Below are 57,671 nucleotides of genomic sequence, written 5' to 3' on the forward strand. Positions count from 1 at the left end.
CGATGTACTCACGCCGGACAAATAATGCAAAAAAAGGGGACACCTCATGCAATACCGAATCGCCAACCTGGGCTCGTTGATCGCCATGTTGCTTGCACTGACCGCGCTCGGCGCCTGCGACCGCTCGGTAGATGAAAACCGGCTTGTTTTCCTGCGAAATCTGCGTCGCGGTGCGGTAAAAACAATACGTCGCCGCCTGGCGACATGCATTCCCGGATAAGATCGCGTATGCTTGACATGGAGCAACATCGCCTTGAAGCAAAATTGGCGATGTACTCACGCCGGACAAATAATGCAAAAAAAGGGGACACCTCATGCAATACCGAATCGCCAACCTGGGCTCGTTGATCGCCATGTTGCTTGCACTGACCGCGCTCGGCGCCTGCGACCGCTCGGTAGATGAAAAACTGGCGGCGCAGGCCGCCGCCGAAAAATCGCTGGCCATCTCGCCGACGCTGTTTTCGACCAAATTCAACCGCACCGTGCGCGACGTGCTCGACGACCGCAAGGATGAAAATGCGGCACACATGGCGCCGTTGTATGTGATCGACGTCACGCAATTGCATAAAGACGGCGAGAAGCACATCTTCCAGACACAGGTCGGTCCGGCACAGACTTCCATCATGGGCACCCTGGCCAAGAACGGCGACCTCAAAACAATCGGCGTCTTGCTGACCAGCCGCACGGAAGGCGCGCGCGAGGAATTCTACCTCTGCGCCGAGACCGCCAGCCGCATCGTCACCGATGGCGACAAGAAGAAATTGCCCGACCTGATCAGACGCCTGACCAGCAACGCGCTCAATAATCCCGGCCAGCGCATGACAGCGGCGGTCGGCGAGAAACTGCTGTCGGCGGAAGTCATCCAGCAAGGCCTGATGTTCCAGATCGAACAGCAGCAATAAGTTGCAACAATAAGCTCAGACATCCAGCCTGATGAGCCGCATCGCCCTGGCCCTGCCCCCTGCCATCAGGTGGCGGATGCCGCCGTCGTCGACAGTCAGCCTGACCTTGATGACGCTGGGTGAAGGCGGCTGCATCAGATAGCCCTGCTCGATGAAGAGTTCGCGGTCGCGCACGCCGGCGTGATCGTGCAGATAGCAGGCCAGCGGACCTGCCGCCGTTCCGGTCGCGGACTCCTCCGCAATGCCGAAGCGCGGCGCAAACATACGCACGCCGGCATGCCGCCCGCTCACCGCGGTCATATCCGAAAACACGTAATAGCCGATCACGTCCAGTTCATTGCTGAGCGCCTCGATCAACCTGAAATCCGGCCGCAACATGGAAACCGCCTGCTCATCGGGCAACGCCAGGACAAGGAACGCGTTGCCGGTATTGACCACGGCAGGTGCAAATCTCGCGTGAAACCGTTGCGGCATGATGCCGAGCGACGCCGCGATACGCGCAGTCAATTCCGAATCGACCGCAATCGTGCGGTATTGCGGCGCGCGCTGCTCCATGAACACCAGGTCGCCATCGATCAGGATACCGCGGTTGCCGTCGATGGTTTCCTTCGACAGCTTGCCTGCATTGACCATGCCCAGCTTGTGCAGCAGTGAAAAAGTGGCGATCGTCGCGTGGCCGCAGTGCGGAATCTGCCGCGTGGGCGTAAAGAACTCGAGTTTGACGGTTGCACTCTGCGAGGCGGAAACGAAGGCTGTTTCCGACAGGCCGAGCTGACGGGCGATGTGGAGTTTCTGGCCCGTCGTCAGGGCATCGGCATCGAGGACGACACCGGCAGGATTGCCGCCGGCAGCGCCGTCGATGAAGGCGTTAACGATCTGTGCGTCGACCTGCAAGATGGATTCCCCGGAATATTTGTGCTTCAGGGGATTCTAGCGCAACACGGCGGCAGAAAGCACACCGTCGATCCATTGCTCAGGCGCATCTTTTAATGGCGCCGGCCCGCGCGGTACGCAAGTCCGGGGCGACGGAACGCGCATTCATCGATGAACGCACGCTCCGCAGATCATTTCCGCATGATCGAATACGGATTGATTTCTTATGCTGACGTATCGATGAACCTGCCGACGGCTTTCAAGCCGTCGACGACATCGTCCGCAGCCGTGGTCGCTGCCGACTTGACCGTATCGACAGTAGCGTCGACGGCATCGCTGATCTCGCTGCCGGCTTTGGCGACGGCATTCTTGACCGGCATGTAGACATTGTCGTACAGCGCATTGGTGTAAGAAGAACTGACGGATGAAACGCTCATGGCATGCTCCCGAAAAATGTTGAGGGTGTACTGACTCCATCATAGCCACTCATCCGGCCGGCAAGAACATGCGCAGCCGCCATTTCAGGTAAAACCGGTTAAAGATTTGTAAAGTCGCTCCAGTCAGGGTAATGCTGTTCAGTCAAGCCTGCTTTCCCAGCCATCGCCCAAGCGAACACTGGGCCCCATTGTAGTGACGACGTCCGATACGACGTTGGGTCCTGATTTTCGTCAGGACGACGGTTGTTCGACCTGGCTCTTTTGCCTCAGCGCTGCATCAGCGCCCTTTGGCGACCTGTTCCCGGTTGAGCGTGGGCAAGCTCTTCTTGTTGTGGTAGTCAGTCGCGACGTTGGTGAGGTTGTAACGCGTGTACGCCTTCATCAGATCGTCCGTGAAATCCGCTTCGCCCTTGATCAGGCGCCATGCGCCGCGCGCGTCCTGTTCTTCGACGTAGGTGCCGATGCCGTCATAGACGACGCTGACGGCGCGCGGTTTTTCATTTTCCCGGAACTCGACCAGGAAGCCCTTCATGTCGTAACCGCCCTTGCCCTGCATGAAGGAATCGATCGCCGATTCCATCGCAGCGTCACGCTCGGTGAGCGCCTTGGTGTGCGCCTGCGTCAGCAATTCGCTCACGCCGGGATTGTCCTGGATCAGCATGTCGAACTTGCCGCTGCGGTCGTCGCCTTCTTCCAGCACGTATTTTTTCTTGGCGGGCAGGATGCGCAGCTTGGGCGGCACGTTGATGCCGTAGCGGCCAATCAGTCCGCCCAGCGCCATCGTCAGCGCCGGACTGACATCGGCCTTGGCGGCACCGCTCAGGCCGTCGACGCTGCCGCGCGTGGCCATCATCTGGGCAAACCCGATGTCGTCATTCTTGGCATACGCCTTGGCTGCCGTCGGGGATGCCGTATTGTTGACGAAAAATTGATTATTGATGCTGTCCATTGACGCTCTCCTACGGATTGCCGCGACCGATGCTGCGCCTGACTGTCTGTAAGTTGCAAAATTGGCGAATCTGCCTTAATTCCCTATTGTAAGAGTCTTTTGGCTGTTTGTGCGCCTGCGTTTCATTCCCGCGATTCTGCCATTCGTCGCAAACCGGCATGCGTCGAACACCGAGGTCTTTACCATGCTTTACACGATCCTGAAACGGAATTCTTGACGACATGGCTGTTGCCACTTACATTGCTGACTCTCTGGTAATTTACCGGCGGCGCCGCTGCTTGGCCATGCCTGCTCCGTCTCCACAAGAATTCCGGGAAACCAGCCTCAACGCTGCATCGGCGACTTCCTCAACAATTGGACCGCTTTACACCTGAACGGCCTGCTGACCAACCCTGATGACTCTTTCCTTCTTCAAACGCCGCTCAGTTCTCCTCATAGTAGTGGTCGTGATCGTCCTGGTTGCTTTCATGGCAACCCGCAAACGCCCCGCCGCGCCAGCCGCTGTGGTCGAAAAGCCGGCCCAGGCGCTGGAATTCCTGCCCGGCGACATTGCCGTGACCGGCGTCGAATCGCTGCGCCAGGTGTTGCCGCTGTCGGGCGCCCTGCGCGCGCTGAACCAGGTCTCGGTCAAGGCCAAGGTCGGCGGCGAAGTCAGGGAAGTGCTGGTGCGCGCCGGCGAAGCGGTCAGCGCCGGGCAGGTCCTGATCCGCATGGACACCAGCGAATACCAGGCCAAGGTGGAACAGGCCAAGGGCGCACTGGTGGCTTCGCGCGGCCAGCTCGATATCGCCACCAAAGCGCGCGACAACAACCTGGCGCTGCTGGATAAAGGCTTCATCTCGCGCAATGCCTTCGATAATGCCGCCAGCCAGTTCGACATCGCCAAGGCCAACGTCGACACCGCGCGCGGCGCGCTGGATGTGGCGCAAAAAGCCTTGGACGACACCGTCATCAAGGCGCCCATCAGCGGCATGATCAGCAGCCGCACCATCGAGCCGGGAGAAAAGATCGCCATCGACAACAAATTGCTGGAAGTGGTCGACCTGCGCCAGATGGAACTGGAGGCGCCGGTGCCGACCGCCGACATTCTCAAGGTGCAACTGGGCCAGGAAGTGCTGGTGCGGGTGGAAGGCCTGCCGGACGCCGTCTCCGGCAAGGTGGTGCGCATCAATCCGGCCACGCAGTCGGGTTCGCGCTCGATCATGGTCTATGTGCGCATCGACAATCCGCAAGGTCTGCTGCGCGCGGGCATGTTCGCCGACGCCAGCCTGACGCTGGACAAGCGCGACAACGTGCTGACCGTGCCGCAGACTGCGATCCGCAACGACGGCGACAAGAGCTACGTGTATGCGATTGAAAACGGCAAGCTGGCCCGGCGCGACGTCGCGCCCGGTCTGCATGGCATCGACAGCAAGGGCAACGCGGTGGAAATCAGCAGCGGCCTGCAAAGCGGCGCGCGCATCGTCAAGGCCAATCTCGGCAACCTGAACAGCGGCACGCCGGTACGGATTGTGCAGGCCGACAGCGTGCCTGCGCCAGCGGCGAAGGAATAAGCGCATGTGGTTCACCCGCATCAGTATCGGCAACCCCGTATTCGCCACCATGATGATGATGGCGTTCGTGGTGCTGGGCCTGTTCTCTTACCAGCGCCTGCGGGTCGACCAGTTCCCCGACATCACTTTTCCGGTGGTGGTGGTCCAGACCACCTATCCCGGCGCTTCGCCCGAGAATGTCGAGTCCGACGTCACGCGCAAGATCGAAGAATCGGTCAACACCATCAACGGCATCAACAGCCTGACATCGCATTCGTATGAAGGCCTGTCGGTAGTGATTGTCGAATTCGACCTCACCGTCGATCCGGCGCAGGGCGCGCAGGACGTACGCGAAAAAGTCGCGCTGGTGAAATCGGCCTTCCGCAAGGAAGTAGACGAGCCGCGCATCACGCGCTTCGATCCGGCCGACCAGCCGATCTTTTCGATCTCGGTCACCAACGATCCGAATGCGTCCCATGCCTCCAATATTCGACCGCGCACCCTGCGCGAGCTGACCACGATTTCCGACCAGGTCATCAAGAAGCGGCTGGAAAACGTGCGCGGCGTCGGGTCGGTGACGCTGGTCGGCGGCGTCAAGCGCCAGGTCAATATCTACGTCAAGCCGAACGAAATGGAAGCGCTCGGCATCGGCGTCGACCAGGTCATCAACGCGGTGAAGAACGAGAACCAGGAATTGCCGACCGGGGCGATCCGCATGGCCGATGCCGAAAAGGTCGTGCAGGTGCAGGGCCGCGTCAAGAATCCCGAAGACTTCAAACGCATCATCGTAGCGCGGCGCGGTAGTCAGCCGGTGACGCTGGAGCAGATCGCCACCGTGGTCGACGGCCAGGAAGAGCAGGAGACGCTGGCGCTTTACAACGGCCAGCGCACGCTCGCGCTGGACATCCTCAAAGCGCAAGGCCAGAACACCATCGACGTCGCCGACGGCCTCAGGCAGGCCATCAAGGAAATGGAGCCGAACCTGCAGAAGCTCTATCCGGGCGTGCGCCTGCAGGTGATCAAGGACAGCTCGCGCCAGATTCGCACCGGCGTCGAGAACGTGCGCCGCACGCTGATAGAGGGCGCGCTGCTGACGGTGCTGATCGTGTTCCTGTTCCTCAATTCGTGGCGTTCGACGGTGATCACCGGCCTGACCTTGCCGGTGGCGCTGATCGGCACTTTCCTGTTCATGTACATGTTCGGCTTCACGATCAACATGATCACGCTGATGGCGCTGTCGCTGTGCGTGGGGTTGCTGATCGACGATGCCATCGTGGTGCGCGAAAACATCGTGCGCCATGCCGGCATGAAGGTGCACGGCAAGTTCAAGACGCACAAGGCGGCGGCGCTGGAAGGCACGGCGGAAATCGGCCTGGCGGTGCTGGCGACGACCTTCTCGATTGTGGCGGTGTTCCTGCCGGTGGGCTTCATGGGCGGTATCATCGGACGCTTTTTCCACCAGTTTGGCGTGACGGTGACGGCGGCGGTGCTGATTTCGATGTTCGTATCGTTTACGCTGGACCCGATGCTGTCGTCGATCTGGCCCGATCCCGATATCCACGGCGAGAAGAACAAGCGCGGCTGGTATGCGCGCACCATCGGCCGCGTGCTCGACCAGTTCGAACGCCTGGTGCAATGGTTGTCGGCGAGCTACCAGAAACTGCTGACATGGTCGCTGCGGCATCGCGTGCTGACGCTGGTGCTGGCTTTGCTCAGCTTCGTTGCCGGCCTGGCCTTGCCGGCCAGCGGACTGATCGGTTCCGAGTTCGTGCCGCAGGCCGACTATTCGGAGACCGGCGTGACGTTCTATACCCCGGTCGGTTCGTCGCTGGATCTGACCGAATCCAAGGTGCATCAGGTTGAAACCATACTGCGCCGGTTCCCCGAAGTGGTCGACACCTACAGCACGGTCAACACCGGCAACGCGCAGGGCAAGAACTACGCCACCGTGTTCATCCGCCTGAAGCCGCGCAATCAACGGCAACTGAGCGCCTCGCAACTGGCGCCTCTGCTGCGCACGCGCCTGACCCAGGTCGCCGGCGTCACGGTGACGCATATCGGTTCGCTCGACGGCGTCGGCGGCGACAGCAAGCAAGTGCGGTTCAGTCTGCTGGGTCCCGATCTGAATCAACTGGCGCGGCTGTCGGATGAAGTGCAGGAAAAACTGCGCGCAATCCCCGGCGTGGTCGATCTGGACTCCAGCCTGAAAGCCCAGAAGCCAACCATTTCCGTCGAACCCAGGCGCGACATCGGTTCCGACCTCGGCGTGGGCGTGGCGGAGATCGGCAACGCGTTGCGGCCTTTGCTGGCAGGCGAAGCCGCCAGCAGTTGGCGCGCGCCAGACGATGAAAATTACGACGTCAACGTGCGTCTGGCGCCGACCGACCGCAACACCGTCGACGACCTGTCGCGCCTGATGCTGGCCAGCACCTTCAGCAATACCGACGGTACGCCGCGCATGGTGCCGCTGCGCCAGGTGGCCGAGATCAGAAACACCGTCGGCGCCAATCAGATCAACCGGCGCGACCTCAACCGCGAAGTCGAACTGTCGGCCAACGCCGCCGGTCGCTCGGCCGGCCAGGTCAACGCCGAGATCAAGGTCATGCTGGACAAGATCAACTGGCCGCCCGGCTACCGCTACCAGATCGGCGGTTCGGCCAAGAGCATGAACGAGTCCTTCGGCTACGCCGTGGGCGCACTGGCGCTGGCGATCGTGTTCATCTACATGATCCTGGCGTCGCAATTCGCCAGCTTCCTGCAACCGGTGGCAATTATGTCGTCGCTGCCGCTGACGTTGATCGGGGTGTTCCTGGCGCTGATGTTCTTCCGCTCGACGCTGAATATGTTCTCCATCATCGGTTTCATCATGCTGATGGGGTTGGTGACCAAAAACGCGATCCTGCTGGTGGACTTTGCCAACCAGGCGCGCAAGGAAGGCATGGAGCGCAGCGCCGCCCTGCTTGAAGCCGCCCATGTGCGGCTGCGTCCGATCCTGATGACCACGCTGGCGATGGTGTTCGGCATGGTGCCGCTGGCTTTCGGCATTGCCGAAGGCTCCGAACAACGCGCGCCGATGGGCCAGGCGGTGATCGGCGGCATCATCACGTCTTCGCTGCTGACCCTGGTGGTGGTGCCGGTAGCCTACACCTACCTCGACGACCTCGGAGCCTGGGTCAAGCGCAAGTGGTTCGGCCGCGGGAAAGACCGCGAGGAAGAGCATGCGCCCTAAACATTTCCCTTTTGCAAGCGCCGCGGCGCTGCCGGCAAGCAAAAAATTCACGACCGCGGCCTCGAAAGCAACACCCTGCCGCTGCCTGGCAAGGTCCGTGTTTGATAAAATGCTGTTTTTACGTCGCTATTGAGCCTACTGCCATGAATATCGAACAAGCCCGCTTCAACATGATCGAACAGCAAATCCGCCCCTGGAATGTGCTGGCCCAGGATGTGCTGGACCTCCTGACCGTGGTCAGGCGCGAGGAATTCGTTCCTGCGGCCTACCGCAGCCTGGCGTTCTTCGATACCGAAATTCCGCTGCCGGGCGGTGAAAACATGCTGGCCCCGAAGGTGGAAGCCCGCATCCTGCAGGAAGCCAATGTCAAGAAACACGAGCAGGTGCTGGAAATCGGCGCCGGTTCGGGCTACATGGCCGCGTTGTTGGCATATAAAGGGCGTCATGTGACCACCGTCGAAATCGATCCGGACCTCAAGGCGCTGGCCGAAAAGAACCTGTCCGGCTACGGCGTGACCAACGTCAGCGTCGAACTGGGCAACGGCGCGCAAGGCTGGCAAGGCGAATACGACGTGATCGTCATCTCCGGCTCCCTGCCTTTCCTGCCGGACGCCTTCCTGAAGCAGATCAAGGTCGGCGGCCGCATCCTGGCCATCATCGGCGAAGCGCCCGTGATGTCGCTGCAAGTGATCACCCGCACTTCCGACCAAGTCTACGATACGGTCGACGTCTTCGAACTGCTGGTCAAGCCTTTGCATGCGGCCAGCGAGCATTCCCACTTCACTTTTTAGGATATTGGCATGGAGCACATCACCGCACCGGAACTGGCCGCCTGGATTGCCGACCCGGACCGCCCGACACCCTTGCTGCTGGATGTGCGCGAGCCTTGGGAATTCGAAACCTGCCGCATTGACGTTGCCCAATTGATGCCCATGAACACGATTCCCAGCCGCTTCGCTGAACTGGACGAAGAACAGCCGGTGGTGTGCATCTGCCACCACGGCGCCCGCAGCATGCAGGTGGCGGCGTTTCTGGAACGCCAGGGGTTCGCCAGGGTGACCAACCTGACCGGCGGCATCCATGCCTGGGCTCAGCAGGTCGATGCCTCGATGCCGACGTATTGACCGTATTCATTCGAAGCCGGACGACTTTCTTGATTTTCCCGGAACTGCAAAGTGCCTGAGTAGCCCAATACGGCTATTTATCATTTACTCCTCGCGAAAATCCCCCGCATGCCTCCTAATTTTTCCACCGCGCTGGTGATCGGCGCCTTGTCTGCCGCACTATCCGGCATGCTGGCCTTGCCCGCCCGCGCCGCCGACCTGGTGCAGGTTTACCAGCAAGCGCTGGCCAATGATCCGGTTTACCAGAGCGCACGCTATTCGCTGCGCGCCGGCGAAGAGAAAATCACCCAGGGACGCGCCGGCCTGCTGCCCACTGTCGGCGTAGGCGGCAACTACGCCCGTTCGGGCGACAGCATGCAGAACTCCAGCAACACCTATACCCTGCAACTGACCCAGCCGCTGCTGCGCATGGCCAACTGGGAAACCTACCAACAGGGAAAATTATCGGTGGCCGTGAGCGAAGCGCAATTCGCGCAGGCCGAGCAAGACCTGATCCTGCGCGTTGGACAGACTTACTTCGATGTGCTCTCGGCGCAGGACGCGCTGAGTTTCCTGCGCGCGCAGAAGGTTGCGATTTCGGAACAACTGGCCTCGGCCAAACGCAACTTCGAGGTCGGCACCGCGACCATTACCGACACCAATGAAGCGCAGGCGCGCTACGACCTGGCCAATGCCCAGGAAATCTCCGCGCAGAACGACCTTGAAGTGGCGCTCAGCAGATTGCAGCAAATCATCGGCCAGCCGCCGACGCCTTTGTCGACGCTGCGCCCCAATGTGCAACTGAGCTTGCCGCAACCAGCCTTGATCGATCCTTGGATTGCCAGCGCGGAACAGCAGAATTACGGCGTGGTGGTGCAACAGGTGTCGCTGGAAATCGCCCAAAGCGAGATCAGGCGCAGCCGCGCCGGCCATTATCCGACAGTAGACCTCGTGGTCGGCCGCAATTTCACCAATCAGAACAGTCAGTTGACGCCCTATACCAATGGCCGTGGTTATGCCAATTCGGTCGGCGTGCAGTGGAATATCCCGCTCTATGCGGGCTTTGGCGTCAGCAGCAAGGTGGACGAATCGATCGCGCTGGCCGACAAGGCCCGCGCCGACCTCGAGAATGCGCGCCGCACCGCCGTGCTCAATGCACGCCAGGCGTATCTTGGCGTGAGCAACGGCCTGTCGCAGGTGAAAGCTTACGAAGCGGCGGAGATCTCCAGCCTGTCTGCGCTGGAATCGAACCGCCTCGGCTACCAGGTCGGCGTGCGCATCAACATCGACGTGCTGAACGCGCAGCAACAATTGTTTTCGACGCGGCGCGACCTCGCCAAAGCGCGCTACGACACGCTGATGAACGGACTGAAACTGAAGTCGGCCGCAGGCAGCCTGAAAGAGGACGACCTGGCGCAAATCAACCTGTTGCTAGGCCCGCCCACCCCGTAGGCAGGCGCCGACGCCCTCCATCAGTTGAGCAGGGTCGGCGCTGTTTTGACGGCGTGGATGCAGGCGGTGAGCAGTTTTTCCGCCTCTTTTTCCAGATCAAAACTGTCCGGCGAAAAAAACCAGTCGGTCAGCAAACCGCTGACGATGGCATGCACCATCAGGCAGGCCAGACGGATATTGAGATTGGACGACAACTGGCCGCGCGCGATGGCGTTCTTGAGGATTTGCTCCATCCGCAACATGCCCTGCATATGGCATTCGCGCTGGCGCATCAGGATGGGATCGTTGTGGTCAACGAATTCGCATTTGTTGAAAATGATATCGAAGACTTTGCGGCAACGCGGATCGGTGGCGGCTTGCTTGAGCACGTACACACCACCCTTGATGAACTGACCGAGCGGATCGGTGACGCGCTGGTCGGCGTTGTCTTCCATCATCGCCTCCATCGGCAGGCGCACGCGATCGCACATGGCGTCGAACAGATCGCTCTTGTTCTTGAAGTGCCAGTAGATTGCGCCGCGCGTGACATCCGCCGCCTTGGCGACATCGGCCAGCGAGGTATGCGAAACGCCGCGCTCGTAAAACACTTGCTCCGCAGCATCAAGGATGCGCGAGCGGGTTTCGAGGGCTTCTTCCTTGGTCGAACGTGCCATGGTCAACCAGCCGTCTGAATAATAGATATCATTACAATCTCCGCGCACCTTCGTTGTGCAATAAAGACAGATTGACGCAATTCTCTTTGACAAAGAGGAGTTTTCACGAAAATCTGCATGTTTCTTTAAGTATTACGCGTCTACATTTAGACATATTGCGATACATCAAGCGAATACATACATACAAGAATGTATGTATAATAGCACTGGATTTCAATAGCCGCTTGTGCGTTTGCCTTCGTTTTACCTCCCTGCTGTCTTTTCTGCATCGCAACAATTTTTGCGTTATCTTTTGGTTCTGCCGTTTTACCGGTTGTGTTTTTGTAGTCACCGTATTCGAATCACTAGCTGCTGTCGCAGCTTCAACTTTACCTACCGTGCGAGATATTTATGAGCTCAGTTAGTCGTTTCACGCGCCTTACCCTGACCGTTGCCGTGATGGCCGCCTTTGCGGGCTGCGGTCAAAAACCGAATGCCCAAGCAGGCGGCATGCCGCCGGGCGAGGTCTCCATCGTCACCATCGCGCCTGAGCGCATTACCATCAGCAACGAGTTGCCCGGCCGCCTGGAAGCGACGCGCATCGCCGAAGTCCGCGCCCGCGTGGCCGGCATCGTGCAGAAGCGCACCTTCCGCGAAGGCAGCGAGGTCAAGGCCGGCGAAGTGCTGTATCGCATCGACCCGGCGCCTTTCAAGGCTTCTTACGACAGCGCCCAGGCAACGCTGGCGCGCGCCCAGGCCAACCTGACCCAGACCTCCCTCAAGGCGCAGCGCTACAAGCCGCTGCTCGAAGTCAACGCTGTCAGCAAACAGGAATATGACGACGCCGTCGCCGCGCAAAAGCAAGCTGAAGCCGATGTCGCATCCGGCAAGGCTGCCGTGCAGACTGCCGCCCTGAACCTGGGCTACGCCACGGTGACTTCACCGATCTCCGGCCGCATCGGCCGCGCATTGGTGACCGAAGGCGCGCTGGTCGGCCAGGGCGACGCCACCCAGTTGGCGGTAGTGCAGCAACTCGATCCGATCTACGTCAACCTGACGCAATCAAGCACCGACCTGCTCAAGTTGCAGCAGGCGATGGCCAACGGCCAGTTGAAGACCGTCGGCCAGGGCAAGGCGCGGGTGACGCTGGTCACCGAGGACGGCCATCCCTATCCGTTGCCGGGCAAGCTGCTGTTCTCCGACATCAGTGTCGATGCAACCACCGGTTCCGTCACCATCCGCGCCGAATTCCCGAATCCGAACCGCACGCTGCTGCCGGGTATGTATGTGCGCGCGCAGCTTGAACAAGCCGTCGACGAGCAAGCCATCGTCGTGCCGCAGCAGGCAGTCATGCGCGACCTGAACGGTTCATCGGTATTTGTGGTGGGCGAAGACAACAAGGTGGCTGCGCGTCCGGTCAAGACCGGGGCCGCCCAGGGCAATAACTGGGTCGTCACCGACGGCCTGAAAACCGGCGACCGCGTGATTGTCGAAGGCCTGCAAAAGACCAAGCCGGGTGCTCCCGTCAAGCCGGTTCCCTGGAAGGGACCGGTAGGCCAGGCACCTGCTGCCGCTCCGGCTCAGCCTGCCGCTCAAGGCCAGGCGCCAGCCAAGCAGGACGCCGCAACCAAAGCTAACTAAGAGGCTGTCAGATGGGAAAGTTCTTTATTGATCGCCCCGTTTTTGCGTGGGTGTTAGCAATCTTCATCATACTGGCGGGCGCGCTGGCCATTACCGGCTTGCCTGTCGCCCAGTATCCGAGCATCGCGCCGCCGACCATCGTGGTCACGGCGACGTATCCCGGCGCGACCGCGCAAACCCTGGACGATTCGGTCACCAGCCTGATCGAGCAGGAAATGAACGGCGCCGACGGCTTGCAGTACATGGAGTCGCAAAGCCAGGCCAACGGCCAGGTACAGATCACCGTGACCTTCTCGCCCGAAACCAATGCCGACCTGGCGGCGGTGGACGTCCAAAACCGCCTGAAACGCGTGGAAGCGCGTCTGCCGGCGGCGGTGACGCAACAAGGCGTGCAGGTGACCAAGTCGCGCAGCAACTTCCTGCTGTTCATCGGCTTGTCGTCGACCGACGGCAAACTCGATCCGGTGGCGCTGGGCGACTATCTGTCGCGCAACGTACTCAATGAAGTCAAGCGCGTGCCCGGCGTCGGCCAGGCGCAGTTGTTCGGCACCGAACGCGCGATGCGCATCTGGATCGATCCGAACAAGCTGGTCGGCCTGAACCTGACGCCAGCCGACGTGACCGCCGCCATCACCGCGCAAAATGCGCTGGTGGCGGGCGGCACGCTGGGCGCCCTGCCGAGTCCCGATGCACAGCAGATCTCCGCCACCGTGGTGGTGAACGGCCAACTGACCAGTCCGGAACAGTTCGGCAACATCATCCTGCGCGCCAATGCGGATGGTTCGTCGGTGCGTATGCGCGATATCGCCCGCATTGAAGTCGGCGGCCAGTCTTACGACACTGCCGGCCGTCTCGACGGCAAACCGAGCTCGTTCATCGGCGTGCAGTTGTCGCCGACCGCGAATGCGCTGGGCACTGCGACCGCCGTGCACAAGAAAATGGAAGAGCTGGCCAAGTACTTCCCCGCCGGCGTGAAATACACCATCCCTTACGACACCTCCAAGTTCGTCAAGATCTCGATCGAAGAAGTGGTCAAGACCCTGATCGAAGCGATCGTGCTGGTGTTCCTGGTGATGTTCCTGTTCCTGCAGAACATCCGCTACACCATCATCCCGACAATCGTCGTGCCGGTGGCGCTGATGGGCACCTTTGCAACGCTGCTGGTGTTCGGCTTCTCGATCAACGTGCTGACCATGTTCGGCATGGTGCTGGCGATCGGTATCCTGGTCGACGATGCGATCGTGGTGGTGGAAAACGTTGAACGCATCATGAGCGAAGAAGGTCTGTCGCCGCGCGATGCAACTCGCAAGGCGATGGGCCAGATCACCGGCGCGCTGATCGGCATCACGCTGGTGCTGATCGCGGTGTTCATCCCGATGGCCTTCTTCGGCGGCGCTGTCGGTGCGATCTATCGGCAGTTCTCGCTGTCGATGGTGGCGTCGATGGTGTTCTCGGTGCTGATGGCGTTCACACTGACCCCGGCGCTGTGCGCAACCATCCTGCTGCCGGTCGAAAAGGGCCATCATCACGAAAAGGGCGGCTTCTTCGGCTGGTTCAATCGCCGCTTCAACAAGACGGCCACGGGCTATCAGGGCTTTATCGCCAAGATGCTTGGCAAGACCGGCCGCTATATGATCGTGTACGCCGTGATCATCGGCTGCGTGGGCTTGCTGTATGCGCGCCTGCCGGCGTCGTTCCTGCCGAACGAAGACCAGGGCTACATCATCACCAACGTGCAGTTGCCCGCCGGCGCCAGCACCAGCCGTACGCTGGAAGTGCTGAAGCAGATCGAGAACTACTACCTGAAACAACCTGCCGTCGAACACGTCGTGGCGATTGCCGGCTTCAGCTTCTCCGGCAACGGCCAGAATGCAGGCCTGGTGTTCACACCGCTCAAGGACTGGAGCGAGCGCGACAAGACGCAGTCGGCCGATGCGATTGCCGGCAAAGCCTTCGGCGCGTTCTCGCAGATCAAGGATGCGATTGTGTTCCCGCTGAACCCGCCGCCGATCCCTGAACTGGGTAACGCAACCGGCTTCACCTTCCGCCTGCAGGACCGCGCCGGTGTGGGGCACGCTGCACTGGTCCAGGCACGTAACCAGATCCTCGGCATGGCCTCGCAAAGCAAGGTGCTGGCGGGGGTGCGTCCTGAAGGCCTGGAAGATGCGCCTCAGTTGCAACTGGACATCGACCGCGACAAGGCCAATGCGCTGGGCGTCCCATTCTCGACCATCAACAGCGTGCTGTCGACTGCGCTCGGTTCGTCTTACGTCAACGACTTCCCGAATCAGGGCCGTCAACAGCGCGTGATCGTCCAGGCTGACGCCAAGCGCCGCCTGCAACCGGAAGACCTGGCCAAGCTGTATGCCCGCAACAATGGCGGAACCATGGTGCCGTTCTCGGCCTTCACCACGTCGAAGTGGATCAACGGTCCTGTGCAACTGATCCGCTACAACGGCTATCCGGCGATGAAGATCGCCGGCGGCGCGGCGCCCGGTCGCAGCACCGGCGAAGCCATGTCGGAGATGGAATCCTTTGTCGGCAAGCTGCCGCCAGGTTTCGGCTTCGAATGGACCGGCCAGTCGCTGGAAGAAAAGACCTCCGGTTCGCAAGCGCCGGCGCTGTACGCGCTGTCGCTGATCGCGGTATTCCTGGTGCTGGCTGCGCTGTACGAAAGCACCTCGATTCCGCTGGCGGTGATGCTGGTGGTGCCGCTGGGTATTCTCGGCGCGCTGCTGGGCGTGACGCTGCGCGGCATGCCTAACGACGTGTACTTCAAGGTCGGCATGATTGCGGTGGTCGGTTTGTCAGCGAAGAATGCGATTCTGATCATCGAGTTCGCCAAGGACCTGCAGGCGCAAGGCATGGGACTGATCGAAGCGACGCTGGAAGCGGTGCATCTGCGGTTCCGTCCGATCATCATGACCTCGCTGGCCTTCATCCTCGGCGTGCTGCCGTTGGCGATCGCCAGCGGCGCCGGCTCCGCCAGCCAACGCGCGATCGGTACCGGCGTGATGGGCGGGATGATCACGGCGACCGTGCTGGCCGTGTTCCTGGTGCCGGTGTTCTTCGTCGTCGTGCGCAAGATCTTCAAAGGCAGCGAACGCCAACGCAAGCTCGACGCTGCCCATCACAAAATCGATGTGGAGGATGAGTAATGTTTAAGTTTCCAACCCTGCGCTTGACCGGCCAACTGGGCCAACTGAGCGCAGCCTTGCTGGTGGCCGGCGTCCTGTCCGGCTGCTCGCTGGCGCCGACTTACGAACGCCCGCAAGCGCCGATCGACGCCAGCTACCCTGCCGACGCCAAGGGCCAGGCCGCCTATGACGCGGCCACCCTGGGCTGGCGCCAGTTCTTCCCCGACCAGCGCCTGCAAGCACTGATCGCAGCGGCGCTGGAAAACAACAGAGACCTGCGCACCGCCGTGCTGAACATCGAAGAAGCGCGCGCGCAGTACCAGATCACGCGCGCCGACTTGTTGCCCAACCTCAATGTCAGCGGCAGCGCTACACGCCAACGTTTGTCGGCGAGCCAGTCGACGACCGGCTCGCCGCTGATCACCAATGGCTATCAGGTCGGCCTGGCCATCCCGGCTTATGAGCTGGATTTCTTCGGCCGCGTACGCAGCCTGAAGGATGCCGCGCTGTCGACTTACCTGTCGACCGAAGAAGCCAAGCTGTCGGCGCAGATCAGCCTGGTGTCGCAAGTGGCGCAAGCCTATCTGTCCGAGCGTTCCTACGCCGAACAGTTGAAGCTGGCGCAACAGACGCTGGAAAGCCGCCAGACCAACCTCGATCTGGCGAAGAAACGCTTCGACGTGGGCGCCTCGTCGGCGCTGGATCTGCGCCTGTCGGAAACGCTGGTGCAATCGGCGCGCACTTCGGCCGCCACATTGGCGCGCCAGCGCGCCCAAGCTGAAAACGCCCTGACGCTGCTGGTCGGCAAGAAGATCGACAACCTGCCTGCCGGCCAGGACCTGTCGCTGCAAAACATCGTGACCGACATTCCTGCGGGCCTGCCGTCCGATTTGCTCACGCGTCGCCCTGACATCCGCTCGGCAGAGCAGAAACTGCTGGCCGCCAACGCCAACATCGGCGCGGCGCGCGCGGCATTCTTCCCGAAGATCACTCTCACTGGTTCGTTCGGGACTGCCAGCAACACGCTGGGCGGCCTGTTCGATTCGGGCTCCGGCGCGTGGTCGTTCGGCCCGCAATTGAGCCTGCCGATCTTCGACTTCGGCCGCAACAGCGCCAACCTGGATTTGGCGGAAGTGCGCAAGAACCAGGCGATCGTGACTTACGAAAAGACCATTCAAACGGCCTTCCGCGAAGTCGCCGATGCCCTGGTCGCACGCGGCACCCTGGACGAACAGATCGAAGCCCAGGAAGCTTTCCTGAAAGCGCAGCAGGAACGACTTAACCTGACCGACATGCGCTACAAGAACGGCATTGCGTCTTCGCTGGATCAGTTGGATGCGCAGCGCGATTTGTTCTCGGCGCAGCAATCGCTGATTCAGGCGCGGCAGTTGCGCTTGAATAATGCGATTGATTTGTATCGGGCGTTGGGGGGTGGGTTGAATGAGACGACGGCCATATCGTCTGCAGGAACGAAATAAGTTTCTGTTTCTGGCTACTGCTAACCATGAAAAACGTCCCCAAACAGGGGACGTTTTTCATGGTACCGACAATTCAAACGCCGAGCAATTTGACCGATGGTAATATCACGGCTTCAAATTCCTCCGGCCATGTCCATGCATCTGCTTATCACCGGCGCAACCGGCTTTGTCGGCAAAGCCTTGATTTCGGCGTTAGCCACCAATCCGCAATACGTACTGCGTGCCTGCGTACGGCGCGACAACATCATTTTTCCCGACAATGTCGACCTGATCAAGGTGCCCGACCTGGCGGCAGAAACTGACTGGCATGCTGCGCTGGAGGGGATCGATACGATTGTGCATGCTGCGGCGCGCGTACATGTCATGGATGATAAATCTGCCGATCCCTTGGCGGAATTCCGACGCGTCAATGTCGACGGCACATTGAATCTTGCACGACAGGCTGCCGACGCAGGTGTAAGACGTTTTGTCTTCATCAGTTCCATCAAGGTCAATGGCGAAGAAACGCTGCCTGGACGCCCCTACACAGCGGACGATGTTCCTCGTCCTCGGGATCCGTATGGCATATCGAAGCATGAAGCCGAACAGGGCTTGCTGGCTTTAGCGAAGGAAACCAGCATGGAAGTCGTCGTCATTCGTCCTGTTCTGGTATATGGCCCCGGAGTCAAAGCCAATTTCCAAAGCATGATGCGCTGGCTCGACAAAGGTGTACCACTGCCGCTGGGTGCGATTACCACCAATCGCCGCAGTATGGTGGCGCTGGATAATCTGGTGGATTTGATCGTGACATGCCTCCGACACCCGGCTGCGAGAAATCAGGTCTTTTTGGTAAGCGACGGCGAAGATTTGTCGACCGCCACTTTGTTGAGACGTGCGGCGAAAGCGCTACAAAAGCCGGCGCGGCTAGTACCGGTTCCTCCATTACTGCTGAATTCGATCGCCAAACTGCTTGGCAAAACCAGCGTCGCCCAACGTCTGTGCGGATCACTACAGGTTGACATCGTAAAAACATCCTCTTTGCTGGGATGGCATCCGCCTGTGGATATTGATACAACGCTGGAGAAGACAGCGACTCAGCTTCGGCAGCAGCAAAAATAACGGCTCAGCAAAACCTGCTTCATTCAATTCATAATTGAACTGATCAACGCCATCGTGCGCTGCGTAGCTCCTTGATGCTGACGCGCGAAACTGTGCGCATTGCTTGCCACACGCGCCCGGCGTCCGGGAGTACTGAACAAAACCTGCGTTGCACGCAGCATGGAAGCAGCATCCGATACTCTTATCGCCGCATCCGCCTTTACCGCATCCTCGCTGATCACCTGAAAATTGAATGTATACGGCCCGATCAACACCGGCTTGCCAAGCGAGCATGCCTCGATCAGATTCTGCCCGCCCAGAGGAAGCAAGCTGCCGCCGATGAATGCGACGTCACAAGCAGCGTAATAGGCGAACATTTCCCCCATGGAATCGCCCAATACGATCGACGTATCCCCGGCAAGCTGAGTACCCGTCATTGTCGAACGGCGCTGAATCGCAAAACCATACGCCGAGATCATTGCGGCCACTTCGTCAAAACGCTGAGGATGACGCGGTACGATGAGTGTCAGAAAGTCTCTGTTATCGAACTTGCTCAAGGCATCGAGAATCAATTGCTCTTCGCCTTCGCGTGTGCTGGCGCACAGCAGTACAGGGCAATCTCCGAAGCTCGCACGCCACCGTTCCCCCAGCGCGATCATTTCCGTCGGCGCTTCCACATCGAACTTGATGCTGCCGGTGACATGCACATTGCGCGCACCGAACTGACGTAAACGATCAGCATCGGCGTCCGATTGCGCGGCGACGCAGTCGATGGCCGCCGCCGCCTCCAGCAAAATCGCACCGAAGCGCTGCCCGCGCCGCAGCGAGCGTTCCGACAGGCGCGCATTAGCCAGCATCACCGGAACCCGATGACGCACACATTGCCGCACCATGTTCGGCCAGACTTCGGTTTCCATCAGGATGCTGATCCTCGGCTTGAAGTAGCGCAGGAAGCGTGCACACATCCATCCGGTATCGTAGGGGAAAAAACTTTGCACCACACGTTCGCCCTGTTGCGCAAACAACTGCCGCCCGGTGGCGCGGCCGGTGGCGGTCATGTGGGTCAGCAAGATGGTGTGCTGCGGATACGCTTGCAACAAAGCATCCACCAAAGGCTGCGCAGCCCGCGTTTCTCCGACCGAGACGGCATGAACCCAGATGATGGGCGGCAGTGGTTTCCGGTCGAACTGATGATAGAAACCGAGGCGCTCACCAACATGCTGGCGATAACCGGGCTCCTTGCCGCCCCGGCGCCACAGACGCAGCAGCACAAAAGGCAAACCCACCCACCACAGCGCGGAGTAGATCAACCGCATCAAACCAGCTCGCGTCCGGTCAGTTTGGTCAGGATCGCCAGTGGGCTCGCCGCAGGATCGTATTGCTTGTCGACCGGCAAATGCAAAGTCTGCTCGAGCATGTATTGCCCCGACATCACGGCATGCGATGCCTGGTCCGAGAAGCACACCCAAACCGACCCGGCCGGAAACGGCATGACGACCTGGTCGGCGCTTTCCTGATAAGCCATATCGCCCTTCATGCCATCATGCAATTGCAGCATCAGGTGATCGTATTCGCTACGCAGGGATTTGGTGACATGCAATGCCTTCAATGCCTTGGCTTGCCATGGAACATAAGGCTTGGCACGCGGCACGAACTTCTTGGCGACTGTTTCGAACGGCTCGCCGACGCGCCAGACGCGCGGTATGCCGTCAGGATTGATATTGCTGAACACGCGCAAAATGCGCTCGCCGTAATTCGGTCGCGACGGGAAAGCATCCACATGCATACGCCGGTCATCGGCGCGCCAGGATTGTGCGCGCGTCTCGACCTGCGTCGGTCGATAACTGGTTGGCGCCAAACGCAAAGCGTCTTTATACTTTGGCAACAGGGAATACACCAGCGACTGCGCCTGCTGGCGAAAGCGGCCGATCATCAGCGCCAGCGCCAACTGGGTCGCGGTGTCGCCGACGGCGCCTTTCAAATGTCCATTCGCATCGAGACTGATATTGCGGACCTTCGGGTCGCGGATGTCCGGCCTGAGCAGCTCTTTTTCTTCCGCCAACAATTCAAACGGAAGATGCGGAAAATACAGCACCTTGCCGGCTTCCAGAGCAGCGATCCAGGCCGGATTGGGTTCGGCGACTTGCCAGTTGGCAATGTCGATTTCTATGATTTGGGATTCCATCTCGATATTATGCCTCGTTGTCTTGTGTACGATCGCCGGAGTGCGCGGCAGCCGGAGCAGACAATACCTGATCGATAGCTTGCAATACTTGCGCTACATCAGGAGGAGCACCTGTATCGCCAAGATTGACGATACGCGGCGACCAGTTGCCTTCGGTCTTCCAGCGCGGCGAGTCGCAGTAAAGCTCGACGGTAGGACGGCAACAGGCCGCTGCAATATGCGTCAGACCGGTATCCAGGCCCACCACCAACGCCGCATGCCGGACCAGCGTCACCGCTTCCATCAGCGATAGTGATGGCAATACGACCGCTTGTGTCATGCGGGCGGCAAGCTGTTCGGCTGCATGCTTCTCCTTGGCGCTACCCCATGGTAACAACACAGGCATGTTGCGGCTGGCCAGAACTTGCGCCACAGCAACCCAGTTATCTGCCGCCCATTGCTTGGCGGTGCGCGCCGTGCCGTGAAAAAAAACGGCATAAGGCTGCTCGGGCAACCACATCGGCTTCTCCGCCAACACTGGCGCTTGCAACGCGAAGTCAGCCGCGTCATCCAGAATATAACCGAGCGCGACTGCAGCCACGGTCCGCGCGCGCATGACGGCATGCGTGTACACGCCCACCGGCACGCTTTGCGTATGGAATATCCTGGACAGCGACTCGTAGCCTGAGCCCTCCGTTGCATTGCCCAATCCGACACGCTTGCCGTCCGGCGCAAGGCGCGCCATGCGCATGACCACGCTGGTTTTCAGCAGACCCTGGGTATCGAAAACGATATCGTAAGCCTCGTGGCGCAACTGGCGATAAAAACTGGCTATCTCGGCACGCGTCTTGGCGGAGCCAAGGCTCTTGCGCCAGCGCCGCAAGGCAATCGGAATGATCGTTCGGACATGCGGATTGAGCCGCACAAGGCTGGTGTAAGCCTCTTCCACCACCCAATCGATGTTGGCATCCGGATAATGGCGCCGGATGTCGGCGACCATCGGCATGTTATGCACCACGTCGCCTAAGGAGGAAACGCGGACGATCAGGATGTTCAAGGCTAACCCACTATTCTTTGTCTGTGGGCCAGCATCTTACCTCTTTCAAAACGGCAAGGCTACATCCGGCCGAGCGGCCAGGATCACGCGTTTGAACTCATCCTGGATACGCGCCAGCGCCTGCTGCGTCTCCGCTTCGAAGCGCAACACCACCACCGGCGTGGTATTGGAAGAGCGCATCAGACCGAAACCGTCAGCGTACTCGATGCGCAGACCATCGATCTTGATGATCTGCTCGGCGCCGGGAAACTTTGCATCTTTTTGCAATTGATCGATCAATGCAAAATTCTCACCCTCTTTCAACTTCAATTGCAGTTCGGGCGTGCTGGTTGATTGCGGCAAGGCATTGAGCACGGCCGACGGATCGGATTCACGGCTCATGAGCTCCAGCAAGCGCGCACCAGCGTACAAGCCATCGTCGAAGCCGTACCAGCGATCCTTGAAGAACACGTGACCGCTCATTTCGCCGCCCAGCGGAGCGCCGGTTTCACGCATCTTGGCCTTGACCAGCGAATGGCCGGTTTTCCACATCAATGGTCGGCCGCCATGCATACTAATCCATGGGGCCAGGTGGCGCGTGCATTTAACGTCGTACAGGATTTCACGGCCGGGATGGCGGGTGAGCACGTCGGCGGCAAACAGCATCAGTTGCCGATCGGGATAAATGATCTGGCCATCCTTGGTGACAACGCCAAGCCGGTCGCCGTCGCCGTCGAAAGCCAGGCCGATCTCGTTATCCGTTTGTTGCAGACAACGGATCAGATCCTGCAGGTTTTCGGGGTGGGCCGGATCGGGATGATGATTGGGGAAAGTACCGTCGACTTCGCAAAACAATTCAGTGACTTCGCAGCCGAGCGCACGATACAGCTCGCCGGCAAAAGCACCGGCCACGCCGTTGCCGCAATCGATGGCGATCTTCATCGGACGCGCCAGTTTGGCGTCGCCGACGATGCGTTCGATGTATTCCTTGCGGATGTCGTGGGTGCGGTAAGCCCCACTACCTGCCTTGAAATCGTTTTTCAGAATGGCCTGATACAAGGCCTGAATCGTGTCGCCATAAATCGCCTCGCTGGCCAGCACCATCTTGAAACCGTTGTAATCAGGCGGATTGTGGCTGCCGGTCACCATTACGCCGGACTGCGTGCCCAAAACTTGCGTGCCGAAGTAAACCATGGGAGTGGCGACCACACCGAGGTCGATGACATCAATACCGATCGATTGCAGGCCGGCGGCCAGAGCTGCGGCCAGTTCCGGACCTGAGAGACGACCATCGCGGCCAATCACTACAGAAGCCTGCCTCTTGGCAAAGGCGACGCTGCCGAAGGCCTGGCCGATTTGGCAGGCGACGTCAGCATTGAGGGTCTGCCCGATGATGCCGCGAATGTCATAGGCTTTGAAAATGGTGACAGAAGGATTCCCATTCGAACTGACTTGCGACATAAAAACAATCCTTCTCTGAAGAATACTACCACATAATGCTATCTCGACGCGCTGTTCGGTTTTTCCACGAGTACTTCCCCGTGCCTAGCAAAATGATTCCAATCAACGATATTTGTCGCTGGCTCGTAGCCATTGACCAATGTCATAAGAATTGATCTGATTGTTGCAGTATCGTTGTTTTCCACCGCGAACAAGAGGGAGGACAATGCTCGCTGCAGATCTTCCCAAACGATAAAATCTTCTTGTGCTTTCATAATACGCGGATGAGCCGTCGCCATAGGATTCGCCCCAATCAGCAATTCCTCATACAATTTCTCGCCAGTACGCAAGCCGGTAATTTTTATCTCAATGTCACCGTTCGGGTTTGCGTCGTCTCTGACACTCAAGCCAGACAGTTCAACCATCCGATAAGCCAAATCACTAATTTTGATTGCCGGGCCCATATCCAAAACAAAAACATCTCCGCCTTCGGACATTGCACTGGCTTGCACCACTAATTGTGCGGCTTCGGGAATAATCATGAAATAGCGCGTAACCTCTGAATGGGTTAGTGTAATTGGGCCACCTGCTTTAATCTGCTGCCTAAAAATAGGCACAACTGATCCAGATGAATCAAGCACGTTTCCGAAACGCACCATTGAGAACCGGGTGTTATTGATGTGCTCCCTAGATGAAGCAGTTTCGCTCAATAAAAATGTTGGAGATTTTGATGCAGCCAGCGCTTGAAAAACCATTTCTGCCAAACGCTTGGTCGCCCCCATAACATTGGTGGGCCGAACCGCTTTGTCCGTGCTAATCAAAACGCAGTCCCGTACTTCGCTCTCAACGGCCGCACGAGCAACATTATACGTACCGTAAACATTGTTATTGATTCCCTCCGCTGGATTTTGCTCTACCAGTGAAACGTGCTTGTATGCAGCAGCATGATAAATAGTTCTGGGGCGCCATAGGTTGCAAACTTTGCTAATTCGATCAAAATCGCGCACATTCGCTAAGAGTGTGATCAATTCGGTCTTAAGCTGCAATTCCTCGACGCGCTCCTGTAAATCTCGGTGCACCTGATACAACGCAAATTCGCTATGATCCAGCAGCAGCAAGCGAGCTGGGCCTGCGCTCAAAATCTGTCGACACAGTTCGCTGCCAATACTGCCACCCGCTCCCGTTACAAGAACCACTTTCCCTGAGATGTTGCGACTGAGCAGAACTGGATTGGGAGGAACCGGTTCACGCCCAAGCAAATCCACGATATCCAGTTCATGAATATCCGAAACAGTAACTCGGCCACGAGCCAAATCTGTCAAATCTGGAAGCGATCTGACGTGGACTTGATACTTGCGTAGATGTTCAAGAATTTCATTTCGCCGAACTCGAGTAATTGAGGGTAAGGCTAACAACACATCTGTAACGGCGTACGACTCAATAATCTTTCCTGCGTCGCTAGAAGAGAACACTTTGTGACCATTTATGGTTTTACCGAACAAGTCCGGGTTATCATCTAAAAAACCAATAAGTGTAAGAGGCTGACGTCGTTGCAAAACCTCTGCGATCTGAGCGCCTGCTGCCCCTGCGCCATAAATTAGTAGTCTAGCCTCCCGTTGATGCAAACGATCCGCATCTGCCTTGCTTAACCAAAAACGAGCAAATGCGCGCGTTCCACCCACCAACAAAAGAAGCAAAAGTGGTTGAAGCAATCCAACTGAGCGAGGTACCCCTGGTAAAGCGAGCCATACCAAAACTGCAAATAGGAAAACGCCATAAATACCCACAGCTTTTGCGATCGCGACAATCGCTGCAATACCTGTATAGCGAAAAACGGCTCGATATAGCCCCATTCTTAAAAACAAAGGAAAAGCAAGCACTGGTGCCAGTTGATAAACATGCCACTGATAACCGCTAGGCCAGTGCAAAGTATCAAGTCGTAGAGAAAATGCTCCCCAGGTTGCGATAACTGAAAGAACAACGTCCGTAAAGATGGCGATTGCCTGTTTACCAATTCTGGGCAAATGAATAATATGACGCTGCATAAACCTAACCTAAATTTGTGACCTGATTCAATGTGCAACACCTACACGTGTTACGACCTTTAAGAATGTCAACCACAAAATATAGGCATCAAACGATAGTGACCGTCGTTTCAAATAAGCCAGATCAAATTCAGTCTTTGTTTTAATTGGTAATTCGTCCCGCCCATTAACTTGAGCCCAACCAGTCAATCCTGGCAACAACTTATCGACACCACAGGCTGTGCGCAAACTAACAAGATCGTATTGGTTGAATAAAGCGGGCCTCGGCCCAACGAAACTCATCGTGCCTGTTAAGATACACCACAGTTGTGGAAGCTCATCCAAACTAGTCTTACGCAAAAAACCACCTATAGGCGTCAAAAAACTCTGGGGATTATCCATGAGATGCGTAGCTAGAGCTGGCGTTCCTACGTGCATTGTCCTAAATTTAGGCATTTTAAAAAGTACATTGTTTTTCCCGACCCTATCTGACCAATACAATACTGGGCCTGAAGATGTGAGCGCCACAGCAGAACCGACTACTAGCATAGGAAAGAATAGGATTCCGGTAGCGATAACCGCCAGGGCAAGATCAAAAAAACGTTTCATTAGGGGCAGCGAAATATATTTTTGATTATAAGATGCTCACGAAGAAGTAATTTTAACAGTGTTAGCGGATTACTTTGGCGCAGTTCTTAACCTGCCCAGCAAAAGTGGTCTTTAGGGAACTCTAAGTTTGTTTTGCGCCCATGGATTATGTCTTCTTATTTGACAATATCTTAAGATGGGAAATTAATTCTCTCGTTCTTATTGCAAGATCGAAATTTTTCATACAGTAGGACTTCCCGCTCTCTCCCATCTCTCGAAGTTTCTGCTTTGACATTGAGGCCATTTTTAAAATCGCATTTGCCAAACCCACGGCATCACCTGCCGGCGACACAAGCCCTGCTTCGGCTGCAAGGACAACTTTAGCGCCCTCGCCGTTAAGGCTGGCAATAATGGGCTTACCTGCTGCAAGATAGGTCTGCAACTTGCTAGGAATGGTGCTCGCCAGAGCATCATCGTCTCGCAATGTAACCAACAATACCGATGCGGCGAAAAAAATGCTGGGCATTTGTTCCGCTGGAAGATGCCCGGTCATAAAGATATTTTTTAAGTTTCTCCGTAGAATTTCGGTCCGCAAAAAAGCACTCGCGCTGCCATCGCCCACCAAGAAAATTTTTATATCGGAGTGCGAGAGCAATCTTTCTGATGCATCAAGTATCGTTTGGCAAGATTGCGCCTGCCCCAAATTCCCCGCAAATACCACTGAAAATGTGGAGCTAATATCACATAGTAAAGATTCCGTCGCAGATTTGCCAACGCTCGGTACCATAACTTCTGCCGCATTCGGGAAAAAGTAAATCTTCCGGACATTTTGAACAAGTCTAGCCACTGGTTCACGAAAAGCCTCGGATTGAATCATCACAGCATCAGCAGCGTGATAGATGTATCGAACTGCCTTTTCCACCACTCGCAAGGTAATTTTGTTTTTTACAAAACCCGTAGCCACCAAAGATTCCGGCCACAAATCCTGGACCCATACTGTTAGTGACGCTTTTTTCAGCGCTGCGATGGCGACCGCCGGCATAGCTTGCAGCAATGGCGAAGGCGCATAGACAAAAACAGCGTCGAAAGAACGGCCTCGTAGTGCCCAAGGAGCAAAGCAGTAGCCGGAAATAATGAATGAAAGATAATTAAGTCCCAATCTCAAGCCCCCCCCCTTCCCCCGCGGAAAGAGCGGAATACGAATAACGTCGACCCCCTGCCATTGTTCTTGATCGATACCCCAACTGCTATAACCGGGGAAAACCCTGCCGGTAGGGTAGTTGGGTTTTCCCGTTAGTACCGTAACGTCAATATCGTTTTTTTTCAACGAGACGACCAAATCGTTAATACGAAAATGTTCCGGCCAGAAATATTGCGTCCAGATAAGAACCTTCATTTCACCGCTTTTTATAATAATTGGTTAGTAAACCGCCGTTTGGGGAGTTCATCTGAAGAATAAGAGAAAGCACAAAGGCTCACATGGAAAAAGGGCAAATACCGATAAGACATCTCGCTCGACGTCATCATCCTAACCGCAGAGGTGCGAGCCAACACTCGGGAAAAACCTGCGTCCAAGAATATCTCACCCAGATGCAAAGGCAGTATTTAGCCACCGATTAAACGCATGAAACGTTTTATGTGGATTCGCAGTGTAGGTGGGAGCAATTTTCTTGCGCACTTAAAAAGATAGTATTTCAGCACTGTCTTCCCAAGTAGTCCCACAACCTCAACGAAATCGCGAGCGGACGCCGATTGCCTCGTATTGGCCATTGCTTTTCCAGCCGCAAAGCGCGCTGCATCATAAAAGCCTCGCAACCAGAAACTGACCGCAATTTCTGCATAAGAAAATGCAATTGATCTATTTCCTTGCCTAGTAAGTTCAGCAGACGACAATTCGGATGTGAATCCAATAAAAAGATTGTTGCATTCTATAAGTGCATGTTTCGCCATTGTCACGCTTCCTTGGTTTTCATGGCTTCGCGCTTTGACCAAAACCTCGGGTACATGAACAAAATCATACTTCGCCGCCATCCGGAACCACAAATCGTAGTCCTGTGTCGTCCTCAGTGCTTTATTGAATACCCCACATTCTTCGAAAGCTTGTCGCGGAAGTAGCAAGGTGCATCCGTGCAAATTATTTTCAAGTGAAATCCAATGGCGGAATTGCTGCGGGGGCACGCCCTTCATTGAGACTCGCGCCGCTATGTCGGGGCTCTTGGCAAACACCGCATAGTCGCTATAGATGATTGTCCGTGGCTGAGTGCGCGCCAGCATCGCATCCATTTCAACCTGAAGTTTGTCCGGTGTATATAAGTCGTCATGGCTTAGCCATGAGCAATAGTCTCCTGACATTTTTTCAATGCTCAGATTCAACGCTGTTGCGACCCCTCCATTCTCCTTGGCAAAATATCTCACGCGTGCACCATAGCCCAAGGCTATAGCTTCCGTACAACCGTTGTCATCAGATCCATCATTTACAACAAGGATTTCAATATTAGGATAGGTTTGAGCCAGAGCACTATCAATTGCCTCTTTCAAAAAATCGGCCCCGTTATATACCGGAATGAGAATCGAAATTTTAGGATATGCAACCAATTTTCACCTTCTGACCACGAATCTTCTGAATGTACGATTCATACCCTGAACCATGGAATGAAAATTATCGAAAAAATTCGACTATTGATTGACGCACCTGCCCCAAACCAGACCTCATAAACCCAAATGGAGAATAGCAAAATGATGACATTAATAAGCGCACACCGAATTTTCTCCATTGCGGCACCTTAAAAAGTGCCCCGCCATAGTAAAAATATATTCTGGCAGCTCCCCGTCGCAATAAACTTGTGCCGAAACTCCCATCTTCTCGAAAGATCTTTCCGACGTAATATTTCAGGCCAAATGCAATTTTATTCGGATCCTGAGACAACAATACATTGTCATCATGCGTTCTCAGCTCACATGTATAAATAGGCAAAGCGTCAATTCTGTATTTTTTTGAAATCCGTCTCCACATATCCGTATCTTCAAAACGATGCATATTCTCGTCAAATCCCCCAACAGACGCAAATACCTCTTTGCGAACGACAACAGTAGGCAACGTGATCGTGACAGGAGTGAAGAACGCAATATGCTTATAAATATCGCCCGAAACCGTAGCTTCGTATGTGTGCGGCAGTCGATTACCGTCCTCATCAATGCATACTGCGGAGGTATAAATCATACCGACTTCAGAATGAGTCTCAAGATATTCGATTTGCATGGCCAGCTTGTTCGGCATATAGAGATCGTCAGAATCGAGAAACGCGATATATTTCCCTTTCGCCACATTCAGCGCATGATTGCGCGCGTTGGATCTCCCATGGTTGCGCTGGTAAATGTAGTGAACTCTTTCGTCGGTGATTTCCGCAACGATTGATTTTGTGTCATCAATCGAGCCGTCGTCAACTACGATTACTTCAAAAGTCTGATAGGTCTGAGCAAGAACACTTTGGATTGCGCTGGCGATAAAACGTCCACGATTGAACGTAGGAATAATAATACTCACAACCGGAGCAGACTGACATGTGGTCATTCCACCCCTCCCATCTCTTGGTCGTCAATCGACTGACGGCCATACGCCAACATTGTGTCCCGTATAGGAGTCCCTCCATCAATTGCCAATTTATTCATTTTGCTCTCAGAAAGGAATCAATGCACTGCGCTGACCGCATAGTAATCTACGTACCAGTCGATGAATTTGGCAATTCCGTCAGCCAGAGATGTTTTTGGCGCAAAACCGATCTCCTGCTGCAACGACTCTATGTCTGCAAAGGTGGCCAATACATCCCCATCTTGCATGGGCAACATATTTTTAAGTGCCGGCTTCCCGAGGGCACGCTCCATGGTCTCAATGAACTCCATCAGTTCAACCGGCTGATTGTTTCCGATATTATGAAGCCTGTAAGGTGCATCGCTCGTAGCGGCATTAGGCGCGGCCCGGTCAAATGTCTCGTCAGGAGTTGCAACATTTTCCATCGCTCGCACAACCCCTTCGACGATGTCATCAATGAACGTGAAGTCACGCCGCATTTTTCCTTGGTTAAATACATCAATAGAACGGCCTTCGCGAATGGCACTCGCGAACAATGATGGAGACATATCTGGACGCCCCCATGGACCGTATACCGTAAAAAATCGCAGACCGGTAACCGGCAGCCGATATAAATGACTGTAGGAATGCGCCATCAACTCATTGGATTTTTTTGTGGCTGCGTAAAGGCTAACGGGATGATCTACGCCATCCATGACACTAAATGGCATCTTTGTATTTGCGCCATAGACGCTAGAGCTACTTGCGTAGACCAGATGTCCCACCTTATTGTGACGGCATCCCTCCAGCACATTCAGAAATCCAATCAAATTGCTGTGTGCATAAGCATGCGGATTCTTCAGGGAATAGCGAACCCCCGGTTGAGCAGCCAGATTAATAACACGATCAAACTCCCCCTCCATGAAAAGTTGCGCAGTAGCTACTTGATCTGCCAAATCCAGTTTGATAAAACGAAAATTGGCGTAACCCATCAGTTGCTTTAACCGGTCTTCTTTCAGTTGAACATCATAATAGTCGCTCATATTGTCGACCCCGGTCACGCGGGCTCCTTGCTCAAGCAAGCGTTTGGAAACGTGCATGCCAATAAATCCGGCGGCCCCCGTCACTAAAATCCTCATGCGTTCATCCATGGTTAACTAAGAAGTGTCACGACTTCATTACTCGCTTCGCAACGGTACTTTCGACAAAATTTGTGTATTTTACTGTAAAGAATGGCTTCCAATAGCAATCTTTATGCCTTTACTGCCTTCCCGCTACCACATGTACCGATTGTAAACGCCTTCCCATGAAAGCCAAAATCGGCGAACTCAAGCAAGCTAATTTCAGGATTCCGCTCCAACCATTCGCGACACGCTCTTTGCTGTCCGAATTCTGGCAAATTCCGATAACAGCGCCAGTCATCAAAAAGCAATACCGAACCAACCGTCACGCGCTCGGTAAGAAAATTCAAGACCGGGACAGTCGATTCGTAAAAATCACAATCAATCCAGGCTGCCGCTACTTTTTCAACCGCTTCGACCGCGGGGCCGGCAGGCGCCAAACTTTGGTCAAACCACCCCTTGATCGTTTTCACTCGCGTCAGGTCTAGGCCTTCGAAAAGCAAATTTTGCACAAATTGTTCCTCATTACATGCAAATTGCCCCTTATAGAAGCCACTCGTATAATTTTCCGCGGCATCGATTCCTCGCGGCTCAGGCAGCCCTTCAAAGGAGTCGAGGGCGATGAACTTCATCTCAGGGAAAAGCGGCGCCATAGTCGTATGCGCATAGGAAAATGTCTTCCCCATGAACACGCCAAACTCGAGATAGTCCCCCTCAATCTGGGTTCCCACCAAGTAGTCCGCCAATTTGTCAATAACATCCCATCGATTTTTGTAATAGCTGAGCAAACGTACGTTCATATGCTCCACTTTTTTTTCCAATTGCAGCAAACGATTACTCTGGCTTTCCAAAGTCGCCAGTAATCTGGACGTATTCTCGGCGTTAAGGCGCTCATTCAAACCTTTTAACCAAGTGCGAATTCTGACTTTCATATTTTGTTCCACATTAATCATTAATGATTTGCAGCAACGGGACATTCTGAAACGGGCGGCTGGAAGCACAAACGATTCGGACCGGCCCTTTCGAAATCCTCGCTACTTCAGAGGGCCGCCGTTAACACCTTGCGACGCCATAACTCTGTGACCATCAAAAGCCAAGGATGAGACCATGGCCGATGCCCATTCAGGAAATCGCTATGGATCTTTTGGACCATATCAGGATTGAACATTCCCGCACGAATGACCGACTCCCTGGAAAGAGTATCGTGCATTATTTCGGCCAACGGCCCGCGCAGCCAGTCAGCATAGGGCAACGCGAAACCACGTTTACTCCGCTGATTGAAGAATGTTTCCGGCAAATAGCCTCGAGCTACATCACATAAGATTTTCTTCACGCCCGACTCGCTATAGCTAGCTCCCGGATCCAACGTGCGCGTATTGACTGCCATCTTCGAACTCAGCGGCAACGACAACGCAAAATCAGCGAGGACATGATCTAGAAAAGGAACCCGAACCTCTAGCGAGCTCGCCATTGCGCAGGTGTCAATATCTCGCAACAACTGGTTCCTCGTATATCCATTCAAGCACAGTACGCTTGCACGATCCAGTGGCTCCGCATTGCGCATTTCATCAGCGCCTGACAAGTCCTCGGAAAATGAGCGAAAGGTGACCTTCGCACGATGTTCGCTCGACATCAAGTCATAAGCCATTTTCGGGCCAAAGCAATGATAGAGTCCTCCGAAAGCCTCTCTGAATTTGTCTATTCCATCCGACGGCGTCGTCGAACGCCGTCCGAACAACGATTTCCACCAAGGAGAGACAGGTTGCGGAACAGCACCGAAGTCCCGATTCATATGAGCAAACCACGGATACCCAAGGAAAAGTTCATCGCCCCCTGTGCCTGATAAGGAAACGGTCACGGACTGCGATGCCGCATGGGCGACAAAATAACTATTAAGACCATCGACTGAAGGTTGATCCAATCCATGGATAAACCGATCCAGATGAGACATCATATCGGCTGCAGTCACGATCACGCGTGTGTGGTCTGTCTGCAAATGATCCGCCATTGCCGCGGCCTCCAAAGTTTCATCCGGAGCGCCGGCGCCGTCTTCGAATCCCACCGAGAATGTCTTCACATGCCCGCCAGTTTCCTTGGCCATCAGCGCCACGATCAACGAAGAATCAACCCCTCCGGACAAGAATGCACCTACAGGCACATCCGCAACCATTTGCAGTTTTACGGACTCAATCAATGCATCGCGGAACTTCTCCACTTGCTGCTCATAGGGCAATTCTCGCAAGCCGACCACGCGATTAACGCCATATTCCCAATAACGTTTCAATGTCGAGCCGCTCTTATCAATCACCATATAATGTGCTGATGGCAGTGCACGGACATTTTTTACAAGTGTACTAGGCTGATATACGGAACCCATGTTAAGCAACAACCTTAACCCTTCGGAGTCCACCTCACGAGGCACCAACTCAGTGGCAAGCAGTGATTTAAGTTCTGATGCGAAAAATAACGCCCCGTTTATTTCCACATATAAAAGCGGTTTGATTCCGAAATGATCGCGTGCCAGTAACAGGCGCTCATTCCCATCTCCGTTCCGCTTATCATAGATTGCAATTGCAAATATCCCCCGCAACCGAGACAAGAACGCGTCGCCATATTCGACGTATAAATTCAGGACGACCTCGGTGTCGGACTCGGTCTCAAACTTGTAGCCCTTGGATTCCAACAGCTTTCGTTGCTCGCGGTAGTTGTATACTTCACCGTTATAAACGAGCTGAATCATTCCTTTATTTGCAGCCATCGGCTGATGACCACCGGATGTAGTGTCGATGATTGAAAGACGCGTCTGCCCGATCGCTACGCGATTATCAATAAACGAACCGCGATCATCTGGCCCTCGATGAGCTAACGCCTCCAGCATAGCCCCTAATGCCTGCTGATTGGGCTTACGAAACATCCCGGCAATACCACACATAACTCACTCCCAATCCGTGGAAGAAATCGATCGGGAGCCGGTAAAAGTACTCTCGAGATTTACCAGCCCAGGAAACAACGCACCGGTTTCCGCTTCTATGATTACCGTATCCGCCACAAAGTGGATCATCGAATAATGTTCAGGATTGCCTGGGCCGCTCATGTTTTCTGCGATGCCGAAATTGATGAAGTAAGCACCATTGTTGAACGCCGAACGCAGCGAAAAGTCGAATTCTTTGGTTTCTCCTGCCTCTACCCCTTGAATAGTTTTGGTCGCAGAGGTAGAGAATCCGTATATTTGTACTCCGGTATTCGTCCGGATATCAAATCCAACAGAGATCGAGGGAATGGTGACGCGCGCCTTTACACGAATACGAATTACGTAGTCCTCTCCGTCTTTTAGACGTCGCACCGGTTTGCCATCTGAGCTGACAATTTCAGCATGCACAATTTCAGCACGGCGCTGACTGTTCGAATCAAAGCTTCCCAATTGCAATGCAGGCACAGACGGCGCTGCGGCCTCATTAAGAGCCGACATTTCCTCGTGTACTTTTTGCTCGTACAGATAGCCGACCGTGCGCGGCTCGCCCTGAGCGATCACGCTCCCCCGCTCCATCAGGATTGCTCGGTCACACAAATCATAGATTTGCTGGAGACTGTGGGTGACGAACAAAACGGTCGCGCCACTCTTGGCGATTTCACGCATACGAGCATAGCTCTTCGCGTTAAAAATCATATCTCCCGTCGACAAGGCCTCATCGACAATCAGTATGTCCGGATCAACACTGGCTGCAACGCTGAAAGCCAGACGAGCGACCATCCCACTAGAATATTCCTTGCAGGGAGAATCGATAAACTCCTGCAGCCCACTGAACGCAATGATGCCGTCAGTCTTAGCGTCAATCTCGTCGTGAGTCATGCCAAGGCAAAGACCACTCAACAAAATATTTTCACGGCCGCTTAGCTCCATGTTGAAACCCGTACCCAAAACCATGATTGCAGACACACGGCCGTTCACTTCAACACTTCCAACGGTTTTATCCAACGTACCCGTTATGACTCTCAGCAAAGTCGTCTTGCCAGCACCGTTACGGCCAATTACCCCCACGACTTCGCCGCGGTTGATTTCAAGATTGACGTCTTTAAGCGCCCAATGCTCCCGATGACGAGACTTCCGGGTTATCGCCTCCATCAAAATATCAGAGCTCCGCGTATACAAACGATACATCTTTCCCAGGCCAACGACCTTGATTGCAGCGTCGCTCATAGATGGCTTCCGAACTGCGGCTTAAGCCGTGCAAACAAAGTGGCGCCAATAAGAAAACTTGCGGAGCCCAGCACGCAGGCCACAACCCAAACTGATGTTCGTATTGAGCCGTAGTAGCCTGCGTCGTGAAAACACTCAATAAATACTGTCATGGGATTAAGATAAATGATGGCGCGGATCGATTTTGGGACCCAATCCATGAGATAAAAAACTGGTGCGACGTACAAGCCGATCAATGCATACATCTGAACAATGTCCTTGAGATCCCTGAGAAAAACACCAACAGCTGAAAGCAAAAAGGCGATGCCAAGTAAAAACAGATATAACGGAACTGCCGCAAGCGGAAACAATAGGAATCCCCAATGCGCCCGACCAACACCGACAACGCCGTACAGGATTAACCCAAGAACTCCGACAAATAGTGTCGGCAACGTCGAGAAAACCACTTTCACTGGCAAAATTTCCAGAGGGAATACAACCTGCTTCACCAATGCCGCCTGTCCTGAAATAATCGAGGATCCACGACCGAGGACGTCAGCCGTCACAAGCCATGCTACCAAGCCCGACAACATATATAGCGTATGGTCGCCCGGTACGGTAATGCTCGAATCTACTTTGGTTCGAAAGACCACTCCGAACATGAACACATAGACACTGATCATCATCACCGGGTGAATGACAGCCCAAAAACTGCCTAGAATCTGGCCCGCATAGCGATCAGAAATATCTCGCTTCGTCATTTCCAGCAAAAGCCTTTTGTTTTTTACAAGACTATTAACAAGGAAAGAAGCGCCAAGAAAAAGTGACATGAAAATTTTTACAAACCTATAGAATGACCAAAACCCAAGTCTGTGACATACAACCTAGATCTGACCGGTACTTGATTGCCGATTAATTTGAGCAACACCATCATAGAAAACCAATGCTCGCTCCCTGACACGATCTCGATCTGCCATTTCTTTGATTCTTATAAGGTTATTCTGCGCCATTCGATCAACCAATTCGTCATCCTGCATCAGCCTCACTAGCGCCTCCGCAATTTCGTCCGGATACAGATTCCGGGCAAACAGAACATTTTCTTCGTTCTTGACTACTGGCACGATGGTGTCCAATGGTGAAACCAAAGGGACGGCGCCGAGCGCCATCGCCTCCATCATGGTGTTCGGAATACCGTCGCTAAGCGACGGCGCCAACATCACGCGCGCCTTCGCTATTCTTGCCAAGGTTTCATCTCGCCCTAAACGACCGAACGCCAGGCAAGACTCTTGCTTCTCTTTGGGAAACAAGATTTGATACCACAATTGCACTTCGGCTTGCGTCATCCAGAGCATTTCAATACGACATGGCTGGAGACGATCCCACACCTTTAATATTGCTTCAAAGACTGGCATGGCTTTCGCGGTATAAGTTTCATACGCTTTCGGCCAAACAATTACACGCTCTCGCTGGGATGGCGGCAGGGTCCACATTTCACGAAATGCGCCAATGTCCATTCCGCCAGCACCAGACACAACCCCCATCCCCGGATTAGATGTCTTTTCCGAGCCGACTCCGACACTTTTGACATAATCATAATTTTGCTGATTGTCGGCGATAAAATGGTCGCAATTCTTCAGTACTTCTAAAATACGAGGAAGAAAGTCGGGCGAGTAGCGCTGCAAAGCCAGATCTGGCCCACCACGAGCCTGAGCAACCCATCTGCCAATATGCTCAAGCCCATGTAGTTTTCGCGCATTCAAATATAGATACGACGCTGGGTCGAAACCCAAGGTATGCACAATATCCGGCTTCCACTCTTTAATGATTTCGGCCAGGCTTTCTTCAATGGTAGAGGCTTGATTACCCTTCAGAAGTTTTTCACTGAAATCCAGAATGCGCCCTAAGGTACCGCGAATGAGTCGAGTGGTAATAATCCGCTGATCACCACGAAGCCACCCTTTCAATTTGAAAACAAAACCGTATATCGAGTTTTGGACTGGCGGATAGACTGTCTGGCGATTAGTCGTCGAATATCGTTCTGCATGATCGGGTTTTGTGATGTAGCACTTAACGCCCCAATTCTGCGGGGGCACCGCAGACGGCAAACAAAACACGCGTACGTTGAACGTTGAACTTTGAAGCAAGTCAACCCAAGAATGCGTATGAGAGCTTTCAGCAAAACCGACAAAAAGAATCCGGGGCCTACTGGGGTAAAAATCTTCTTCAAACTTTGTGTTCCGTACCGGCTTATTTCCCATTCATTTGCTCCAAAACTCGGTCGATATCCGACCTCAACCGCGTTTGCTCTTCAAAAAAAGGCGCAAGCATCTTAATTAACGCTGCGTTATCAATCGACACGCCCGCCTCAAAACGCCGATCAAGACGCCTTACTTCTATCTCGATATTTGCCATAGTCTCTTCAGATCTCCTGGTCTCATTTGTCGCCAAGGCCATTTGTCCTAAGACCATTTCCTGCAGTCTGCTGACATCAACGCTTAAATTGTCAGTTTTTTGCAGTAATTCCTTGAGGCAATTTTCGATCTGGTCTAGCTGCACGTTTTGCTTTTTTAAAAAAAAGCTCAAAAACCGCTCAGCGACCGCACTGAATTTCATCATCATCAACTCCGACGCCTCGCATGCACATAGATGGTGTGACCAGGAATTCCATTCAGACGACGAATCCCTGCTGCCGTCATTGCACGGGCGGCAAATCCAGCCAATTGAGACACACCTTCCAATCCTCGAGCCTTACCTATCGGATCAAAAATCAGGGCAGGCCAAGGATTCTCCGACCAAATGGCGGGCAAATATGAATCCCACAGATAATCTGGCAGCGGTTCATATCTCACGCTTACCACCTCCAGCCCCAACAAAGGCAAAGCCTTTAAAAAAGTGTCAGCAGTCCAGTATGTCAAATGATGAGGCGGCAGTTCTGTATGCGCGTCTGGGAAATGACGAATCGGCCCTGCCGCATTCGGTGTTGTGATAATCAAAGAACCATTTGTGCTTAACAGTGAAGTGCATAGTTCGAGCAAAGCGACTGGATCGCCAACATGCTCAAGAACTTGCAACATGGTAATTGCATCAAAGCGCCCAGCGCAATCATTGAGGTCCGATAACGTCTTCAATCCCCTCGCCGCCAATGGCGGCAAGAGTGCACCATTGGCGTCGTAGCCGGTCAGTAACGCCGTTGGGTTTCTTTTTTTCAAGGCATCCAGAAAAAAACCGGAACCACAGCCAACGTCTAGAATATTTGATCTCGCATAGCTTCTCAAATCTTCATCAGCTTGTTCAAATTCCCATTTTTCCTCGTTGTAATAGTCCACCGCAGAAATAGTTTCATAAAACTCTTGGGAACCCGGCACTACTGGATACGTACAACCGAAACTGCAAGTTGGGCACTGAAAAATCTCAATCGGCTCGTCGTACGCAGCGACAGAATCCCATACGCTTGATGGAAAACGAATCGCCTGCGAAGCTGCCTCCCAGCGATGAAGTACGTCATCCAGACGAATCTTCCTCTGCGTAGAGACAAGTTCTGCCTGTCGACATAAAGGACAATGCATTCTTAACCCTCTTTAACACGCATCCAGAAAGCAGAAGGCTCTGACAATGGATAGTGTTTTCTCATAATTTCAAACTCAGGAAAAACCTTGAGCATACGTTCCGGATAATTTTCCATCAAATAGTTGCCAGGCCAGACCACCTCAAACCGAGAGTTATGAATTAAAAATGCCTGCAACAAATACTGCTCGTTCCAATACAACTGATTCTGAAAATACACCTCGGGATAAGGCTTGGGCAGACTAATGTCATGTACATGCACAAGAACACCGGGCTTCAGGCGAGGCAAAATCTCCAGAAATTCGTAATGCACGTCATTGCCGCTCCGAATCACGTGACTGGAATCGATAAAAAGTATGTCCCCTGCTTCCAATTCCTCAAAATAAGACAAAGGGACATCCTGCACACGCTTAACGATCAATTCGTCCAAGCCGGGATAGCCGTCTTTAAATAGAGGCCACGGATAAGGATCAATGGACGTCAATTTGATCTCGCTGCCCTCACCCTTGTTTGCTGTACATGCCGCGATTGCCAATAAGGTGGAATTTCCATTCCCAATTTCGACAATGCGCTTCGGCTTGAAGTGGCGGATCATGCAATAGTAAACATGTGCATCAACAGCCATGTAACCGCCGTTAATTAGATAGAAATCTGGAGGATCGAGGGGACCATCGATGGGAAACCGCTCACGAAACTCTCCGAGATACTCTGGACAAATCGTCTCCATAACGTTTAAAGCCAGAACATCGTTTGTATCCACCCCAACCATTGCTGACGGACGCCCCCAGAAAGTCTCGAGCTGGTCAATATCATCAGGAATCGGTAGATAAAAATGCTTACGCAGCAAATGAAAGCCGCGCTTGTAAAAAATGCTATGCAGAGGATTGCCTCCCGGCGGCAATGCATCCATTCTGCTCGCCAACTCCTCCGCCAACTGCTCCATATCGAAGTCTTTAAGAGTTACGGGAGGAGGAAAGATACGATCCAATATATTTTTTATCACAACAGGGGTTCCTGCAAAAAAAACTACAATAGCGGAGCAAAATCCAGCCCCAGATTAAACAACAATTATTTGCACTCTATGAAAAACTAATTGGCGTAATTTTCTCGAGAAATACTTGGCTGTTGATCAATCAATGCCTCCCATTGATCAATCACATTCGAGACGTCATAGATTTCTGCCCGTTCAAATCCTTTCGAAATATACTTATTCGTTATTTCAGGATTATCCATTAGGCATTCGATAGCATCCGCTATCTTGACCGGGTCCGGCAAAGTGAGGATGCCGAATTCGCCATTAGCAAGCACCTCTCGCGGTCCTGTCGGACAGTCGACGGAGACAATGGATGTACCGCATACCATGGCCTCGACCAACACTAGTGCAAACGCTTCTAATTCGGATGTGAGAACCAGCACATCTGCTGCCTTGATCCAAGGATAGGGGTTATCTTTTCCGCCGGCGATCTTAACATATTCACCTAATTCCAAACGCTCGACTTCGTTTGCAATATTCTCCCGCTCAATACCATCACCGATGCATGCAAGACTGAAAATTCGACCACGCGCTTTCAGTTCTGCACAAGCCGCCAGAAGCAATCCATGGTTTTTCTCCGCGCTGAGACGGCCCACATGCACCAAACAAAATTCCGACGAATCCCTCCACTGAATAGCATCAGAATCTTCCGCCGAGGACAAGCGGCGTATCCGCGCGCAGTCAATTGGATTGGGAATTGTCCTGACTTTGTGAGAATCCATCCCAACGTATGTTGCAATGTCAGTGCCGCAGCCGTCACCCGGCGTTACGACCTGGGATGCATTTCTGACCGCTTGGGAAAAATTCCAATACTCGGCATCAAACCGTCCTTTGCCTGGATACATCATTGGAAAATAACGAGACTCAAACGTATGTAAAGAAGCAATAAACGGCTGATCTAGCCACGCCTGCGCCAACCAGGCGGCGACTGCTGCCTCCTCCATTACGGTAATGAGAACCTGATCATCGCTTAAACTTTTCGACAACTCGCTGGCTAGGCGATCTGCAGCAACCAGATGAGAGCTCATTGCATCAAGAAAAATCGCTGCGGGATTTGCCGCCCGATCAAAACAAGCTTCATGCTGAAACTGCTCTCCCCTTCGCAGGCCACACAAGACATTCCGGGCGCGGCGTACGCCATGCACTGCACGTCGCGCCAAGCGGACCACATCCTGCAACCGCAAACGAGTACGCCAATCAGGAGAGACGCCACGGTAAGCACACCGGGCAAGCAATACCAATCGCCCCCAGGCAGAAGCTGGCGGCATATCAATGACATGCTCAATGAGGGAGTCTTTCACTGTTGGACTACGCAACGAAAGTAGTGAAACATCCGAAGCATAAGAAACGGCAGTGTGGTGGCATTCTCCATGCAATACTACGACGGTCGGCGCATATCGTTGACGATCAAGATAGCGCACCAAGTTCCAAACCACGCGCTCAGCGCCCCCACCCCAGATGGATCTCTGAACAAAGACGACTTTACGCTTGTCGTGTGGCGACTTTGCTCGATCCAGAATTGCGACAATACGGTCCGCATTAGTGCCACTATCGCCATCAGATGACATGGACACAGCCGCAATTGCATCGATCCAAATAGACCGAGCGCTACCTCCATGAACAACTAAATTGACCTCTCCGAGCAAAGGAAGAGTATCTTTGGCCGCAGCAGTATTTCGAAGTACGGGAATGCTATCGAACCACGCCCAACTCGCCCCAACCCCATTCGCCAAGATCAATACCCGATAACCACGCGCGAGCAATTGGCCCGCAAGAGAACGTACGAAAGATAAGTCAGCGTCCACTACATCCTGAAAAACAATTTTCTCCAGTTGGCTGCTGCAGGCGAGATCTGGCTTAACAAAAATGTTCTCAAATTTTTCAAGATAGGCAACCAGTGCGTCTTCTGTACCTGCAGGCCCATGTTTCCGCTCAAAACACTCGCCCCGAGCCAACCCGATATAATCCAGCGGTGAGTAAGTAAAATCCAGATCTGGTCCGGAAACCGCGAACGCCAACTGACACCACATCCAACCCCATGCATCCCCGTCTTCTTGCAGTGCCATCTTTCGGATGCGCTGAACAACTATTTCTGCCAGTTCTTGACGTTCCAGGCGCGCGACTTTTTCACGAGGAATCACCCATTCCAGCACACGCAACATGAATGCAGGCTGCGCTCCGAGACAGTAAATAAAAGAAGTGCGATCACACGCTACCTCAAGAGCTAACGATATTAGATCGCGCGCTACTTCTTTCTGCCCCAGATCGGCAAAGGGCAAAAGCTCTGAAAACGAATGCTGATTGATAAACCTAATTGCAGCTTTTGCGGTATCAAAATAGCATGCGTCAGGAAAAACCTCAGAACCTTGTGCAGCATGATTGCGACTGATTACAGTCCATTCGGGGATGAATACCCCTTGATTCTGTTGAAGTAGACGCAACCACAAATCGTAGTCCTGCGCATACCGTAGGCTGCTATCAAAAACACCTACTTTCTCCCAGGCAGTCCGCCGAACACAAATAGAAATACCGTTGACAAAATTACGATAAAACAGCGTAAGTATCTGTGCATCTGGCCGCGGCACCGGCCCCCATAGGTCACGACGATCCAACTCACCGGTCGCATCCCTCAGCAGGGAAAAATAGGAAAAGAAGAAATTGGCATCGGGATGCTGTTCGCTCCACCGCCGATTGACCTCGAGCTTGTTCGGCTCGAATATATCATCGGAGCTCAGCCAATGAAGCCATTGGCCACATGCATGGCGCAATCCTGTATTGAGGGCGGCCGCCACCCCCCCGTTGGCTTGAGAGATCAGTTTTATCCGAGAATCTCGTTGAGCATATTCTTCCACCAACACGGCAGTCTCATCCGTCGAGCCATCGTTGACAACGATAGCCTCCCATGAGGGATCAGTCTGATGGAGCAGACTATCCAGAGCCGCAGAAATAAAAGCGGCCTGGTTATACGTTGGAACGATAATCGAGGAAAAAGGCTCTTCAATCATTGAGTTAATTGAATGGATTCAGCAAAAGGCTACAGGTGCTTGACAAACTCAAACACCTCCGACGGAAAAATCTGATTTTGCTAACGACAAGCTATGCTTTAGACCATACAACTCGATTGATATAGTCAACGTAGCTCAAAACGATGTTAACAATTTTCTTAGAGACCAAGCCCCCCTCATAGTCCGGAACAATCCGGTTGCGGGACTTGCTCTTTGAATATTGCACCACAGTGACTTCAACGGCTTCCAGCACTCGCTCAGCCTTCAGTCCGCTCATGATCAAAGTCCCCTGATCCATCCCCTCAGGACGCTCATGAGTCTGCCGTATCGTAATCGCCGGTAGATTCAGCAAAGAGGCCTCTTCGGTGATCGTACCGCTATCAGAAAGGATGCAAAATGCATCCATCTGCAGCTTGATATAGTCAAAGAACCCGAAAGGCTTAAGGAACTGTATCCGTTTATCAAGACCATCAACACCAAGCTTCTCAAGACGCAGACGGGTTCTCGGATGTGTTGATACAATCACCGGCATATCATATTTCTGCAACAACGCTTGAAGAGTCTCCAACAAGTCAGTCAGATTCTCAGGCGAGTCAACGTTTTCTTCCCGATGCGCACTCACTAGAAAATATTTCCCAGCTACCAATTCAAGCCGATCGAGAATATCTGATTGCTCGATTTGCGGTGAAAAATGCTCCAGCACTTCCTGCATGTGCGAGCCGGATTTAATGATGCGCTCTCCGGGCAAGCCCTCATCGAGCAAATATCTGCGAGCATGCTCCGTCAATACCAGATTAATATCGCTAAGATGATCAACTACTTTACGATTCAACTCTTCGGGTACTCGCTGATCAAAGCAACGATTGCCCGCTTCCATGTGAAAAACCGGAATTTTTCGACGCTTAGCGGCAATGATCGATAGGCAAGAATTCGTATCCCCATACAGCAGTAGGGCATCGGGTTTTTCAATTTCGAAAACCTCGTCAGATTTCTCAATTACCCGGGCAATCGTCTGCGCGGCATTAGCACCGACCACACCCAAGAAGTAATTAGGCTTACGAATGCCAAGCTCATCAAAAAACACCTGATTGAGCTCATAGTCAAAATTTTGCCCTGTATGCACCAAGATGTGGTTAGTCGACTCGTCCAATGCCGCAATTACGCGAGACATTTTGATCAGTTCCGGGCGAGTCCCAACAATGGTCATCACCTTAAGCATTCAACTGCTCCTGAATGAAATCCAAGTTGAGCAGCAATTTTTTTACGCCCTCTACATCAAGCCTCTCTGTATTGTGAGAGGTATAGTCGTCAAGCGCGGCAATCTCGATTTCACCTTCGACGAAAAATTTCGCATAATTCAAATCACGATTATCGGCCAAAATTCTAAAATAACGCCCCATGTCTTCAGCCTTAGACATTTCTTCACGAGAGACCAAAGACTCGTAGAGTTTTTCGCCATGCCTTGTCCCGATAACGCGCACATCATCGCTCTTGCCAAACAAACCATTCAACGCCTTGGCCAATACCTCAACAGTTGACGCAGGGGCCTTTTGAACAAAAATATCTCCTTGACGACCATGCTCAAATGCATGCAACACTAGGTCAACAGAATCTTCCAATGACATAAGAAAACGCGTCATTGCCGGATCGGTAATCGTGAGCGCCTTACCTTCCTTAATCTGCCCCACAAACAAAGGAATCACCGAACCACGTGAAGCCATCACGTTACCATATCGCGTCGCGCACAATACCGTCTCGCCATCGCCGCGCATCCTTGATTTTGCGACCATCAGTTTTTCCATCATAGCCTTGGAAATTCCCATAGCGTTGATGGGGTAGACAGCCTTGTCGGTGCTGAGAACGACAACGCGGCCGACACGATTTGCAATAGCTGCGTTCATCACATTTTCCGCTCCGAGGATGTTAGTCCTAACAGCTTCCATTGGATAAAATTCGCAAGAAGGCACTTGCTTAAGTGCTGCCGCGTGGAATACATAGTCGACGCCTTGCATCGCCTCGTACACGCCGTCATAGTTGCGAACGTCGCCGATATAAAATTTCAATTTGGGGTCGTTAAAAGCGATTCTCATATCTTCTTGCTTTTTTTCGTCGCGGCTGAAGATTCGAATTTCGCGCACGCTAGTTCTAAGGAAACGCTTCAATACTGCATTGCCGAACGAACCAGTTCCACCGGTAATCATTAAAACTTTATTCGAAAACATTTCCACTTTCCCCAAATCAATTAAATTCATGCATGCGCTTCACTAACGTAACCCAGTCTGGTGAAACATATCCCGTGGCATCGAAAAACTTGGTTGCATCAAGCGAGCGATCAATACACACCGCCTCCGAGGGGACGATGGTAATTTCTTTGCCATATACCTGCGTCACAATCTGAAGCAAATCATACTTATTCGTCGGCTGTGCGGCGACATGATACAAGCCATGCAATTCACTGTTCGGCAAGACATAATCGCGTACGACACGCGCCAACTCAACGGTAGGTAAGCCAGAAAATATGGCCTTCGTATAACCGCTTACTGTGCCATTTTGGGCCAAGAACCACCCGATAAGACTATTAGCCGAGCTTAATTCTCGGCCAATGATGGATGTCCGCAATGTAATAGCGCCAACATCGTGCAACTCACCCAACAATTTGGTTCGTCCGTACAAATCATCTGCATCAGGGAAGTCTGCTTCCTTGTACCCTCCCTTTGCCCCCGAAAAAACACAGTCCGTACTAATATGAATAACTCTGGCGCCAATCATCTTGCCCAGCGCACGCAGACGATGCGGTAACAATGTATTGATAGGTACAGCTTGGAGCGGGTTTGCCGACTCTGCAAGTTGCTTTACAAGTCCCACGCAATTGATGATGACTTGAGGGCGCACCTCGTCAAAAACTTTGATTAAAGAATCCTGACTTTCCACGTCAACGCCATAGAGGATACGATCATGCATCTCACTGGAAAAAAAACGCTTTGCATTGGCGCTACGGGCAGTACCATATACTCCCAACGACTTATTCGCGGCAAGAAACCTAAACATGGCGTTCCCTAGCATACCGGTAATACCAAGTACGATGACTTTCATTAAATGCGCCTCCAAAAGATCGCTCAAATATGCGACTCGCACTAGTATTAGCGCGTCAACCAGCTAGGCGGCCACACGCAAAATATTACACAAAAGCAATGAGAAATTAAGCAAAGGCGTATTTTACAACGAGCCTCGTCGGGGAAACGGGGCTTTTCGCGGCTCCGCCCCGAAAGATCCCTCGGTCTCGATGCCCAAAACGTGCGCTATGAAGGACTTCACGTAAACATACACAGAAGAATATGTAGTAGCTCATCCATCGCGCTTTGAAACTTATTATCTCCAGCACCTCGTTCGCTTCCTTTGAGACTAAACTTCAATTTTTTTGCAACAGAACGCATAAAACATGAACATAATAAAGACCTATGCTATAGGCGACATACAAGGATGCCAGTTTCAATTAAGCTCGCTTTTAAGATTTCTCTCAGAATCGTCAACAATAACACGGCTTATTTTCGTCGGCGACCTCATCAACCGCGGCCCGCAATCCTTGGCAACGCTTCGCCATATCCGTTCGCTCGGCGATCACGCCGAAGTAGTGCTGGGCAACCACGACCTCCATCTGCTCGCCGTCTCCCAAGGCATCCGCCCCCTCCACCCCACCGACACCCTGCAAGACATCCTCACCGCCCCCGATCGCGACGAACTGCTCGACTGGCTGCGTCATCGTCCCCTGGCCCTGTTCGAACAAGGCAATCTGTTATTCCACGCCGGTGTATTGCCGGAATGGGATGCACCCAAGGTCATGTCGCTCGCTCATGAGGTCGAAACCATGCTGCGCGGACCGAACTGGGTCGACTTTCTCCGCCATATGTACGGCAACGAGCCCATCCACTGGGACGATAACCTGCAGGGCTACGACCGCCTGCGCTGCATCGTCAACACGCTCACGCGCATCCGCTTCTGCACCCCCGACGGCGGTATTGATTTCAAGATCAAGGAAGGCGCCGGCGCCGCGCCACCAGGTTATGTGCCGTGGTTCGACATGCCAGGCCGCAAAACCGCCGACGTCACTTGCGTCTTCGGCCACTGGTCGGCGCTGGGTCTGACGTTACGGCCGAACCTGATCGGCCTGGATACCGGCTGCGTCTGGGGCGGCAAGCTTACTGCGGTGCGGCTTGAGGATCGGGCGCTGTTCCAGGTGGATTGTCCGCAGGCACAGCGGCACGGCTGAGCTCTTCCGGCACATAGCCAAGTCCGTCCGCGATTACCTTGCGTGCGGCGACTGCCAACTCGCGCCGATGCGCGCCAGTGCTTGGAATCGCCTGCAATTGCATCAGTTCCGCCGTCATCGAACGTGCCTTCAAAATCGCCAGGATGCTCTCGATGATCGTCGTCTCGCCGATGAAGTCGGCGGCCGGATGGTATTGCCCCTGTGCATCCAGGTAGCGCAACGCGTACGGCTGCACCGGCACCTTGGCATCGATCGCGGCTTCGAACAGGTTGGCATGGAAAGGCAGCAGATTTCCTTGCGCCGCCGTTGTTCCTTCAGGAAAAAAAGCCACCCGGTCGCCCGCTTCGATGCTGTCCACCAGCCCCTTGAAAATGCGTCGCACGTCGCTGGCCTTGCCGCGCGAGATGAAAATGGTGCCGGTCTTGGCACACAGCCAGCCGATGAAAGGCCAACTGCGGATGTCCGATTTCGCCACGAAGCGACACGGCTGCATGGAGTTGACCACGAAAATATCGAGCCATGAAATGTGGTTGGCGATGATCAACGCTCTTGGCGGCGCGGGTGTGCCAGCCAGTTGGCGAATCACTACCTGAATGCCGCAAATGCCCAGCAACCGGCGCGACCAGCGACGGATGTGGCCTTCCCTGCCGGTCGGACCGATCCACGGGAAAATGAAAGCGCAGATCGCCATGCCGAGAAACAGATGCGCCACCAGACGCAACACGCGAAAAAACATCGTCCCCGCCTAGCGTTCGAACGCAACGTGGCCGGCGACGATGGTCGTCTTGACCTGGCCGCTCAATTCGTAGCCGAGGAAGGGCGTGTGCTTGCCCTGGCTGGCCAGCGCCTTGGCCTCCACCGTCCAGCGCGTCTTCGGATCGAAAATGCAGACGTCGGCAACATCGCCGACCTTCAGGCTGCCGGCCGGCAACCCCGCCACGCGCGCCGCATCGGCGGTGACCTTGGCGATCGCCTTGCCGAGGCCGTCGGCCTCGCTTACCCCAGCTTCTTCCGCCCACTTCAGCGACAGCGACAGCAGCAATTCCAGACCGGTGGCGCCCGGCGATGCTTCGCCGAACGGCAGCAGCTTCTCGTCGTCATCCACCGGCGTATGGTCGGAACAGATCGCGTCGATGGTGCCGTCCAGCAACGCCGCGCGGATGGCATCGCGGTCGCGTTGCGAACGGAAGGGCGGATTGACGCGCGCGTTGGAATCGAAAAAACCGATGTCCATGTCGGACAAATGAATGTGGTGCGCACCGACATCGCAGGTAATCGGCAAGCCTTCTCGCTTGGCCGCACGCACCAGTTCCAGGCCTGCAGCCGACGACATCCGGCACAGATGGACGCGTGCGCGGGTTGAACGCACCAGTTCGAAGATGGTGTAGAGCGCAACCGTTTCCGACATCACCGGCACCCCGGACAAACCGAGGCGCGACGCGGCCGGGCCGCTGTGCGCGATGCCGTTGCGGCCGAGGTGCGGATCCTGGGGGCGCAGCCACACGGTGTAGTCGAAGGTCTTGGCGTATTGCAGCGCACTCAGCAGCACCGTGGTGTCGAGGATAGGCTCATCGGCCTGAGAAAAACCGACGCACCCGGCTTCGGTCAGCTCGGCCATTTCGGTCAACGCCTTGCCTTTGAGGCCGGCGGTCAGCGCGCCCAGCGGATACACGTGCGCCTGATTGAGCGACTTGGCGCGGTGCTTGAGCATTTCGACCAGGCCGGGTTCGTCCAGCACCGGGTCGGTGTCGGGCGGGCACAGCAGGCTGGTGACGCCGCCCTGCATGGCGGCCTGCATTTCGGATTCCAGCGTCGCCTTGTATTCGTAGCCCGGCTCGCGCAGGCGCGCGCTCAGGTCGACCAGGCCGGGCGCCACCACCAGGCCGGCCGCGTCGATGGTCTTGTTGGCCGTGAAGTCGGCCGGCGCCTTGCCGATGCCGACCACCTTGCCGGCGGCGATGAACACGTCTTGTTGCGCGTCGATGTTGTTGGCGGGATCGATCAGCCGGCCGTTCTTGATATGCAGTTTCATGCGCTATTCCACTCTTGTCCGCGTTGGGACTGAGGCAAAACCGCCCCAGCGTCGTTATGCCTCCTAGTCGTACTTGCAGTACTGCCTGCGTCGGCACGCCTAGCTAGGATAATTTTGCGTCAGTCCTGTTTGCACTAATAAATTAATTACCCGCCACGATGCTCATCACCGCCATGCGCACCGCGATGCCGAAGGTCACCTGCGGCAGGATCACGGCTTGCGAGCCGTCGGCCACGGCCGAGTCGATTTCGACGCCGCGGTTCATCGGCCCCGGGTGCATCACGATGGCGTCCGGCTTGGCCAGCGCCAGGCGCTCGGGAGTCAGGCCGTAGCTCTTGAAGAATTCCTGCGCCGACGGCAGCAAGGCGCCGCTCATGCGCTCGTTCTGCAGGCGCAGCATGATGATGACGTCGACGTCCTTCAAACCCTCTTCCATGTTGTGGAAGACGCGCACGCCCATCTGCTCCAATCCGTTCGGCAGCAGTGTGCGCGGACCGATGGCGCGCACTTCCGGCACACCCAATGTCGTCAAACCGTGGATGTCGGAACGCGCCACGCGGCTGTGCAGGATGTCGCCGACAATCGCCACGCGCAGGTTGGTGAAATCTTTCTTGTAGTGACGGATCGTGTACATGTCCAGCAGCCCCTGCGTCGGATGCGCATGACGGCCGTCGCCGGCGTTGACCACGTGCACGTGCGATTGCTTCGTGTCGATCAGGTGCTTGGCGATCAGGTAAGGCGCGCCCGATTGCGAATGGCGCACCACGAACATGTCGGCGTGCATCGCCGCCAGGTTGTCGATAGTGTCGAGCAGCGACTCGCCCTTGCTGGCGCTCGAGGCCGAAATATTCAGGTTGATCACGTCGGCCGACAGGCGCTTCGAGGCGATCTCGAAGGTGGTGCGGGTACGCGTGGAGTTCTCGAAAAACAGGTTGAACACACTCTTGCCGCGCATCAGCGGCACCTTCTTCACTTCGCGGTCGCCGATGCTGACGAAGGAAGATGCCGTGTCGAGGATGTTGGTGACGATTGCCTTGGGCAGACCTTCGATGGTCAGCAGGTGTTGCAGTTCGCCGTTCTTGTTCAGTTGTGGATTAAGCATGGACCACCGTCAGGGAAAATCGGCCGTCGTCGGCGCGTTGCAGATGCAGGGATTGGTTGTCGGCGAGCGTGATCGTCTCGGCCAGGAAGTCGGCGGCAATCGGCAGTTCGCGGCCGCCGCGGTCCACCAGCGCGGCCAGCAGGATGCGCGCCGGACGGCCGTAGTCGAACAGTTCGTTGATCGCGGCGCGCGTGGTGCGCCCGGTGTAGAGCACGTCGTCGACCAGCACGATGGTCGCGCCTTCCACGTCGAAGCCGATCTGGCTCGGCTTGACGTCGGCGCGCAAGCCTTTCTCGGCGAAGTCGTCGCGATAGAAAGACACGTCGATGAAACCGAGCCGGTCGTTCAGTTGCAGCTCGGCGGCCAGGCGTTCCGCCAGCCAGGCGCCGCCCGAGTGGATGCCGACGATGGCGACCTGCTCTGCGCCTTGCAGGCCCGCTTCGACTTGCTGCGCCAGCTTGCGATACAGCGCTTCTGCGTCAAGCGGCGGTAGAGGAGTGTTAGTTGTGCTCATGGGTGTCGTCAAAATATTGCTGCAAAATAATGGCGGCCGCCTCGGCGTCGATGTGCTCGCCGCGGCGCTGTTCGATCACGGCGGAAGAATAGCGCTCGTCCACCAGCACCGTCTCGACGCCGAAGCGTCCATGCAACTGGTTGGCGAAGCGGCGGCAGCGCACGGTCATTTCGTGCTCGGCGCCGTCGGGATGGCTGGGCAGGCCGACGATGCAGCGCGTCGGCGTCCATTCGTCGATCAGCTTGCCGAGTTCGGCGAATCTGGCATCGTTGGTGGCGGCGCTGATGATGGTCAGCGGCTGGGCTTGCTTGATCAAGGTATTGCCGATTGCCACGCCGATGCGCTTTAAGCCAAAGTCGAAGGCCAGGAGCGTTTCCACGTAGTCTCGCTCAGGCCCGGCCGAAGTCGCCGCTGAGCATGACCGGGTCGATACCCAGCAAGGCCAGTGCCGCGGTAAAACGTTGCTCCACCGGCAAGTCGAAAATGATGGAAGGATCGGCCTTGACCGTCAGCCAGCCGTTGCGGCCGAGTTCTTCCTCCAGTTGCCCGGCGCTCCAGCCCGAACAACCGAGGCTGACCAGCACCTGCTGCGGACCGTCGCCATGCGCCACGGCTTCCAGCACATCCTTGGAAGTGGTCAGCGAAATGCCCTCGGTCACCTGCAAGGTCGACGAAAACTGATCCATCGCCGTATGCAGCACGAAGCCGCGTTCGACCTGCACCGGGCCGCCGAACATCACCGGGCTGCGATACAGCTCGGGCGCGGCATCGGGCGAGTCGTGGACGATTTCGAGTTTGAGATTGATGCGATCGAACAGGACATCCATGGTCATGTCGGTCGGCTTGTTGATGACGACGCCGAGCGCGCCGTTCTGATTGTGTTCGCACAGGTACACGACCGTGCCGCCGAAAATCGGGTCCAGCATCGACGGCATTGCTATCAGGAAATGATTGGTCAGGTCCAGCTCGGCCTTGAGCGGCGCGGGACTTTCGGTGTTTTCTGCAATATCGGCGGATTCCGGCGCAGCGGCGGCAGCGTCGGAGGGGTCGGCGGGAGGGGTGTTGCGTCGCTTGATCATGCCCGGCATTTTAGCAGTTTTACCGCGCCGCCCCAAGCTGCCGGTCCTGGTTTGCCCCGGAATTAATCCGTCGCCAGCAAGCGCCGGGTGGCCTCGCGCGCCTGCCGTCCCAGCGCAGCCAGATCGACGCCCGGGATGGCGTCGTCCTCGACCACGGCCTTGCCGGCCACGTACAGGGCCTTGAGATAAGGACGGCCGCCAGCCACCACCGGCCCCAGCGCGGGGTCGTGCAAACCGAAATACCGCGGATCGTCGAGGCGGTACAAGGCAATATCCGCCTGTTGTCCGACCCGCAAGCCGTCAATGCCGCCCAGACCCAGCACCCTGGCGCCGCCGGTCGTGCCCCACCGCACCACGTCTTCCACGGTCGCCGCATCGGCGCCGCCCTCGAACTCGCCGCCGGCATAGGACGGCTTCGCTTCCTGTCCGCGCCGGGCGCGCTGCATCAGCCAGGCGGCATGGGTTTCCGACACCATGTCGGCCGCTTCGTTGGAGGCCGCGCCGTCGACGCCGATGGAAATCGGCACGCCGGCCTCTTCCAACTGGCGGATCGGCGCGATGCCGCTGCCGAGCCGGCCGTTGCTTTGCGGACAATGGGCGATGCCGGTGCCGGTCTTGCCGAGCAAGGCGATTTCCGACATATCGAGCTTGACCAGATGCGCGAACCAGACGTCGTCGCCGAGCCAGTCGCAGCGTTCGGCGAATTCCACCGGCGTGCAGCAATGCTTGTCGTGCGCGGTGTCCTGATAGCCGACGGTTTCCGACAGATGGCTGTGCAGACGCACGCCGGCGCGACGGGCGAAGCCGGCCATGGTGCGCAGTTCTTCCGGCGTGGCCGAATACAGCGGCGTGGTTGGCGCCATCACCACGCGGCGCATCGCTGCGGGCGACGGGTCGTGGTACAGCTTGATCAGGCGCTCCATGTCGGCCAGGTAGCCATCCAGTGTTTCCGGCCGCAGCGCCGTCGGCAGTTCGGCTTCGAGCTGGCGCGTCTGCGTGGCGCCGCCGCGGCACAGGACGAAACGCAGGCCGAGCGCGTCGGCTTCTTCAAACAGGATGGCCGAGGTGTCGTAGGGCATGCCGGGATAGTACAGATAGTTGTGGTCCGCGACCGTACCGCAACCGGAACGCATCAGTTCGACCAGGCCGATGCGCGCCGCCAGGCGGAACAGCTTCTCGTCGAACTTTGCCCGGTAGCGATACGGCGTCGCCGCCAGCCACGGCGTCAGCGACGCGTCGATGCCGGCCGGATCGCCCTTGAGCATGGACTGGAACAGATGATGATGCGTGTTCACCCACGATGGATACGCAATGCAGTCGGCGGCGTCGACAACGGCTTCGCCCGGCAACGGCGACAGTTTGCCGATGGCGCCAATGACGCCGTCGGCCACGCGGATATCGGGACCGGCATGGCGGGCAGCCGCGCCGGACAAACCCGTCATGATGGCGTCGAGATTGGTGATCAGAAAAGAATTTGTCATTGCCTTATCCAAGTTCACTTTCATGCCAGCCGGCCAGCGCCATGCGCGACAAGACCATCATGGCGAGGAACAACAGAATCCCGGTTGCCGTAATCAGGAACAGCGCCGCAAACAAACGCGGGATGTTCAACTGGAAGCCCGCTTGCAATATCTGGTAGGCCAGCCCCGATCCGGTGCCGCCGGTGCCAGCCACGAACTCCGCCACCACCGCCCCGATCAGCGCCAGCCCGCTGGAAATCCGCAAGCCGCCGAAGAAATAGGGCAGGGCGCTGGGGATGCGCAAGCGGCGCAAGGTCTGCCAGCGCGACGCCTTGTTCAGCTTGAACAGATTCAGCAAACCCGGATTGACGCTGCGCAATCCCAGCGTGGTGTTCGAGATGATCGGAAACAGCGCCATGATGGTGGCGCAGATCACCAGCGCGAACGTCGGCTCCTTGACCCAGATGATGATCAGCGGCGCGATCGCGACGACCGGCGTCACCTGCAGGATGATCGCATACGGGAAAAAGCTGGCTTCGATGAAACGGCTTTGCACGAATACGAAGGCGATCGCCACGCCGAGCAGCACCGACAGTGCGAAGGCCATGAAGGTGATCTTCAGCGTCACCAGCAGCGCGTCCGACAGCAGGCCCCAGTCCGCCACCAGCGTCTTGGCGATCACCGCGGGCGTCGGCACCAGATACACCGGCACTTCCAGCCCCGTGCAAATCAATTGCCACGCCAGCAGCAACGTCACGCCGATGGTGAACGGCGCGGCGACGCGCAGGAATTTCGGATTAGTGATCAAGGGCGTCATTCGCGCCTCCTTCCCGATTGGCCAGCGTCAGATAATCGGACAGCACTTTGCAATAGCCCATGAACTCCTGCGAAATACGAAAAGCGTCGTCGCGCATGCCGCCGGCGCCGGGCGCTTCGATCGGCACGTCCGCGATCACGCGCCCCGGCCGCGCCGCCATCACCACCACCCGGCTCGACAAATACACCGCTTCATAAATGCTGTGCGTGACGAACACCACGGTCAGGTCTTGCCGGCTCCAGATCTCGCGCAAGTCGGCGTCGAGCTTGTTGCGCGTGAACTCGTCGAGCGCGCCGAACGGTTCATCCATCAGCAACAGGTTCGGCCGCGTCGCCAGCGCGCGCGCAATCGAGGCGCGCATCTGCATGCCGCCCGACAGCTCGCGCGGATAGGCCTCGTGGAAGCGGTCCAGGCCCACCAGCCTGAGCGCATCCTGTACCCGCACGTCGCTTTCGGCGCGCGGCATGCGCCTGAGATCCAGCGGCAGGCGCACGTTCTGCGCGACCGAAGCCCACGGCATCAGTGTCGCTTCCTGGAACACCATCGCCAGCGTATGGTCCGATGCGCCGACCGTCGCCAGGCTCTTGCCCCACCAGCGGATGTGGCCGTGCGACGGTTCTTCCAGTCCGGCGAACATCTTGAGCAGGGTGCTCTTGCCGCAGCCGGACGGGCCGAGCAATGAAACGAACTCGCCGCGCCTGATGTCCAGCCTGACTTCGTCCAGCGCGCGCGTGCCGCTGCGGTAAGTCTTCTCCACCCGCTGCGCGCTCAGTACCGCCTCCGGGTCCACAACGCCCTGCTCCAATGCCGCCAGTTGCGACATTGCCTGATCGTCTCGTTTCATCATTGCTCCCTGCCTCGATGGTGAGTTAATCGTTGCTGCGGAAAACTTCAGTCTCGCCATGCTCTTCCAGCAACTGCAACAGCATGCGGCGCATGATCAGGCCCGGACGATCGGACGCCATGTGGAACTCCTGCTTGCGGCGCACGTCGATGCAGGCGTCCGGATCGGTGGCTTCGAGAATCTCGCGGTCCTCCACCAGGATCGGGGCATCCCAGGCGATCAGCTCGGCTTCCGCGCAGTCTTCTTCGGTGTCGTTGCGATACAGCCATTGCGCCAGCATGATGGAACCGTCGTCGATCGGCGTGGCGCAGTTGTAAATGATGTGATGACGTCCCGAACTCGGATACTGGCAACCGAACCGGCGCGAGAACGGCAGATACCAGCGGTTGAACATGTGGCGCATGGTGGTGTCGTCGGTGGTGCCGGTGACGCGATAGCTGGCCGGCACGTTCTTGATCGGCACCAATGTTTCGGCTTCGAAGCCGTAGTCGGTTTCGTTGATTTCATACTTCTCGGGCTTGGGCTGGTCGTACAGCCCGAAGGTGCCGCGATGCACATAGCTGAAGTGCGAATTGTCGAAGGAATTCTCCATCATGCGCAGCGCGCTGGTTTCCCAGCGTTCGTAGAACTGGAAGATGCGGCGGTAACCGGGCGTGGCCTCTTCCGGGAAGAACGGAATGTCGCGCAGCGGCTTCTCCAGCGCGACCCAGACATAGCCGTAGCGCTCTTCGCAGTAATACGACTGCACCATCGCGCCAGCCGGCGCGGCGCCGTCGGTATTTTGCGGCACCCGCACGCAAGCGCCGGAACAATCGAAGGTCCAGCCGTGGTAGCCGCAAACGATATTGCCGTCCTCGACGAAGCCCTTGGACAGTTTCGCGGTGCGGTGGCAGCAGCGATCCTGCAAAGCCGCCGGTTTGCCCGGCGACTTGAGCCAGACCACGATGTTCTCGCCCAGCAGCGTGAATGGCTTGGGACCGTCTTCCAGCATGGAAATCGGCATGACCGCATACCAGAACTTGCGCAAGACTTTTTGTTTTGTCACCAACATCGTACAACTCCTTTAAAACCAGCCACGCCCGGCTTGTCGCGCGGACATGGCCAACCGGCCGGCGCGCCATCATGGTCGCCTTCGCCGGCACAATTCACGTCATGACGCGGCGGCAAGCACGCTGGCGGCGCCAAAGGTTTCCTGCACCTTCTGTGCCAGGTATTCGCCGATGGTGCAGGGCGCGTAGCGCGCCGGGTTCTCGTCGGAACAGCACGACGGCAGGCAAGCCACCGTCACCGCGTGGTCGCCGTCCATGAAGAACGGCAGCGAATAGCGCGGCACCGGGTTGTCGTTGCGCACGCGATGCGGATTGCTGTGATAGATGTCGTTGCTCCAGCGCTGCAGCAGGTCGCCGATATTGACCACGAAACTGCCGTGCAACGGTGTGGCGCGCACCCAGTCGCCGTCGGCGTTGCAGACTTCGAGGCCGCCGACGTCATCCTGCGCCAGGATGGTGACCAGCCCCCAGTCGGTATGCGCGCCGGCGCCGATCTGGTTGTGCTGCGCCTGGGCCGGCTGCGGCGGGTAGTGCAGCATGCGTTGCGTGGCGATCGGGGTTCTCAGCGCGAAGTCGAAGAACCCTTCCGGCAATTGCAGCGACAGCGCGATGATCGACAGCAGGCGACGCGACAGCGCGCTCATGGCGGCGTGATATTGCTGCGCATGCTCGCGCATGGCAGGCAGCCCCCGCGGCCACAGGTTATGCCCATAGCGCAGCACGCCCTGCCGCACATAAGGATGATCGGGCGGCAAATCGGTGCCGAACTGAAAACCCTCCTTGAGGTCGGTCGGACCATCGTCGAGCGCCTGCGTGCCCATGCGCTCATAGCCGAAACCGGCCGGCGACAGCGACATGTCGACCGCGCGCTTCTCCGCGTCGGGCGCAGCGAAGAAACGCCGCGCCCAGTCGAACTGGCCGTCGACCAGGCTTTGCGGCACACCGTGGTTCACCAGGTAGAAGAAGCCGACGTCGCGGGCGATCTTGTGGATTTCCCAGGCGACCGCTTCGCGCTTGCCGATGTCGTCCGCAAACGCATCGGCGAAATCGATGACCGGCAAACGCTGCGCCGTCTTGGGTGGTGTGTAGAGAATCATGGCGTCCTCACGCTGTGGGTTCCATCTATGTCCGCGACATCATCACCGTCGTCCTCGAGAACGCGAGGACCCAGTGTCGTTACCCGCAGTTGGAACACGACGCTGGATTCCCGCATTCGCGGGAATGACGGCTTCTCTTTCTGCAACCGTCAAGGCATCACATGCATGTCCTTGACGAACTGCGTGGTGTACGCCTTATGCCAGTCGACGTCGGCCTTGAGCAGACCGGTAGCGACCATGGTGTCGTAGGTCTTCTTCCAGCGTTCGTCGGTCATGATGCCGATGCCTTGCTTGGCGGCGTCGCCGCCGGTGACCACTTTGAGCTCTTTGAGTTTTTGCAGGGCATAGGCCAGTTGCTCATCGGTCATGCTCTTGTTGTCCTGCTTGATGAGCGCATTGGCGGGAGCGGGATCTTCAAGATAGCTCTTCCAGCCTTCGGCGGATGCCTTGACGAAGCGCTTGACCAGGTCGGGCTTGGTCGCCACCATCTTCTGCAAGGTGATGATGGTGGTGCCGTAAGGCGGATAGCCGTCCTGCGCGAAGAGGAAGAAGTTGGCCTTGGTGCCGGCTTTCTCAGCCTGGAACAATTCCGACGACGGATAAGCCTGCTGCACGGTGTTGGGGTCGGCAAAGAACGGTTGCAGGTTGAAGGTGTATGCCTTCGATTGCGCATCGGTGTAGCCGTACTTGGCCTTCAGCCACGGCCACCAGCTCGACTGGCCGGAACCGGCGACCAGGATGGTCTTGTCCTTCAACGCCGCCAGGCCGGGCACGTCGGCGTGCGTCATCATGCCTTGCAAATCGGACTGGAAGGAGGTGCCGACGGTCACCAGCGGCAAGCCCTGCTCGATGCCCTTGAGCACCGTGAAGTCGTAGCCCATGCTGAAATCGGCCTGGCCGGCGGCGAGTATCTGCATGTTGTTGACTTGCGGACCGCCCATCTTGATGGTGACGTCCAATCCGTACTTCTTGTAGATGTCCTTGGCGACCGCCTGGTAGAAACCGCCGTGTTCGGCCTGCGCATACCAGTTGCTCAACAGCGTGACCTTTTCCTGCGCTTGCGCGGTCGCGGCAGCCTGCAATGCGATGGCGCCGATCAATGCTGCGGCGATGCGGATGAGGGATGTTCGCTTGCTCGACGTTTGCTTACTCATGGCCTTCCTTTCAGGTGGGTGTCGTTGTTTGAAAAAATCAGATAGCGCGCGCCAGCCGGTCGCTGCTGCGCGATGGCGCGGCTTGACAACAGGC

General features: G+C 55.8%; 51 protein-coding genes (1 of these 51 running past the window's edge). 12 read left to right on the forward strand and 39 right to left on the reverse strand.

The window, feature by feature from the left end:
• The first annotated feature begins 46 nt into the window (after window positions 1-46).
• Together RV1423_RS29925 and RV1423_RS17955 are read left to right on the forward strand one after the other, a co-directional pair.
• A complete protein-coding gene (locus RV1423_RS29925; protein ID WP_155835151.1) occupies window positions 47-220 on the forward strand; it encodes a hypothetical protein in 174 nt (57 codons plus the stop codon).
• A gap of 94 nt (window positions 221-314) precedes the next feature.
• Complete coding sequence (locus RV1423_RS17955; protein ID WP_034299535.1) at window positions 315-902, forward strand: hypothetical protein; 588 nt, start codon at window positions 315-317, stop codon at window positions 900-902.
• Between the two features lie 15 nt (window positions 903-917).
• Here the strand turns inward: RV1423_RS17955 and RV1423_RS17960 are convergent, their stop codons facing one another.
• The 3 genes from RV1423_RS17960 to RV1423_RS17970 form a co-directional block, all read right to left on the reverse strand.
• Window positions 918-1,796 carry a PhzF family phenazine biosynthesis protein gene (locus tag RV1423_RS17960; RefSeq protein WP_034299538.1) on the reverse strand — a complete coding sequence of 293 codons (879 nt, stop codon included), beginning with the start codon at window positions 1,794-1,796 and terminating at the stop codon, window positions 918-920.
• 203 nt (window positions 1,797-1,999) lie between these two features.
• Window positions 2,000-2,212 (reverse strand): hypothetical protein, encoded by a 213-nt coding sequence (locus RV1423_RS17965; protein ID WP_034299541.1) that lies wholly within the window; start codon window positions 2,210-2,212, stop codon window positions 2,000-2,002.
• A 277-nt stretch (window positions 2,213-2,489) separates the two neighbouring features.
• Window positions 2,490-3,161 (reverse strand): hypothetical protein, encoded by a 672-nt coding sequence (locus RV1423_RS17970; protein ID WP_034299544.1) that lies wholly within the window; start codon window positions 3,159-3,161, stop codon window positions 2,490-2,492.
• Between the two features lie 467 nt (window positions 3,162-3,628).
• Between RV1423_RS17970 and RV1423_RS17975 the strand changes: the two genes are divergently transcribed.
• The 5 genes from RV1423_RS17975 (at window position 3,629) to RV1423_RS17995 (ending at window position 10,477) form a co-directional block, all read left to right on the forward strand.
• Complete coding sequence (locus RV1423_RS17975) at window positions 3,629-4,714, forward strand: efflux RND transporter periplasmic adaptor subunit (protein WP_306410046.1); 1,086 nt, start codon at window positions 3,629-3,631, stop codon at window positions 4,712-4,714.
• A 4-nt stretch (window positions 4,715-4,718) separates the two neighbouring features.
• Window positions 4,719-7,922: an efflux RND transporter permease subunit gene (locus RV1423_RS17980; protein ID WP_034299550.1), complete on the forward strand. Its 3,204-nt coding sequence runs from the start codon at window positions 4,719-4,721 to the stop codon at window positions 7,920-7,922.
• A gap of 143 nt (window positions 7,923-8,065) precedes the next feature.
• Window positions 8,066-8,713, forward strand: coding sequence for a protein-L-isoaspartate O-methyltransferase (locus tag RV1423_RS17985; protein ID WP_034299553.1), 648 nt, complete (start codon window positions 8,066-8,068; stop codon window positions 8,711-8,713).
• 9 nt (window positions 8,714-8,722) lie between these two features.
• The gene (locus tag RV1423_RS17990) at window positions 8,723-9,046 is read left to right on the forward strand and encodes a rhodanese-like domain-containing protein (RefSeq protein WP_034299555.1); all 324 of its coding nucleotides are present in this window, start codon (window positions 8,723-8,725) and stop codon (window positions 9,044-9,046) included.
• 108 nt (window positions 9,047-9,154) lie between these two features.
• Window positions 9,155-10,477, forward strand: coding sequence for a TolC family outer membrane protein (locus tag RV1423_RS17995; RefSeq protein WP_034299558.1), 1,323 nt, complete (start codon window positions 9,155-9,157; stop codon window positions 10,475-10,477).
• A gap of 20 nt (window positions 10,478-10,497) precedes the next feature.
• Here RV1423_RS17995 and RV1423_RS18000 read toward each other — a convergent pair whose 3' ends face one another.
• On the reverse strand, window positions 10,498-11,130 hold the full coding sequence (locus tag RV1423_RS18000) for a TetR family transcriptional regulator (protein WP_034299668.1): 633 nt from the start codon (window positions 11,128-11,130) through the stop codon (window positions 10,498-10,500).
• A 390-nt stretch (window positions 11,131-11,520) separates the two neighbouring features.
• Here RV1423_RS18000 and RV1423_RS18005 point away from each other — a divergent pair, with 390 nt between their 5' ends.
• The 4 genes from RV1423_RS18005 (at window position 11,521) to RV1423_RS18020 (ending at window position 18,463) form a co-directional block, all read left to right on the forward strand.
• Entirely contained in the window at window positions 11,521-12,750 is a 1,230-nt protein-coding gene (locus tag RV1423_RS18005) for an efflux RND transporter periplasmic adaptor subunit (protein WP_034299560.1), read from the forward strand.
• An 11-nt stretch (window positions 12,751-12,761) separates the two neighbouring features.
• Window positions 12,762-15,908, forward strand: coding sequence for an efflux RND transporter permease subunit (locus RV1423_RS18010; protein ID WP_034299562.1), 3,147 nt, complete (start codon window positions 12,762-12,764; stop codon window positions 15,906-15,908).
• Window positions 15,908-17,365, forward strand: a complete 1,458-nt coding sequence (adeC, locus tag RV1423_RS18015) for an AdeC/AdeK/OprM family multidrug efflux complex outer membrane factor (RefSeq protein ID WP_034299565.1) — start codon at window positions 15,908-15,910, stop codon at window positions 17,363-17,365. Before RV1423_RS18010 ends, adeC begins: the two co-directional genes overlap by 1 nt.
• Before the next feature lie 135 nt (window positions 17,366-17,500).
• Window positions 17,501-18,463 carry an SDR family oxidoreductase gene (locus tag RV1423_RS18020; RefSeq protein ID WP_034299669.1) on the forward strand — a complete coding sequence of 321 codons (963 nt, stop codon included), beginning with the start codon at window positions 17,501-17,503 and terminating at the stop codon, window positions 18,461-18,463.
• A 23-nt stretch (window positions 18,464-18,486) separates the two neighbouring features.
• Here RV1423_RS18020 and waaA read toward each other — a convergent pair whose 3' ends face one another.
• From waaA to RV1423_RS18120, 22 genes are all read right to left on the reverse strand, one after another.
• Window positions 18,487-19,758, reverse strand: coding sequence for a lipid IV(A) 3-deoxy-D-manno-octulosonic acid transferase (gene waaA, locus RV1423_RS18025; RefSeq protein ID WP_034299569.1), 1,272 nt, complete (start codon window positions 19,756-19,758; stop codon window positions 18,487-18,489).
• Window positions 19,758-20,627, reverse strand: a complete 870-nt coding sequence (locus tag RV1423_RS18030) for a Kdo hydroxylase family protein (protein WP_034299572.1) — start codon at window positions 20,625-20,627, stop codon at window positions 19,758-19,760. The genes waaA and RV1423_RS18030 overlap by 1 nt, the downstream gene beginning before the upstream one ends.
• Before the next feature lie 7 nt (window positions 20,628-20,634).
• Complete coding sequence (waaC, locus tag RV1423_RS18035; protein WP_051516758.1) at window positions 20,635-21,663, reverse strand: lipopolysaccharide heptosyltransferase I; 1,029 nt, start codon at window positions 21,661-21,663, stop codon at window positions 20,635-20,637.
• A 45-nt stretch (window positions 21,664-21,708) separates the two neighbouring features.
• Window positions 21,709-23,103 (reverse strand): phosphomannomutase/phosphoglucomutase, encoded by a 1,395-nt coding sequence (locus tag RV1423_RS18040; RefSeq protein ID WP_034299575.1) that lies wholly within the window; start codon window positions 23,101-23,103, stop codon window positions 21,709-21,711.
• A 38-nt stretch (window positions 23,104-23,141) separates the two neighbouring features.
• A complete protein-coding gene (locus RV1423_RS18045; protein WP_081768877.1) occupies window positions 23,142-25,127 on the reverse strand; it encodes a nucleoside-diphosphate sugar epimerase/dehydratase in 1,986 nt (661 codons plus the stop codon).
• Window positions 25,128-25,154: 27 nt separating this feature from the next.
• On the reverse strand, window positions 25,155-25,715 hold the full coding sequence (locus RV1423_RS29130; RefSeq protein ID WP_081768878.1) for a sugar transferase: 561 nt from the start codon (window positions 25,713-25,715) through the stop codon (window positions 25,155-25,157).
• A gap of 145 nt (window positions 25,716-25,860) precedes the next feature.
• Window positions 25,861-27,090 carry a glycosyltransferase family 4 protein gene (locus RV1423_RS18050; RefSeq protein WP_034299580.1) on the reverse strand — a complete coding sequence of 410 codons (1,230 nt, stop codon included), beginning with the start codon at window positions 27,088-27,090 and terminating at the stop codon, window positions 25,861-25,863.
• A 209-nt stretch (window positions 27,091-27,299) separates the two neighbouring features.
• A complete protein-coding gene (locus tag RV1423_RS18055) occupies window positions 27,300-28,289 on the reverse strand; it encodes a glycosyltransferase (RefSeq protein WP_051516759.1) in 990 nt (329 codons plus the stop codon).
• Window positions 28,290-28,353: 64 nt separating this feature from the next.
• Window positions 28,354-29,265, reverse strand: a complete 912-nt coding sequence (locus tag RV1423_RS18060; protein ID WP_081768879.1) for a glycosyltransferase — start codon at window positions 29,263-29,265, stop codon at window positions 28,354-28,356.
• A gap of 116 nt (window positions 29,266-29,381) precedes the next feature.
• Window positions 29,382-30,401 (reverse strand): NAD-dependent epimerase, encoded by a 1,020-nt coding sequence (locus tag RV1423_RS18065; RefSeq protein WP_034299678.1) that lies wholly within the window; start codon window positions 30,399-30,401, stop codon window positions 29,382-29,384.
• Between the two features lie 113 nt (window positions 30,402-30,514).
• The gene (locus RV1423_RS18070) at window positions 30,515-31,315 is read right to left on the reverse strand and encodes a TylF/MycF/NovP-related O-methyltransferase (RefSeq protein WP_197034959.1); all 801 of its coding nucleotides are present in this window, start codon (window positions 31,313-31,315) and stop codon (window positions 30,515-30,517) included.
• A 107-nt stretch (window positions 31,316-31,422) separates the two neighbouring features.
• Window positions 31,423-33,315, reverse strand: coding sequence for an asparagine synthase (glutamine-hydrolyzing) (asnB, locus tag RV1423_RS18075; protein WP_081768881.1), 1,893 nt, complete (start codon window positions 33,313-33,315; stop codon window positions 31,423-31,425).
• Window positions 33,316-33,318: 3 nt separating this feature from the next.
• Entirely contained in the window at window positions 33,319-34,581 is a 1,263-nt protein-coding gene (locus RV1423_RS18080; RefSeq protein ID WP_051516761.1) for an ABC transporter ATP-binding protein, read from the reverse strand.
• The gene (locus RV1423_RS18085; protein WP_051516762.1) at window positions 34,578-35,390 is read right to left on the reverse strand and encodes an ABC transporter permease; all 813 of its coding nucleotides are present in this window, start codon (window positions 35,388-35,390) and stop codon (window positions 34,578-34,580) included. Before RV1423_RS18085 ends, RV1423_RS18080 begins: the two co-directional genes overlap by 4 nt.
• A 54-nt stretch (window positions 35,391-35,444) precedes the next feature.
• Complete coding sequence (locus RV1423_RS18090) at window positions 35,445-36,818, reverse strand: glycosyltransferase family 4 protein (protein WP_081768882.1); 1,374 nt, start codon at window positions 36,816-36,818, stop codon at window positions 35,445-35,447.
• Window positions 36,808-37,179 (reverse strand): hypothetical protein, encoded by a 372-nt coding sequence (locus RV1423_RS18095; protein ID WP_034299594.1) that lies wholly within the window; start codon window positions 37,177-37,179, stop codon window positions 36,808-36,810. The genes RV1423_RS18090 and RV1423_RS18095 overlap by 11 nt, the downstream gene beginning before the upstream one ends.
• The gene (locus RV1423_RS29135; RefSeq protein WP_081768884.1) at window positions 37,179-38,126 is read right to left on the reverse strand and encodes a class I SAM-dependent methyltransferase; all 948 of its coding nucleotides are present in this window, start codon (window positions 38,124-38,126) and stop codon (window positions 37,179-37,181) included. The genes RV1423_RS18095 and RV1423_RS29135 overlap by 1 nt, the downstream gene beginning before the upstream one ends.
• 2 nt (window positions 38,127-38,128) lie before the next feature.
• Complete coding sequence (locus RV1423_RS18100) at window positions 38,129-39,067, reverse strand: class I SAM-dependent methyltransferase (RefSeq protein ID WP_155835153.1); 939 nt, start codon at window positions 39,065-39,067, stop codon at window positions 38,129-38,131.
• A 146-nt stretch (window positions 39,068-39,213) separates the two neighbouring features.
• Window positions 39,214-42,162, reverse strand: coding sequence for a glycosyltransferase (locus tag RV1423_RS28595; RefSeq protein ID WP_051516764.1), 2,949 nt, complete (start codon window positions 42,160-42,162; stop codon window positions 39,214-39,216).
• Between the two features lie 91 nt (window positions 42,163-42,253).
• Window positions 42,254-43,381, reverse strand: coding sequence for a non-hydrolyzing UDP-N-acetylglucosamine 2-epimerase (gene wecB, locus RV1423_RS18110; protein ID WP_034299600.1), 1,128 nt, complete (start codon window positions 43,379-43,381; stop codon window positions 42,254-42,256).
• Window positions 43,374-44,384 (reverse strand): polysaccharide biosynthesis protein, encoded by a 1,011-nt coding sequence (locus tag RV1423_RS18115; protein WP_034299687.1) that lies wholly within the window; start codon window positions 44,382-44,384, stop codon window positions 43,374-43,376. The genes wecB and RV1423_RS18115 overlap by 8 nt, the downstream gene beginning before the upstream one ends.
• 16 nt (window positions 44,385-44,400) lie before the next feature.
• The gene (locus RV1423_RS18120) at window positions 44,401-45,255 is read right to left on the reverse strand and encodes an SDR family oxidoreductase (RefSeq protein WP_034299603.1); all 855 of its coding nucleotides are present in this window, start codon (window positions 45,253-45,255) and stop codon (window positions 44,401-44,403) included.
• Window positions 45,256-45,610: 355 nt separating this feature from the next.
• On the opposite strand from RV1423_RS18120, the gene RV1423_RS18125 reads away from it, so the two are divergent.
• Window positions 45,611-46,429, forward strand: coding sequence for a symmetrical bis(5'-nucleosyl)-tetraphosphatase (locus tag RV1423_RS18125; RefSeq protein WP_081768887.1), 819 nt, complete (start codon window positions 45,611-45,613; stop codon window positions 46,427-46,429).
• Here RV1423_RS18125 and RV1423_RS18130 read toward each other — a convergent pair.
• The 13 genes from RV1423_RS18130 to RV1423_RS29930 all read right to left on the reverse strand — a co-directional run.
• The gene (locus tag RV1423_RS18130) at window positions 46,359-47,165 is read right to left on the reverse strand and encodes a 1-acyl-sn-glycerol-3-phosphate acyltransferase (protein ID WP_034299607.1); all 807 of its coding nucleotides are present in this window, start codon (window positions 47,163-47,165) and stop codon (window positions 46,359-46,361) included. The two genes, RV1423_RS18125 and RV1423_RS18130, sit on opposite strands and share 71 nt — an antisense overlap.
• A gap of 9 nt (window positions 47,166-47,174) precedes the next feature.
• The gene (locus RV1423_RS18135; protein ID WP_034299611.1) at window positions 47,175-48,461 is read right to left on the reverse strand and encodes a dihydroorotase; all 1,287 of its coding nucleotides are present in this window, start codon (window positions 48,459-48,461) and stop codon (window positions 47,175-47,177) included.
• Window positions 48,462-48,603: 142 nt separating this feature from the next.
• A complete protein-coding gene (locus tag RV1423_RS18140; protein WP_034299614.1) occupies window positions 48,604-49,563 on the reverse strand; it encodes an aspartate carbamoyltransferase catalytic subunit in 960 nt (319 codons plus the stop codon).
• The gene (gene pyrR / locus RV1423_RS18145; RefSeq protein ID WP_034299617.1) at window positions 49,556-50,077 is read right to left on the reverse strand and encodes a bifunctional pyr operon transcriptional regulator/uracil phosphoribosyltransferase PyrR; all 522 of its coding nucleotides are present in this window, start codon (window positions 50,075-50,077) and stop codon (window positions 49,556-49,558) included. Before pyrR ends, RV1423_RS18140 begins: the two co-directional genes overlap by 8 nt.
• Window positions 50,064-50,456, reverse strand: coding sequence for a Holliday junction resolvase RuvX (gene ruvX, locus RV1423_RS18150; protein ID WP_034299619.1), 393 nt, complete (start codon window positions 50,454-50,456; stop codon window positions 50,064-50,066). Before ruvX ends, pyrR begins: the two co-directional genes overlap by 14 nt.
• 10 nt (window positions 50,457-50,466) lie before the next feature.
• Window positions 50,467-51,165 (reverse strand): YqgE/AlgH family protein, encoded by a 699-nt coding sequence (locus RV1423_RS18155; protein ID WP_034299622.1) that lies wholly within the window; start codon window positions 51,163-51,165, stop codon window positions 50,467-50,469.
• A gap of 53 nt (window positions 51,166-51,218) precedes the next feature.
• Window positions 51,219-52,637, reverse strand: coding sequence for an amidohydrolase family protein (locus RV1423_RS18160; RefSeq protein ID WP_034299625.1), 1,419 nt, complete (start codon window positions 52,635-52,637; stop codon window positions 51,219-51,221).
• Between the two features lie 4 nt (window positions 52,638-52,641).
• Complete coding sequence (locus RV1423_RS18165; RefSeq protein WP_034299627.1) at window positions 52,642-53,433, reverse strand: ABC transporter permease; 792 nt, start codon at window positions 53,431-53,433, stop codon at window positions 52,642-52,644.
• On the reverse strand, window positions 53,414-54,277 hold the full coding sequence (locus RV1423_RS18170) for an ABC transporter ATP-binding protein (protein ID WP_034299690.1): 864 nt from the start codon (window positions 54,275-54,277) through the stop codon (window positions 53,414-53,416). Before RV1423_RS18170 ends, RV1423_RS18165 begins: the two co-directional genes overlap by 20 nt.
• A 25-nt stretch (window positions 54,278-54,302) precedes the next feature.
• Window positions 54,303-55,328: an aromatic ring-hydroxylating dioxygenase subunit alpha gene (locus RV1423_RS18175; protein ID WP_034299630.1), complete on the reverse strand. Its 1,026-nt coding sequence runs from the start codon at window positions 55,326-55,328 to the stop codon at window positions 54,303-54,305.
• A gap of 99 nt (window positions 55,329-55,427) precedes the next feature.
• Window positions 55,428-56,423, reverse strand: a complete 996-nt coding sequence (locus RV1423_RS18180; protein WP_034299633.1) for an isopenicillin N synthase family oxygenase — start codon at window positions 56,421-56,423, stop codon at window positions 55,428-55,430.
• A 149-nt stretch (window positions 56,424-56,572) separates the two neighbouring features.
• A complete protein-coding gene (locus tag RV1423_RS18185) occupies window positions 56,573-57,577 on the reverse strand; it encodes an ABC transporter substrate-binding protein (RefSeq protein ID WP_034299636.1) in 1,005 nt (334 codons plus the stop codon).
• Window positions 57,574-57,671: the 3' portion of a hypothetical protein gene (locus RV1423_RS29930; protein ID WP_155835154.1), read on the reverse strand. It continues 85 nt past the right edge of the window; only the last 98 of its 183 coding nucleotides appear in the window; its start codon lies off the right edge, out of view; it ends in the stop codon at window positions 57,574-57,576. The genes RV1423_RS18185 and RV1423_RS29930 overlap by 4 nt, the downstream gene beginning before the upstream one ends.

The sequence above is a fragment of the Herbaspirillum sp. RV1423 genome (assembly GCF_000577615.1).
Lineage (GTDB): Bacteria > Pseudomonadota > Gammaproteobacteria > Burkholderiales > Burkholderiaceae_D > Herbaspirillum.

What these genes read in the sequence shown, in the direction of transcription:
- RV1423_RS18010 (WP_034299562.1), top strand. Translation starts at nt 12,762, where the DNA reads ATGGGAAAGTTCTTTATTGATCGCCCCGTTTTTGCGTGGGTGTTAGCA.
- RV1423_RS29135 (WP_081768884.1), bottom strand. Translation starts at nt 38,126, where the DNA reads ATGCATTGTCCTTTATGTCGACAGGCAGAACTTGTCTCTACGCAGAGG.
- RV1423_RS18070 (WP_197034959.1), bottom strand. Translation starts at nt 31,315, where the DNA reads ATGAAAGTCAGAATTCGCACTTGGTTAAAAGGTTTGAATGAGCGCCTT.
- RV1423_RS18100 (WP_155835153.1), bottom strand. Translation starts at nt 39,067, where the DNA reads ATGGAGCAGTTGGCGGAGGAGTTGGCGAGCAGAATGGATGCATTGCCG.
- RV1423_RS18030 (WP_034299572.1), bottom strand. Translation starts at nt 20,627, where the DNA reads ATGGAATCCCAAATCATAGAAATCGACATTGCCAACTGGCAAGTCGCC.
- RV1423_RS29130 (WP_081768878.1), bottom strand. Translation starts at nt 25,715, where the DNA reads ATGAAACGTTTTTTTGATCTTGCCCTGGCGGTTATCGCTACCGGAATC.
- RV1423_RS17985 (WP_034299553.1), top strand. Translation starts at nt 8,066, where the DNA reads ATGAATATCGAACAAGCCCGCTTCAACATGATCGAACAGCAAATCCGC.
- RV1423_RS18120 (WP_034299603.1), bottom strand. Translation starts at nt 45,255, where the DNA reads ATGAAAGTCATCGTACTTGGTATTACCGGTATGCTAGGGAACGCCATG.
- RV1423_RS29925 (WP_155835151.1), top strand. Translation starts at nt 47, where the DNA reads ATGCAATACCGAATCGCCAACCTGGGCTCGTTGATCGCCATGTTGCTT.
- RV1423_RS18180 (WP_034299633.1), bottom strand. Translation starts at nt 56,423, where the DNA reads ATGATTCTCTACACACCACCCAAGACGGCGCAGCGTTTGCCGGTCATC.
- RV1423_RS17990 (WP_034299555.1), top strand. Translation starts at nt 8,723, where the DNA reads ATGGAGCACATCACCGCACCGGAACTGGCCGCCTGGATTGCCGACCCG.
- RV1423_RS17975 (WP_306410046.1), top strand. Translation starts at nt 3,629, where the DNA reads ATGGCAACCCGCAAACGCCCCGCCGCGCCAGCCGCTGTGGTCGAAAAG.
- RV1423_RS18050 (WP_034299580.1), bottom strand. Translation starts at nt 27,090, where the DNA reads ATGAAGGTTCTTATCTGGACGCAATATTTCTGGCCGGAACATTTTCGT.
- RV1423_RS18045 (WP_081768877.1), bottom strand. Translation starts at nt 25,127, where the DNA reads ATGCAGCGTCATATTATTCATTTGCCCAGAATTGGTAAACAGGCAATC.
- RV1423_RS18080 (WP_051516761.1), bottom strand. Translation starts at nt 34,581, where the DNA reads ATGAGCGACGCTGCAATCAAGGTCGTTGGCCTGGGAAAGATGTATCGT.
- RV1423_RS18185 (WP_034299636.1), bottom strand. Translation starts at nt 57,577, where the DNA reads ATGAGTAAGCAAACGTCGAGCAAGCGAACATCCCTCATCCGCATCGCC.
- RV1423_RS18060 (WP_081768879.1), bottom strand. Translation starts at nt 29,265, where the DNA reads ATGACCACATGTCAGTCTGCTCCGGTTGTGAGTATTATTATTCCTACG.
- RV1423_RS18000 (WP_034299668.1), bottom strand. Translation starts at nt 11,130, where the DNA reads ATGGCACGTTCGACCAAGGAAGAAGCCCTCGAAACCCGCTCGCGCATC.
- RV1423_RS28595 (WP_051516764.1), bottom strand. Translation starts at nt 42,162, where the DNA reads ATGATTGAAGAGCCTTTTTCCTCGATTATCGTTCCAACGTATAACCAG.
- pyrR (WP_034299617.1), bottom strand. Translation starts at nt 50,077, where the DNA reads ATGAGCACAACTAACACTCCTCTACCGCCGCTTGACGCAGAAGCGCTG.
- RV1423_RS18005 (WP_034299560.1), top strand. Translation starts at nt 11,521, where the DNA reads ATGAGCTCAGTTAGTCGTTTCACGCGCCTTACCCTGACCGTTGCCGTG.
- RV1423_RS18090 (WP_081768882.1), bottom strand. Translation starts at nt 36,818, where the DNA reads ATGGGAAATAAGCCGGTACGGAACACAAAGTTTGAAGAAGATTTTTAC.
- RV1423_RS18040 (WP_034299575.1), bottom strand. Translation starts at nt 23,103, where the DNA reads ATGTCGCAAGTCAGTTCGAATGGGAATCCTTCTGTCACCATTTTCAAA.
- RV1423_RS18095 (WP_034299594.1), bottom strand. Translation starts at nt 37,179, where the DNA reads ATGATGATGAAATTCAGTGCGGTCGCTGAGCGGTTTTTGAGCTTTTTT.
- RV1423_RS18175 (WP_034299630.1), bottom strand. Translation starts at nt 55,328, where the DNA reads ATGTTGGTGACAAAACAAAAAGTCTTGCGCAAGTTCTGGTATGCGGTC.
- RV1423_RS17970 (WP_034299544.1), bottom strand. Translation starts at nt 3,161, where the DNA reads ATGGACAGCATCAATAATCAATTTTTCGTCAACAATACGGCATCCCCG.
- RV1423_RS18160 (WP_034299625.1), bottom strand. Translation starts at nt 52,637, where the DNA reads ATGACAAATTCTTTTCTGATCACCAATCTCGACGCCATCATGACGGGT.
- RV1423_RS18115 (WP_034299687.1), bottom strand. Translation starts at nt 44,384, where the DNA reads ATGTTTTCGAATAAAGTTTTAATGATTACCGGTGGAACTGGTTCGTTC.
- RV1423_RS18135 (WP_034299611.1), bottom strand. Translation starts at nt 48,461, where the DNA reads ATGAAACTGCATATCAAGAACGGCCGGCTGATCGATCCCGCCAACAAC.
- waaA (WP_034299569.1), bottom strand. Translation starts at nt 19,758, where the DNA reads ATGCGGTTGATCTACTCCGCGCTGTGGTGGGTGGGTTTGCCTTTTGTG.
- RV1423_RS17965 (WP_034299541.1), bottom strand. Translation starts at nt 2,212, where the DNA reads ATGAGCGTTTCATCCGTCAGTTCTTCTTACACCAATGCGCTGTACGAC.
- RV1423_RS17980 (WP_034299550.1), top strand. Translation starts at nt 4,719, where the DNA reads ATGTGGTTCACCCGCATCAGTATCGGCAACCCCGTATTCGCCACCATG.
- RV1423_RS18170 (WP_034299690.1), bottom strand. Translation starts at nt 54,277, where the DNA reads ATGAAACGAGACGATCAGGCAATGTCGCAACTGGCGGCATTGGAGCAG.
- wecB (WP_034299600.1), bottom strand. Translation starts at nt 43,381, where the DNA reads ATGCTTAAGGTGATGACCATTGTTGGGACTCGCCCGGAACTGATCAAA.
- RV1423_RS18155 (WP_034299622.1), bottom strand. Translation starts at nt 51,165, where the DNA reads ATGCCGGGCATGATCAAGCGACGCAACACCCCTCCCGCCGACCCCTCC.
- RV1423_RS18130 (WP_034299607.1), bottom strand. Translation starts at nt 47,165, where the DNA reads ATGTTTTTTCGCGTGTTGCGTCTGGTGGCGCATCTGTTTCTCGGCATG.
- RV1423_RS18165 (WP_034299627.1), bottom strand. Translation starts at nt 53,433, where the DNA reads ATGACGCCCTTGATCACTAATCCGAAATTCCTGCGCGTCGCCGCGCCG.
- RV1423_RS18065 (WP_034299678.1), bottom strand. Translation starts at nt 30,401, where the DNA reads ATGAGGATTTTAGTGACGGGGGCCGCCGGATTTATTGGCATGCACGTT.
- RV1423_RS17955 (WP_034299535.1), top strand. Translation starts at nt 315, where the DNA reads ATGCAATACCGAATCGCCAACCTGGGCTCGTTGATCGCCATGTTGCTT.
- RV1423_RS18020 (WP_034299669.1), top strand. Translation starts at nt 17,501, where the DNA reads ATGCATCTGCTTATCACCGGCGCAACCGGCTTTGTCGGCAAAGCCTTG.
- RV1423_RS17995 (WP_034299558.1), top strand. Translation starts at nt 9,155, where the DNA reads ATGCCTCCTAATTTTTCCACCGCGCTGGTGATCGGCGCCTTGTCTGCC.
- RV1423_RS18140 (WP_034299614.1), bottom strand. Translation starts at nt 49,563, where the DNA reads ATGCTTAATCCACAACTGAACAAGAACGGCGAACTGCAACACCTGCTG.
- adeC (WP_034299565.1), top strand. Translation starts at nt 15,908, where the DNA reads ATGTTTAAGTTTCCAACCCTGCGCTTGACCGGCCAACTGGGCCAACTG.
- RV1423_RS18085 (WP_051516762.1), bottom strand. Translation starts at nt 35,390, where the DNA reads ATGTCACTTTTTCTTGGCGCTTCTTTCCTTGTTAATAGTCTTGTAAAA.
- asnB (WP_081768881.1), bottom strand. Translation starts at nt 33,315, where the DNA reads ATGTGTGGTATTGCCGGGATGTTTCGTAAGCCCAATCAGCAGGCATTA.